The following is a 54,207-nucleotide window of genomic DNA, read 5'->3' on the forward strand; positions in this document are numbered from 1 at the left end:
AATCGCGCGCCGGTTGCGGCGCGTGTCACCCAGATCAATCGAGGCCAATTCTTCCGACGCCCAGCCCATCGTGTGCTCCAACATGTCTCAGAAAAAATAGTTCGCTATCGTACACTCAGAGTTCTGTGTAATGGGATGCGTTAAGGCTTTGCGTGAGGACTCAAACAAGTGGCTGTGCGCGCTGATACCGACCAGGACCTACTGTCCTGGTCATGCTATTTTCTGGTCGCTCCCGATTCTACATGTTTCCATGGGGCCATTACTCCCTCCTTCTTCTGGGGCCAGAAAATGGCCAAAGTCGAGTTCAATCCTTTTCCTTTGGCTGATAGGTATCCGGAATCAGAATGGTCGGGCCGTGCTGGCTCGGGTCCCTGAAGGGGAAGTCGAGCGTGTAGTGCAGTCCTCGGCTTTCGCGACGGCGCAGCGCAGATTGGATGATGAGGTTCGAGACTTCCTGTAGATTGCGCAGCTCGATGAGGTCGTTGCTGACCCGGAAGTTGCTGTAGTACTCGATGATCTCCTGCGCCAAGAGCTCGGTGCGGCGCTTGGCGCGTCTCAGTCGCTTGTTGGTGCGGACGATTCCGACGTAGTCCCACATGAAGCGGCGCAGCTCCTCCCAGTTGTGGGTGACCACGACCTCCTCGTCGGGTTCGGTGACGCGGCTCTCGTCCCAGTGCGGGACCTCGACCGGGTCCGGGTACCGGTCCATCAGCCGCTCGATGTCCTGCGCGGCCGACTCCGAGTAGACCAGGCATTCCAGCAGCGAATTGCTGGCCATGCGGTTGGCGCCATGCAATCCGGTATAGGCCGTTTCGCCGCTCGCATAGAGACCGAGCAGGTCGGTCCGCGCATGATGGTCGACCATGACCCCGCCACAGGTGTAGTGTGCGGCGGGAACGACGGGGATGGGCTCGCGGGTGATATCGATCCCGAGTTCGAGACAGTGCGCGTGGATGGTGGGGAAATGTTCGACGACGAAGTCCGAGGGGCGATGCGAGATGTCCAGATAGAGGCACTCCGACCCCAAGCGCTTCATCTCATGGTCGATGGCGCGGGCCACGACGTCCCTTGGGGCCAGTTCGGCCCGGGGGTCGAAGCGCGGCATGAAGCGCTCGCCGTCTGGCAGCAGGAGTCTGGCGCCTTCGCCGCGCAGCGCCTCGCTGATGAGAAAGGTGCGGGCCTCCGGGTGATAAAGACAGGTCGGGTGGAACTGCATGAATTCCATGTTGGCCACCCGACAGCCAGCCCGCCAGGCCATGGCGATGCCGTCTCCGGTGGAGACGTCGGGATTGCTGGTATAGAGATAGACCTTGTTGGCCCCGCCGGTGGCCAGGATCACGAAGCGCGCGAGGAAGGTCTCGACCTGGCCGGTTCCGCGATCGAGAATATAGGCCCCCAGGCAGCGATTTTGCTCTTGGCCTGGGTGGTGTCTGGAGGTGATGAGATCGACCGCGATATGTTGTTCGTACAGCGTGACGTTGCTTTTGGCTCGAATTCTGCCCTCAAGGGTGTTGGCGACCGCCGCTCCGGTGGCGTCTGCGGCGTGAACCACGCGACGATGGGTGTGTCCGCCCTCGCGGGTGAGGTGATAGCCGCCGGCCGAGACGAATTCCTCGTCTCGGGTGAACTCGACCCCTTGGTCGAGCAGCCAGCGGATGTTGGCCGGTCCGCGCTCGACGACGAAGCGCACGGCCTCTGGGTCGCAGAGGCCGGCCCCGGCCTTGAGCGTGTCCTGCACGTGCGACTCGATCGAGTCCTTGGCGTCGAGCACGGCGGAGATGCCGCCCTGGGCGTAACGGGTACTGCCTTCGATCAACTCGCGCTTGGACACGACCGCGACCGAGAGGTCGTCGTGCAGTCGCAAGGCGAGACTCAGTCCCGCAGCACCGCTGCCGAGAATGAGAACGTCGTGGCGAAAATAGTTTGCGGACATGGAATCACTCGTATGAAGGGCGGACGCTCTGCCGGCCCCAGGCGGCGGCGGTTCGCCAACTGCTGCGTCGATGGCCTGTCGCCATCCGGTATTTCAAGGGCTTTGCAATCGGGACCTAGGTCAAAATACCGCACTTTATTCGACTCGAATCGGCCGCATCCGTTCGCGGCCCAGAACTTCCCTTTCGGTGGATTGTCCATGCCAACGGAACCCATGGCTAGATGCCATACGGGGCCTGTCCTATGACGGAGCGTCAAACCGACCAAGAATTGGTGGTGCGAGCTCAGTCGGGAGACAAGCGCGCCTTCGACCTGCTGGTCCTCAAATACCAGCAAAAGGTATCTAACCTGATTTCGCGATATCTCAGAGATCCGAGCGAAGTCTTGGACGTGACCCAGGACGCCTTTCTCAAGGCTTATCGTGCACTACCTGGATTTCGCGGCGAGAGTGCCTTCTACACCTGGCTCTATCGGATCGCTGTCAACACGGTCAAGAATCATTTGGTGGCGCAGGGCCGCAGGCCACCGGGAGACGATGTTGAGACCGAGGTGGCCGAGCAGATGGACGGAGGCGGTCGGTTGCGCGATTCCGCGACGCCCGAGCGGGCTCTGCTGACGGACGAGATCGCAAGCACTATTCAGGGAGCGCTCGACGATCTCCCGGAGGATCTGCGCACGGCCATCATGTTGCGCGAATTCGAGGGGATGAGTTACGACGAGATCGCGACGGCGATGGAGTGCCCGATCGGAACCGTCAGATCAAGGATCTTCCGTGCCAGGGAGGCGATCGACAAGCGGCTGCGTCCATTGCTCGAGGCATGAGCGATGTCGTGGTCCAAAACAGACATGGCGATGACTTGCAGGAGGGTCGTCATGGCGACAAGGCTGAGGCGAATACTCGATCTCGATATGACAATGGCATAGATAATCAGCTCAGGCGTAAGACGATGACCGACGAGCACAAACAGCGACTTTCGGAACTTCAGGATGGCGAGCTCGACTCCACAAGCGTAACGCGATTGCTCGATGACTTCGCGTGCGACCCCTCGTTGCGCGGGAGTTGGGAGCGTTACCACCTGATCGGCCAGGCGATCCGAGGAGAACCCCTGGACCTTGAACATCGGCGGATCGCCGATGCCGTTCGGTGCGCATTGGATGCCGAGCCTGTCATTTTGGCGCATCGCCGCAGGCGCTGGCCCGGACGTCACCAATTGCAGCGCGCGGCCGGAATGGCGCTGGCCGCATCGGTTGCCTTCGCGGTATTCCTCATGGGGCCGATGTTCTATCAGGATCTGTTGCAGGACGACCAGCCGGTCGCTTCCTCGCCTCGCTTCGTCGAGCGTGCCGTGGCGCCGGCGTCGACGCAGCGCTGGCATCTCAATCGCCCGGACGTGGCCAATAAGCTCGACCTCTTCCTGGTGACCCACCAAGCGACGGCGCCGACGACAGGGGCCAAGGGCATGCTGCCATATGCGACACTCGTCGGTTATGAACTGCCGCGTTGATCGGCACGGGGGGCTCCGTTTGAGCGGGGCGGCTCTTAGGCGCGCGGTCGTGTGTTTCGGGGTTGGGATCTGTGGTTTCGGGGCTGCGCCCTGGACGTTTGCTGGAGACCAGGGGGCGAGTGAGGTGATCGCCGCACCCTCCGAGGACGTGAGCGCGCTGCTTGCGCGGATGGCCGAGGCGGTGCGCGTTCTGAGTTACGAGGGCACCGTCGTCTATCTGCATGAAAATCGTCTGGATGCCTTGAGTCTGGTGCATCGTGTCGAGAAGGGTCAGGTCCAGGAGCGTCTCATTTCGTTGAGCGGTCCCGTTCAGGCGACCGCCCGCCAGCATGATCGTGTCATGTGCGTGTTGCCCAACGGTCACCCGATCTCGGTCGAAGCCGAGAACGGTCCCGGTTTTCTCGATGCCAAGGGCATCGATCCGACGGTTCTGGGACGCTATTACCGGATCGCGGCGCTCGGGTCCGCGCGAGTTGCCGGACGCGATACGGACGTGGTCGGCATCATCCCGCGTGACAATTTGCGTTATGGATATCAGTTCCATATCGATCGCAAGACGGCCTTGCCGCTCAAGTCCGACCTGATCGATGCCAATCGGGAACCGCTCGAACAGCTGATGTTCACCGCGATCAGTCTGCAACCCTCGGACGGAGAGCCACCACGCGATGGTCCGCCCTCGGTGCGCAATGCGCCGGTCGCTGGGAGCGAGGGTGAGTGGCGTTTCGAGGATCCGCCGGCGGGATTCGATTTGGTGATGCATAACGGCTTGAAACAGACAGACGACTCGACGGTCGAGCATTACCTCTTCACGGATCGCCTCTCGTCCTATTCCGTCTACATCGAGGCGGGTGCTTCGGATGGTTTGGAAGGCTCGGCCAATATCGGCGCCGTGCACGCGGTCGGTCGTCGTGTCGATGGGTATCAGGTGACGGTGGTCGGGGAAGTGCCTCTGGAGACCGTTCAAACCGCTATTGCCGGCGTGCGTCACGTACGCTCGGCGCACTGAGGCGTGAGATGATTGAGCAAGAGGGAACCGTGGTCGCCGTTATCGGGCGGTATGCGCGGGTTCGCACCGAGCGTCGTGGGGCTTGCGGCAATTGTTCAGTGAGCAACGCCTGCGGGACCTCTTTGCTGGAACGTTTCTTCGGACGGCGTCCGGGCGAGCTGACCCTGCTCAATGTGCCGAGTGCCGGCGTCGGCGAGCGGGTCGTGGTCGGGGTCAGCGAGCAGGGCTTGTTGCGCGCCTCGATCGCCGCCTATCTCGTCCCGGTGCTTGCGCTGATCGGCGGAGCGATGGTGGGCGACACCTGGGGTGGCGATTATCGCGGTATCGCGAGTCTCCTAGGCGCGGGTTTGGGGCTGACACTGGCATTGCTTTGGCTGCGTCGCTACAGTGTCTTATCGGTGCGGCACCCAGAGCGCCAGTCATTGATTCTCAAACGACTAGAACCCCATTCGATCGCCGTCGCAGTGCCTGCGGCGCATTGCGAAACGCGCGATCGCGATTAACGGAGCATCCATGCGATCCTCACCCGCCCTGTCACTCGCCTTTATCGCCCTGTTCTGTTGCGCGCTGGCGCCTGGGATGGCCGTCAGTCGCGAACTTCCCGACTTCACTGCGCTCGTTGCGAAGAACGGGCCGGCCGTCGTGAACATCAGTACCAAGCAGACGACGACCGCCACCACGCCCGGCCTGCGCGGCTTTTCGCTTCCGGACCTGCCGGACGACAGCCCGCTCCAGGATTTTTTCCGCCACTTCTTCGGCGAGGAGGGCGATCTTCCGGACGACAACATTCAGGCCCGTTCGCTCGGGTCGGGCTTCATCGTGTCCTCGGACGGTTACGTGTTGACCAACTCGCACGTGGTCGAAAGTGCCGATGAAATCGTGGTACGCACCAGCGACCGCCGCGAATTCGTCGCCACGCTGGTTGGGACCGACAAGCGCAGCGACATCGCGCTTCTCAAAGTGGACGGAACGAATCTGCCCACGGCTCGGATCGGCTCTTCCAAGGATTTGCAGGTCGGCGAATGGGTGCTCGCGATCGGTTCGCCATTCGGCTTCGAGTCCTCGGCGACGGCGGGGATCGTCAGCGCCAAGGGGCGCAGTCTGCCGACCGAAAACTATGTGCCCTTCATCCAGACGGATGTCGCCATCAATCCGGGCAACTCGGGCGGCCCCTTGTTCAACCTCGACGGCGATGTGGTCGGCGTCAACAGCCAGATCTACAGCCGCACCGGCGGCTTCATGGGGTTGTCCTTTGCCATCCCGATCGACGTCGCGATGGACGTGGTCAACCAGCTCAAGACCAAGGGGCGTGTCAGTCGGGGTTGGCTCGGCGTCTTGATTCAGGACGTGACCCGCGAGTTGGCCGAGTCCTTCGGGATGCCTCAGCCGAGGGGGGCGCTGGTGGCCCAGGTGCTGCCGAACAGCCCGGCCGAGGCGGCCGATCTGCGCCCGGGCGACGTCATCCTCAGCTTCAATGGGCGCGACGTGGTCACCTCCAGCACCTTACCGCCGTTGGTCGGCGAGACGGCGGTCGGTGCCGAGGCCAAGTTGCAGGTGTTGCGACGCGGTAAGAAGGTCGATCTGAGCGTGAAGATCGAGGAACTCCCGGATGAGGAGCAGGCCGCATCCCCCGGTCAGGCTCCGCTGGAGGAGCCGGCCAATCGAGTCGGTCTGGTGGTGCGCGATCTGACCGCCGATCAGCGTCAGCAGTTGGGCCTCGCTCAGGGCGGCATCCTGGTCGAGGGCGTGGATCCTGGGCCGGCGGATGATGCCGGAATCGCGCCGGGCGACGTCATTCTCATGTTCGACAATCAGCCGGTTGCGAATGTGTCCGGTTTCAATCAGATCCTGGATGCGGTTTCGCCGGGTAAACCTGTGGCGGTACTCGTGCAACGCGGAGAGAGCCGCATGTTCTACGCTATCAAGGTTCCCAAGAGCTGATTCTGGCTCGGGAGTCATGGATTGTCCGCCGCAAAGGCGGCGGACAATCCGTTCGTTTGATCGCGCCGGATTCCTTCAGGTCTGCTACTATTGCGCGTTCTTCAGCGCGCAGTTTCCTTCGTGATCCGCCGATTCGGACCCGATCTCTTATTTTCCGATGGTCCTCCGAAGGCTCGATCGGCGTTTTCCCATGGACTGCGATCCGTTTCGGCGGCGTCTGGCGTACCGCTTTCACTTGCCTCTGGGCCTCCTGAATATCGATGACCGACCTCAGTCATATCCGCAATTTTTCGATCATCGCTCACATCGATCATGGAAAGTCGACGATCGCCGATCGTTTCATCCAGATCAGTGGGGCACTCAGCGATCGTGAGATGTCCAGCCAGGTGCTGGACTCCATGGACCTGGAGCGCGAGCGAGGCATCACTATCAAGGCGCAGAGCGTGACGCTCGACTTCCGTGCGCACAACGGCGAGATCTATCAGCTCAACTTCATCGACACCCCCGGGCATGTCGACTTCTCCTACGAGGTCTCGCGTTCCCTGGCGGCCTGCGAGGGTGCGCTGCTGGTGGTCGATGCCGCGCAAGGCGTCGAGGCCCAGAGCGTGGCCAATTGCTATACGGCGATCGAGCAGGGGCTGGAGGTGATTCCGGTTCTCAACAAGATCGATCTGCCCTCCGCCGAGCCCGAGCGGGTCATCAACGAGATCGAAGAGATCATCGGTCTGGAGGCCCAGGACGCCCTGCGTGTCAGCGCCAAGACGGGGGAGGGCATTCCCGATCTGCTGCAGATGCTGGTCGAGCGGGTTCCCCCGCCGCAAGGCGACGTGGATGCACCGCTGCAGGCGCTCATCATCGACTCCTGGTTCGACCCCTATGTCGGCGTGGTCTCGCTGGTGCGGGTCGTCAATGGCACCATCCGTCGCCGCGACAAGATTCTCATCATGTCGACCGGTCGATCCTTTCAGGCTGACAACGTCGGTGTCTTCACGCCGAAGAAGACCGAGCGCGAGCGTCTGTCGGCGGGCGAGGTCGGCTATCTCATCGCCGGCATCAAGGAAATCGACGGTGCCCCGGTGGGCGACACCATCACGTTGGCCGACCGTCCCGCGCAGAAGCTGCCCGGATTCAAAGAGGTCCGACCTCGGGTGTTCGCCGGTCTCTATACGGTCGTTTCGGATGATTACGAAGACCTGCGCGAGGCATTAGGCAAGCTGCGTCTGAACGATGCGGCATTGAATTACGAGCCCGAGGTGTCCCAGGCGCTCGGATTCGGTTTCCGTTGCGGCTTCCTCGGTATGCTGCACATGGAGATCATCCAGGAGCGGCTGGAGCGCGAATACAATCTGGATCTCATCACCACCGCACCGACCGTGGTCTACGAGGTGCTGTGCACGGACGAGGAGGTGATCCGCATCGACAATCCGTCCGATCTGCCCGACTCGGGCAAGATTCGCGAGGTCCGTGAGCCCATTATCGAGGCGCATATCCTGGTGCCCCAGGACTATCTGGGCGCCGTGATCACGCTCTGTATCGAAAAGCGCGGGGTCCAGAAGCAGATTCATTATGTCGGCGGCCAGGTTCAGGTGACCTACGACCTGCCGATGAGCGAGGTGGTGCTCGACTTCTTCGATCGCCTCAAGTCCTGCAGCCGGGGGTTCGCCTCCTTCGAGTACGAATTCAAGCATTTCCAGTCGTCCGATCTGGTCAAGCTCGACATCCTCATCAATGGCGACAAGGTGGATTCACTGTCCTCCATCGTCCACCGCTCACTGTCGCAGTCGCGCGGACGCGATGTGACGGAGCGCATGAAGGAAATCATCCCGCGCCAGATGTTCGAGGTGGCGATCCAGGCGGCGATCGGCTCCAAGGTCATCGCTCGGACCACGGTGAAGGCGCTACGCAAGAACGTGACCGCCAAGTGCTATGGCGGAGACGTCTCTCGTAAGCGCAAGCTGCTGGAGAAGCAGAAAGAGGGCAAGCGCCGCATGAAGCAGGTCGGCAAGGTGGATATTCCACAGGAGGCCTTCCTTGCCGTGCTGCAATCGGGCAAAGATAATTGATCCCTTGGAATTGAGAACTAAGTGACAGAGTCGACCATGACCTTTGATTTTCCGGCTTTTTTGGTGTTGGCGTCCTTTCTGACCGGCGGTATTTGGCTGGTCGACGCCCTCGTTTTCGCCCCGCGGCGGCGTAAAGCGGTCGAGGCGGGCACGCCCTACAAGGAGCCGGTCCTGGTCGAGTATGCCCGCTCCTTCTTTCCCGTGATCTTCGCGGTACTCATCCTGCGCTCCTTTCTGGTGGAGCCTTTTCGGATTCCGTCCAACTCGATGATGCCGACCCTGTTGACCGGCGATTTCATCCTGGTCAACAAATTCTCGTACGGTCTGCGTCTGCCGGTGCTCAACGCCAAGTTCCTCGACCTCGGTGAGCCGCATCGCGGCGATGTGGTGGTCTTTCGGTATCCGCTGGATCCCAAGGTCGACTACATCAAGCGCGTCATCGGTCTGCCTGGAGATAAGGTCTACTATCGCAACAAGACGGTGCTGGTGAACGATCAACCGATGGCACAGCTGCCGGTCGGCGAGTACACCGGCGTTGGCTCGGGACGAGAGATGACCGGTGCGCGAGAGGCGCTGGAAAGTCTCGATGGAGTCGATCACAGCATTTTGACGCGCCCTGCCGCGCCCGATCTTCCCTTCGGTTGCCGGGTCCTCGCGCATGGCCCCGTCGTCGTGCCGCCCGGGCATTACTTCGTGATGGGGGACAATCGGGACAACAGCAACGACAGCCGCTGCTGGGGGTTCGTCCCCGAGGAAAATCTGGTCGGCAAGGCATTCGGTATCTGGATGCATTGGGACGGACAGCGTGACGGCTTCCCGATCGCCTGGTCGCGTTTGGGGAGCGCAATCGATTGATTTCGGAGCATGTCGATATGTCGAGTTCATGGGTTGGTGTTTCGCGCCTGGGGCCATCGCGTCAGGCCGGCTTGGGTCTGTTCGGTTTCATCTTTGTGATCGGGTTGGCCGCCTTTTTCGTGACGATTCTCTTGAAGGTCGGTCCGACCTATCAGAATTTCTGGACCGCCCGCACTATCTTGCATGAGGTCGCGAGTCCCAACCAAACGATCGAGGGCGGTGCGCGAGGTATCGCGAGCGCCATTGGAAAGCGTTTGGATATCAACATGATGTCGTTTCCGACTCAGAAGGAGTTCACGATCAAGAAGCTCGACAGCAAGACCTATCAGGTGACGCTCGACTACGAGCAGCGCGTGCATCTCTTCTTCAACGTCGATGCCGTAACAAGCTTCAAAGACCAGGTGGAAGTCCAGACCCAGTGAACGCTGATCCACGCCGCCTCGCACAGGCATTGGGGCATTTTTTTGAGCAGGGCGGTTTGCTCGAACAGGCGTTGACGCATCGCAGCGTCGGACCCACGAATAACGAGCGGCTCGAATTTCTGGGCGACGCGCTGATTGGGTTCGTGATCGCGGAGACGCTCTGTCTGCGCTTCCCTCAGGCCGACGAGGGCACGCTGAGTCGGCTGCGGGCCTCGCTGGTGAAGCGAGAATCGCTCGCCAAGCTCGCGCGTGGATTGAAGCTCGGGGACTACCTGCGTCTCGGTGCGGGCGAGCTGCGTACGGGCGGCCATGCGCGCGACTCGATTCTGGCCGACGCGCTCGAGGCCGTGTTCGGCGCCGTCTATCTGGATGGCGGCTTCGATGCCGCGCGTAAGGTGGTGCTGAATCTGTTCGCGGGTCGTTTGGAGCAGACGGATGCCGCGCATGCCGGAAAGGATCCCAAGACGCGTCTCCAGGAGTGGCTGCAGTCGCGCAAGCGTCCGCTCCCCGAGTATGTGGTGCTCTCGATCGGCGGCAATCAGCACGATCAAACCTTTACCGTGAGCTGTTTGCTCAACGACCTCAACGAAAGCACCCGGGGCGAGGGCACGAGCCGGCGTCGAGCCGAGCAGGCCGCCGCGCAGGCGATGCTGGAGAAAATCGAGAATGCCTGAATCCAACACCGGGTCCGCTGTCGGACGTTGTGGCTACGTTGCCATCGTCGGGCGTCCGAATGTCGGCAAATCGACCCTATTGAATCGCATTCTGGGTCAAAAGCTGGCGATTACCTCGCATAAGGCGCAGACTACGCGGCATTCGATTCTGGGAATCAAGACCCGTCCCGAGGGCCAGATCCTCTTCGTCGATACGCCCGGCATCCATCAGCGCGGAGGAAGCGCGCTCAATCGTTATCTGAATCGCTCCGCGCGGGCCAGTCTCGCCGATACGGATCTCGCGCTCCTCGTTGTCGAGGCGTTGCGCTGGACCGATGAGGACCGCGATGCACTGGAGGCGATCGTCAAGGCCGGCGTTCCGGCGATCGCCGTCATCAACAAGGTCGACCGGGTCGCCGACAAGACGTCTCTGCTGCCCTATCTGCAGACGCTCTCCGAGCGGCATTCCTTTCTGGCCCTGTTTCCCGTATCGGCGAGCCGAGGGGATCAGATCGAGGCGCTGGAGCAGTCGGTGATCGAGGCCCTGCCCGAGGCGCCGCCAGTGTTTCCCGAGGACCAGGTCACGGATCGCTCCGAGCGCTTCTTCGCCGCCGAACTGGTGCGCGAACAGCTGATGCAGCGCTATGGCGAGGAATTGCCCTATCGCACCACGGTGGAGATCGAGCGCTTCGAGGAACAGGACGGTCGTTATCGCATCCATGCTCTGATCTGGGTCGAGCGTTCGAGCCAGAAGGCGATCATCATCGGCAAGCAGGGCGAGGCGTTGAAGGCGGTCGCGAGCCAGGCGCGCCAAGAGATGCAGAAGCTCTTCGATTGCTCGGTCCATTTGGATGTCTGGGTCAAGGTCAAGAAGAGCTGGTCGAGCGACGAGGCCGCCATCGCGAGCCTCGGCTACGGCAACAACGAGGATCACTAAGCCAGTCGCTGGGCCAGATCGCGGCTCTTGCGTATCCGGGGCGACATGAGCGGATGTCCCGCAGCCTATCAGGGCGGACTCTCGCCCGCCTTCGTGCTGCATCGGCGCGATTACAGCAACACGAGCCTGCTGGTCGATCTCTTCGTCGAGGGTCGTGGACGCTTCCCCGCCGTCTGCAAGGGCGCGCGACGTCCACGTAATCCGGCGAGCGCCTTGCTGCAGCCGTTTCAGCCGCTCTGGCTGGACGCGACCGGACGCGGCGAGGTGCGGACCCTAACCCGTGTCGAGTCCGATGGACCTCCCTTGCCGCTGACTGGCGAGGCGCTATTGGGCGCCTTTTATCTCAATGAACTGCTGATGCGCTTGCTCGGTCGGGACGATCCGCATGACCGGCTCTTCGACGTCTACCGGGGCGCGCTTCTCGGCTTGGCCGGCGGGCTCGATTTGGAAACCCTGCTGCGACGCTTCGAACTCGACCTGCTCCGAGAACTCGGATATGGCCTGAGTCTGGATCGGGAGATGGCCGGCGACGCCGTGATAGCCGATGCCTGGTATCTGGTCGAGTTGGAAGAGGGCGTACGTCGGGTCGAGTCGGACAGCGACGGACCGCTAGTCTCGGGTCGGACCCTGATCGCGCTGGCGCGCGGAGAGACGCTCGAACATGCGCCGAGGCGCGAGGCACGCGCGTTGCTGCGACGCATGCTGGCCCCACATCTTGGCGATCGTCCACTCAGAAGCCGCGAACTCTATCTCCAATGGCACGGTGCCAAGCCACGTGCAGGGCTTGGCGACTGATCTTCGGTGCCGTTTTACACTCAGCTGGTAGCTGGTAGCTGGTAGCTGGTAGCTGGTAGCTGGTAGCTGGTAGCTGGTAGCTGGTAGCTGGTAGCTGGTAGCTGGTAGCTGGTAGCTGGTAGCTGGTAGCTGGTAGCTGGTAGCTGGTAGCCCATTACTTTAAGGAGCCTCCGGATCTCATGTCATCCGATCAGATTGCGTTGTCCGCCAAGCCGGGCGAAGTTTTGCTCGGCATCAACATCGATCATGTCGCGACCCTGCGTCAGGCGCGTGGCACGCGCTATCCAGAGCCCATTCAGGCGGCGTTGGTCGCCGAGCAGGCGGGCGCCGACGCGATTACCCTGCATCTGCGCGAGGATCGTCGTCACATCCAAGATCGCGATGTGGAACTGCTGCGAGGAATCCTGCAGACCCGTATGAATCTCGAAATGGCGGCGACCGTCGAGATGGGCGATATTGCCTGTCGCCTGCGGCCCGCAGACTGCTGCCTGGTCCCCGAGCGGCGCGAGGAGCTGACGACCGAGGGCGGCCTGGACGTCGCGGGAAATCAGCCCTATCTGACCGATTTCTGCGCGCGGCTCGCGGAGGCCGGTGTGCGGGTATCGCTCTTCATCGACGCCACCCCGGCCCAGCTGGAGGCGGCCCATGCCGTTGGCGCACCCGTGGTCGAGATCCATACCGGACACTATGCGGACGCCGAGACCCCGGAGGCGCGCACCGCCGAGTTGGATCGGGTCCGCCAGGCGGTGGAGCTGGGGCGCTCGCTGGGGTTGCAGGTCAACGCCGGCCACGGGCTCGACTATCACAACGTCAAGGCGATTGCCGCCATTGAGGGTGTGCGCGAACTCAACATCGGTCACTCGATTATCGCGCGTGCGGTCTTCTCAGGGCTCGACAGTGCCGTGCGAGATATGAAACATCTCATCAATTCCCAGACTTGAGCGGTCCGTCTGACCGCAGCGCTGGTCTTGGGGCGCTTCTCCCCGCTAGACTGTGACGCTTGGCTCAACCGTCCAGCCCTATCCGACGAAAACTCATGTCCGCCGATACACTGATCCTCGTTCTCGCCATCGACCGTGGCGTTGGTCCAGAGCCGCTGACGCTCCACCGCACCAAGGCGGCGGTGCCCTTCGGTGGCAAGTATCGCGTCATCGACTTCACGCTCGCCAACTGTCTGCATTCCGGATTGCGGCAGGTGCTGGTGCTCACGCAGTACAAAAGTCACTCGCTGCACAAACATCTGCGCGATGCCTGGTCCATTTTCAATCCCGAGTTGGGCGAATTCATCACTGCGGTTCCGCCGCAGATGCTTCGCGCGCAGGAATGGTATGCCGGCCCCTTCGATGCGATTCGTCAAAATCGCTATCTGATCGAGCGCAATCGGGCAAGCCAGGTGCTGGTCGTCGATGGTGGTGCCATCTATCGAATGGATTACGCCGAGCTGGCGCGGTCGCATGCCGAGAGTCAGGCGCCCATTACGGTTGCGATGCGTGCCGTGCCAGGAGCCGGATCCGCGACCCAGGCGCGCTTGACGCTCGACGCGCACGAGCGGATCACCGAAATCCTCCCGCCGACCTGTCAGGGACAGGATGAACGTGCTGACCCGGGCGCGGAAGACGCAGAGCATTTCGAGTCCATGGGGGTCTATCTCTTCGACAAGGATTTCCTGCTCCAAGAACTCGATCGCATCGAGGTCGGAGCGCGTCCCGACCAGGATCTGGCGCTGGACATCATCGCCCCACTGGTCTCCGAGCAGTCGGTGCTCGGCTATCGCTTCGGTCAGGCCAGGGGCCGCGTGACGCCGGATCGCTATTGGTGCGACCTCGCGACCGTCGATGCCTATTACCGGGCGAATATGCAGTTGCTGCGCGCCGAGCCGCCGATCGATCTCTATCAGGCCGACTGGAACATCCATACCTATCAGGGGCAGTATCCTCCGGCACGGACGGTTCCGGGGCCGGCGACGGGAACCGAGGGTGTCTTCGTCAACTCGATGCTGGCGGCCGGAACCGTGATCAGCGGCGGCGGCGTGAATCACTCCATCCTGTATCCCTGCGTTCAGGTCAAGGATGGTGCGATCGTCGAGGCATCCATCCTCTTCGACGGCGTTCAGGTCGGAGAGGGCGCCCATCTGAATCGCTGTATCGTCGAAAAGGATGTCGTGATCCCGCCGCGCGAACAGATCGGATTCGATCCAAAGCTGGATCGCGAACGTTTCACCCTGTCCGAGGAAGGGATCGTGGTGGTGACGCATGGGGTGTGGGATTAGTCGCAGTCGGTCGGGGCGAGGCGGCCTTGGCTCGGGTGACGAGGTCAGGCTCGACCCGAATCGGGTGCGCAGCGTCTACTCGAATCTGCTCGCGGCCTACGGTCGGCAAGGGTGGTGGCCGGCCGATACGTCCTTCGAGGTCATGGTCGGCGCGGTGCTCACCCAGAATACCGCCTGGACCAATGTCGAGCGGGCCTTGGGGCGTCTGGCTGAACGCATCGATTTGAGCGCGGAGTCGATCCTGTCGCTCGATGTGGAAGCATTGGCGGATGCATTGCGTCCGGCGGGCTATTTCAATCTCAAGGCCCAACGGTTACGCGACTTCTGCAGTTTCTATGTCGCCTCCGGCGGCCTGGATGCACTGAGTCGGATCGAGACGGACAGGCTGCGCGACCAGCTCCTGGCCGTGAAGGGAATCGGCCCGGAGACCGCCGATGATATGCTGCTCTATGCCTTCGATCGGCCCGTCTTCGTGGTCGACGCCTATACCAGGCGTCTGTTCTCGCGGCTGGGCCAGCTTTCGGGCGACGAGGGATACGAAGGGATTCGGGCCGCCTTCGAGGCCGTGCTCGGTCCTGACGTCGCGATGCTCAAGGAGTACCATGCGCTCCTCGTGCGTCATGCCAAAGAGGCATGTCGGAGCCGCCACCCCCGCTGTTCGACCTGCTCTCTGCGTTCAGACTGCCCCGCCGGTTTGGACGCGTTTCCCTTAACACAAGGCGATTGAACGAAGGACGACCCATGCCCCGAGTCGACAACGAGGCCTTCTATAGTAGCGCCCTGATCGCCCACGGCGAGACTGCCGAGGGCGTGCATTGGAACTCCACCGAGTCGCAGGAGGTTCGCTTTCGGGTCCTGCGCTCGCTGTTGCCGGACGATCTCTCCGGCTTGACGCTGGCCGATGCCGGTTGCGGGTTCGGGGATCTCTACTGCTATCTCGAGCGTCATGGCGAGCGGCCCGAGCGCTACATCGGTCTGGATGTCATGGAGCCGATGGTGCAAGCGGCGCGCAAGCGTACCGGTTGCGAGATCCGCGTCTGCGACATCATCGGTGATCGGCTGCCGTCGGCCGACTATTACCTCTGCAGCGGCGCCATGAACACCCTGACGCGCGAGGAGACCGAGGCGTTCATCCGCAAGTGCTACGAGGCCAGCACGCATGGTTTTCTGTTCAATCTGCTGAAAGGCTGGAATACCTCGCCCATCTACAACCTGTATCTACCGCGTGAGATCAAGCGTCTCGGGCTCGACATGGAGGCCGAGGTGGAGATCCGCGAGGGGTATCTGTCCGGGGATTTCTCGGTCGCCTTCATCAAGCCGCGCCCCGACGCGTCCTGATCGGGGCACGGACTCTCTTCGTGCGATAGATATCTGCATTTTTCTAAGGAATCGATCATGTTAGACCCCCGTTTGCTGCGTACCGACCTCGCATTGGTTGTGCAACAGCTTGCCCGTCGCGGCTTCGCCTTCGACACATCCCGCTTCGAGTCGCTCGAATCCGAGCGCAAGGATCTACAGGTCCAGGTCCAGGATTTGCAAAATCAGCGCAACACGCGCTCCAAGGCGATCGGCAAGGCCAAGGCCGCAGGCGAGGACATCCAGCCCCTGCTCGCCGAGGTCTCGGATCTGGGCGATCGGCTCAAGGCCGCCGATGCGCGCCTCGCCGAGATCCAGCAGGAGGTGAGCGCCATCAGCCTGGGTCTGCCCAATCTGCCCGACGCCAGCGTTCCAGAGGGGCGCGACGAATCGGCCAACCGCGAGGAACGCCGTTGGGGCGAGCCGCCGACATTCGATTTCACCCCCAAGGATCATGTCGACATCGGCGCCATCAACGGCTGGATGGATTTCGACCTGGCCGCCAAGGTGACCGGATCGCGTTTCGTGGTGCTCTCCGGGCCCATGGCGCGTCTGCATCGCGCCCTGATTCAGTTCATGCTCGACACTCACACCACCGAGCACGGTTACACCGAGACCTATGTCCCCTATCTGGTCAACGCGGACAGCCTTCAGGGCACGGGTCAGTTGCCCAAGTTCGAGGCCGATCTGTTCAAGGTGCCGGGCGAGCGCGATCTCTATCTGATCCCGACCGCCGAGGTGCCCGTCACCAATCTGTCGCGCGATCTCATCATCGAGGCCGATGCGCTGCCGCGCAAATGGGTGGCCCATACCCCGTGCTTCCGCAGCGAGGCCGGTTCCTACGGCAAGGACACCCGAGGCATGATCCGCCAGCACCAGTTCGAGAAGGTGGAGCTGGTCCAGCTGGTGCGCCCCGAGGAGTCCATGCAGGCGCTGGAGGCGCTCACCGGGCATGCCGAGACCATCCTTCAGAAGCTCGGTCTGGCTTACCGGGTCGTGACGCTTTGCACCGGCGACCTCGGCTTCGGATCGCGCAAGACCTACGACCTGGAGGTCTGGCTGCCGGGTCAGCAGACCTATCGCGAGATCTCCTCCTGCAGCAACTACGGCGACTTCCAGGCGCGGCGTCTGCAGGCGCGCTGGCGCAACCCCGAGACCGGCAAGCCGGAGCTGGCCCATACCCTCAACGGCTCGGGTCTGGCGATCGGTCGCACCCTGGTCGCCGTGCTGGAGAACTATCAGCAGGCCGACGGCAGCGTCCTCATCCCCGAGGCGTTGCGGCCCTACATGGGTGGGTTGGAGCGTCTCGGCGCCTGATGTCTCAGTGTTGACCGCGTGAGCGCCCTCGGTGAGGGCGTGCGGAGGACGAGAAAGGAAGCCCGTGGCCCAAGGCGCGGGCTTCCTTTCGAGTGCTTGCGGGTGGTTTCACCTTGAGTGAGGGGCGGGCAGGACGTTTCTGTCCTGTGTTTCAGCGTCCTTGCGTGGATGTCTCGTCGAAGCGCGCGTTCGGCTGGGCCTGTCGTCCATGGACAGACCCAGCCTGCGCTCCGTTCGCTCGGTTTAATGCGTTAGATTCGGGACCAACAGCACGGGGATGTGGCTGTGCTGCAGAACCTTACGGGCGGTCGAGCCTATCGCGGCATGTCCGAGGAGTGAGTGGGTACAGCTGCCCATGACGATCAGGTCGGCGTGCCGACTCTCGGCAGTGCGGATGATTTCCTCTGACGGCAGACCGGTCGCAACCTCCAGCGCCTCGACGATCTCCGATTCGAGCTTGTTGGCGGTGAGTTCCTCGGCGCAGAACTTGGCCAGGCGCTTGTGCATGGTCGCCAAAACGTCCTTCAGCGCGTCACGCTCGATCGTATGTACATCCACGTCCGGCAGATAGGCACCGATCACGGCGCGTCCCGTATTTCCCAACGGTTCGACGACGTGCAGCATGGTGATGCGCGCACCGGTCTTCTCGGCCAGCGCGACGGCGTTGCGGAACACCGGACGGGTATAGCGCCCGATGTCCGTCGCGTACAGGATGTGCGTGTAGTTTGGCAGCATGCGTATCGATCCTATGTCTAACTCTTCGATCAGTTATAACCCTGCAATTTATCGATGTATTCCGGAAGGAACAGCGAAATTTGCGGGACGTAGGTGATCAGCATGAGGAAGCCGAGCAGCAGGAGCATCCAGGGCAGGACTGCCTTGATGACCCAGCCGATACTCTCTCCCGTGATGCCGGCGGTGACGAACAGATTGAGCCCGACCGGTGGCGTCAGCATCCCGATCTCCATATTCACGACCATGATGATGCCGAGATGGATGGGATCAATCCCCAGGTGCATGGCGATGGGAAAGAGGATAGGCGCCATGATCAGCAGGATTGCCGAGGGTTCCATGAAGTTGCCGGCCATGAGCAGCAGCAGATTGACCACGATGAGGAACATCCAGGGCGAAAGTCCCCATTCGACGATGGCCTCGGCGATCTGGTGCGGGATGCGCTCCGTGGTCAGCACATGCGCGAACAGCATCGCGTTGGCGATGATGAAGAGCAGCATGATGGAGACCTTGGCGGCGTCCAGCACCACTTTGCGGACCTCCGGGTGGGCGAAGCTCTGGGGGAGGGCCAGCAGCACCTGCCAGCTATTGCGCACGAGTAGATGGCCGAATCCCTCGCCCTTCTCGCGCCAGGGGATCGTCTTGAGCGGGCCCATGTCGCGATAGCCGATGACGGCGACCAGGAAGGCATAGACCGCCGAGACCGCCGCCGCTTCGGTCGGGCTGGCGACGCCGCCGTAAATGGAGCCGAGCACGATGACGATCAGCAGAATGCCGCCCGAGGCGCTGAAGCCCGAGCCGAGGATCTCGCGCAGTCCGGGCCAGGGCTGCGAGGGCAGTTTCTTGACGCGGGCGACCACATAGATGGCCAGCATCAGTAGCAGCCCCATCATGAGTCCGGGGACGAATCCGGCCATGAACATGCGTGCCGCCGAGACCTCGGTCGCCGCCGCATAGACCAGCATGACGATCGAGGGCGGAATGAGGATGCCCAGGGTGCCCGCGTTGGTGATGACCCCGGCGGCGAATTCCTTGGGATAGCCCGAGCGCACCATACCGGCGATAACGATGGTACCGATGGCCGCGACGGTGGCCGGCGAGGATCCGGAGACCGCAGCGAACAGCATGCAGGCGAGCACCGAGGCCATCGCCAATCCGCCCTTGATATGGCCGACCACGGCGGTGGCAAAGCGGATCAGACGCTTGGCCACGCCCCCGGTCGAGAGGAAGGCCGAGGACAGGATGAAGAAGGGGATCGCCAACAGCGTGTAGTGGCCGGACAGCGATTCGAACAGCTTGAGCGTGATCGAGGCCAGCGAGTCGTTCGAGAACAGCAGGATGGTGACGATGCTGGAGAACCCGAGGGCGATGGCGACCGGCACGCCGAGCAGCATGCAGCCGAACAGAAGCAGGAAGAGCGTCGCGGTGGTCATGCCTTGATCTCCTCGCGCTGGATTTCCTCGGCCAGATGCATGCTTTCCTTGGCCTCATCGGTTTGGTTGAAGCCGTTCGCCTTGCCGGTGATCACGGACCACAGCAGGATCAACAGCCGGATCGAAAGGAAGACGATTCCAATCAGCAGGATGCTTTGCGCGATCCAGGTCGGAACCGGGATGTCCTCCAGCTCGATACCGATGCGCTTCATCTTGCCGAGATAGATCCAGGATCCGTAGATGAAGAGCCCGCAGTAGCCGAGCGAGAGCAGGATGGCCAGCGTACTGATGAAGCGCTGGCCCAGCGGCGAGAAGAGCCTGACGAAGGCATCGACACCGATATGGGCGCCGACCTTGAGTCCGTAAGACGCCCCGAACAGGACGAACCAGGCGGACAGATAGAGGGTGCCTTCCTGGCCCCAGGTCAATCCGGTGTTGAATACGAAGCGCATGATCACCTCGACGAATACCAGTAGCGTCATGGCGACTAGCAGCAACGAGATGATGGCCTCTTCGGTCTTGTTGAGTAGGCGAAGCAGCATGTCAAAGATCCAAGCTGGGTGGGCGAATGTGTCTCGGGGCGGTTATCACGCCCCGAGACGCCCGTGGAGCAGGCGCCAGCCGCCTGCTCCGTTCGCGGAAGGTCGGTCGAGACCGACGCGAATCAGCGACGATTCGCTGCGTAGGCCGCGTCGATGAGCTCGGCGCCGATGTCCTTCTCGAACTTCTTCCACACCGGCTTCATCGCCTGCACCCACTGGGCACGTTCCTCGGGGCTCAGCTCGATGACCTCGCTGCGCTTGGAGTCGATGATTGCTTGGCGGTCCTGGATGCCTTTATCGCGCGCGATCTGGTTGCCGTAGATGATGGCCTCGTCCAGTGCGCTCTTGAGTTCGCTACGCAGATCTTCGGGCAGGCCCATCCAGAACTCGGTCGAGGTCACGACCAGATAGTCGAGCAGGCCGTGATTGGTCTCGGTGATATAGGGCTGGACCTCGAAGAACTTCTTGGAATAGATGTTGGACCAGGTGTTCTCCTGGCCGTCGATCGCCTTGGTCTGGAGCAGGGTGAAGACCTCGGAGAAAGGCTTCTTCAGCGGGGTGGCGTCGATGGCCTCGAACTGGGCCTCAAGCACAGGCGAGGACATGATGCGGAACTTGAGTCCCTTGGCATCGGCCGGAACGCGCAGCGGCTGGCTGGAGCTGAGTTGCTTCATGCCGTTGTGGAGATAGCCCAGACCGATCAACCCCTTCTTCTTCATGGAGTGCATCATGGACTGGCCCTTTTCGCTCTGCTGAAAGCGGTCGACCGCGTCCAGATCCTCGAACAGGAAGGGCAGGTCGTAGAGGGCGAGCAGATCCGTGTAGCGGCTGAACTTGGACAGTGCCGGGGCGGCGAGCTGAACGTCGCCGAGCTGCATGGCCTCAAGCACGTTGTCGTCACCGAAGAGCTGCGAGTTCGGATAGACCTCGACCATGACCCGGTCGCCCATACGTTCCGCGACCAGCTCCTTGAACTTGTTCGCCATCTTGCCCTTCGGCGTGTTCTCGGCGACGACGTGCGAGAACTTGATGACGATCGGCTCGTCGGCTGCGTTGGCCAGGCCGACCATGAGCGTAGAAGCTGCGGCGAGCGCGAATGCGGCTAGGGTACGTTTCATGCGTGTGTCCTCACGTGAGTTGTGTGGTGATTCGCCGATCCGTTTGGATCCCGCTTACGTAAGCAAAGGATGGGCCAGCAGAGTCGAGAGTGGTCAGATCCCTGAGGAGTCGGGGGTTAGCCGCGATGCACGACGAGGTGGCTGCATCCGTGATGGGTGAGAATCCACCCATATCTTCGGATCTGGAGGCGGGAATCCGCCGATGTGTGCGTGTCTGGGAGTTCAGTAGCGTCGACGACTGGCGCGGTAACCCCAGGTGTCAAGTCCCCGCAGCCCGCGTAGGGCGCAATAGCGATAGCGTATTGCGCCGTATGGTTGGCAGGCTGCTTACCCCAAGAGACAACGAGCGCGGCATGTCCCTTGCCCGTCAAACTGCGTCTTTGTGTCACTCACCGGATGGAACTGTGCCAATGTCCTTTCGGCGCAATACGCTGCGCTATTGCGCCCTACGACCCTGATGAGATGTCGGCAATAGACCGATTGAGAGCTGTGGCGACCGCTACCGAGCCGCAACAATCATCAGGGCGCGGCTACCTCCGAACTCGACTCGAGCCGCCGCAATGCTGTGGTATCGGATCCGTAATCAGTGACCTGCTGGACGAAGAATCCATCGCCTAGGAGGAGGGCATCCAGGGTTTCTTGGACGTGGTCGGTTTCGGGATCCAGGGATGCTTCTTCTTCCAGTCTCACCTGCTGACCAAGCACCTGAGTCCAGCGCGTATCGGCGCTCACGGATTGGAGCGCATAGGACACCTCGTCGTCGCCGAGATCGATGAGGCCGCTGCCGGTTGGGCTGTGGATGGCGAGATAGCCGACGACCTCGCCGGTATGACCCTCGTTGAGCGCCTCTTCCTCGAACAGTGCGGCCTGGAAGCCGGTGGCCGTGACCTGGCGCGCCCGGGCCGTGACGGCCTGGATGCCGTTGGCGGTCTGGACGGTGAGGAAGAGCTTGGGTGCCGCGTCGAAGGCCGTGCCGAAGGAGATCGGTTTCCAGTCTTGCGTGCCGCCGAGGTCGAAGGTGCCGACCTCCCAGACGGAGCCGTCGGTCATGATCCGACGGCCGGGTTCGAGCACCGCGAAAGGAACATCCTCGATCGCGTGATAGACGTCGTCGAAGAGGCGCGCTCGGTAGTCCCATTCCTGGAAGCGCAGCTCGAATCCGGCCGGGCCGACGGCGCGCAGGCGTGCGACGCCAGGATCGGGTCCGCGAAAGCTCGGCGGGCCGGCGATGACGACGGCGTCGGTGTATCCGGAGGGGGCGTCGACGAAGCGCCAGCCGTGATCGACGGCAGCATCGTTGTCGGGGAGCCAGATGGGTGATCGGGGGTAGGCGGGACAGACGGTTCCGGCATAGGGCAGGATCTCAGGGACGACGTGCACGTCCGTGGTGAGGATCTCATCGCTCTCCAAGGGGGTTGGAATCGCGGTCGCTCCGGGAAAGGTCACCTCGACGGCGAAGGCCGTCCAGCCCTCGGGTGGCGGCGCGACACGGCCCACGTAGCTTCCGTCGGTACTCGGCTGCAGTGGCGTGCTCGTCCAGGCCGCTCCGATCGTATCCAGGCGGAAGTCTCGGGCATTGGGGTTGGTGGTCTGCCAGAGCTTGACCGTCTTGGGCGTGCTGTCCGTCCAGACGCGAATCGATCCGTCGGAATCCCGCGTCCAGTCGATCCGAGGGCTCGGCGTGTCGTCCAGGACATCGCTCAGCCATGAGAGCGTGGGTAGGATGACGCTCGGCAGGTCTTGGCTTTGGGAGTGGTCCGTGTTGAACGAGTATCGCAGCTGCTTCGGTTCGGGCAGTCCCGCCCAGTAGAACTGCGACGAGTCGGGGAGAAAGAACTGATCGCCGGAGGAGTTGACCACCAGCTTTGGCATGGTGAGACGGTCGCGGTAGGCGTATGGATCGATGATCTCCAGCATCGCCTGGCCCTCCGGGGTTGCCGTTCGGCATGGGATGTCGAAGTCGACGTAGTCCTGAATGGCGGGTGCGTAGAAGCCGTAGGCCTCCCAATGGTGATCGAACTGGGCGTCGAGATGGAGGAGGTCGATCGAGGCCGGCAGGATCGCCCGAATTCTGGACGCCTCGCCCTTGCTGGATTCCACGGCGGCGGTGAGCCAGGTCGTCCAGCCCCGCTTGGAGCCGCCCACGATGATGGCGTCATCAATGGTCGGGAGTGTCGGCCAGACGCCTGGATAGGTGGCGGCAAAGGTCTGGATGCTGTCCAGCGCCCGAACCACGGCCTTGGTCATGGGGAGCTGAGGTAGCCATTCCGGATCGCCGGTCGTCAGGTACTTGTCCATGCCGTAGGCCAGGATCGCGTCCTCCTCCCTGGGCGCGCTCTCGTCGGCGAATTGGAGCGGCTGATTGGGAACCTGGCTCAACATGGCGACGACGGACCCCGTCGTTGCAGCCATGATGCCCAGCAGTTCGTCGTTCTCCGTGCCGCCCGGTTTGATATTGCCGCCGCCGTTAACGATCAGGATGGCCGTGCCCTGGTTGCCGGAGTGGAAGATCCAGGGCACGGCGATCAGCAGCTCGTGCCTCCACAGCGTCCGGTCGACCTCCGAAGGCGAACGCCATTGCTGGGAGGTCATGTCGACGACGTGAATGCCGTATCCCCAGCCCTGCCGCGTCTCCTCGTAGGAATAGCCGTAGCTCGGGTCCGGCTTGGCCACATAGTCGTCCAAGGCGGTCGCCTCGGTCCTCGGTGTCTGCCCGACGAGTATCAGCGCTGTCGCCAGCATCACGGGGACCATAGAGAACCTCATGACCTAACCTCCCACGTTTGGCCTCGATCGCACGCGATCAGCGGTTTCAATTGCCCTGGATCATGGTCTTTGAGTCATCCAGGACGGCGTCGGTTGCGGCCTCCTTCGCGGCTTCTTTCGCCATATCTTTGGCCTCGATCATGTCGGCAGCCATGCTGTCGGTCACTTCGGACGTGACGTCTGCCGCTTCGGCTTCCATGGAGCTGGCGTCGCCGGCCGCCTTGGCCGCATTGACGTCGGCGGTGGTTTCATCCGTGACATCTGCGGCCTCTTGAGTGACGTCTGCCGCAGTTTCCATCTCGCTTGCCATTTCGGCGGCGGCTTTCGCTTCGGCATCGGCGGCGGTTTCGGCCAATACGATGGCAGGAAGACCGAGTGCGAGTGAGGTGGTTGCGGATACGAGCATCTGTCTCAGAAACATGACGTGAGTCTCCTCAAGGTGATAGGACGCGCGCACGTCCTAATGATGGAACGAGTCATCGTTGCTGGATGGGGCGTCCGCGTGAATGAGCATGAGGTGAATTCCGGAGAACATCGCATGGGTCGCCTCATTTGCGGAAATCGCCCAACCTCCAGATCTCCAGGTGCCGGTGACTCGGTCCAAAGTCAACTGTCGCGACCGTGTGGGTGCGATCTTGTCTGACCTTGGGTTCGGCGAGGTTCATTCTTGTGCTGTCCTCAAGCTCGAATGCCTCAGGCGGGTCCACCAGCTCAACCATTTCGCGCTCCGCGCGAAGCTTTATGTCGAGGCGCTCCAGCATGCCTTCGGCTCATGTATCGCTGGTTTCGTAATTGAGAATGAATATCATAAGCGTATAATTGGCTGCTCCGTTCGAGCCTTCCGAACATCCGGTCGGAGCGTCTTCGCTTTCATTATTCGCCGTAGGTCATCTCATGCGCACAGGACTGAACACAACCTTTTCACTTCTTGCCTTCGTCGTGCCGTTCGCCCTGGCGCACGCGGACGAATCTCAGATGCGGTTCAAGGTCACCGAGCTGGTCGAGCTGCCGCATCCCATGTCGGCGATCCGTAAGGATCCCGAGCGCTTCGGTATCACGACCGAGCAACGCGAGCGTCTGGACAAGGAGCTGTTCGCGGTCTTCCCGCCCGAGATGCATCCCCGCATGCAGCGTGCCTGGGAGCTGCAGAACCGCGTCCGTCGCGGCGTCATGAAGCAGGGCAAGGACAGCGAGGCCCTTGCGGCGGAACTCGACGAGCTGAGCCGGATCAAGCGCGAGATGGCGGATCTGCACATCGATGCACTGCGGATCTTCCAGGATGTCCTGACCGAGGAGCAGCTCCAGCAGTTGGCCGATGCGACGGGTGCCTCGGGTCGCATGTCATCCCGATAGTCTCCTTCATTTGCTTTGCTCCGGCCGGTCTTCGTCAGACGAAGACCGGCCGGAGCTCGTTCCGATTCTCTCTCTCAGAAATACAGCTCGACAGAGGCCCCGACCAGCCTGGGCTGCTGGACGATGGGCGAGCTGGTGTCGTTGTCGACGACCATGATCCAGTCGTCTGAATCGAACAGATTCCGGGCGTAGAGACTGACCCGGCCACCGTTGAAGTTGTAGGCGAGCTGGAGATTGGCGAGCCAGTGGGAGGGTATTTCGCCGTCGAGGTTGTTGTCGTAGCCGGAGTAGTAGGTATCGGTGAACTGGAGGTCGCCGCCGATCTCGAATCCCTGTCCGAACGCATAGGTCGCGCCCAGGTTGGCCGTGAGCGAGGGCGAACGGGGCAGCTCGTTGCCGGCGATCCCGCTCTCGGAGAAACTCTCGATGTCGGTCTTCAGCAGACCTAAGGCGCCGGTCAGTTCGAGCCCCGACAGCGGCAGCCAGCGCGCGCCCAGTTCGGCGCCATAGGTGTGGACCGCGTCGGCGTTGCGGATCACGGTCGAGTTGGTTCCCAGATAGTAGGGCAGCTGCATGTCCTGGTAGTCGTTGAAGAAGAGGTTGGAGGTCAGCTCCAGCCGGCCGTCCTGCAGGCGGTGGCGGCTGTAGAGCTCGTAGCTCCAGACGTACTCGGGGTCGAAGGTGTAGCTGACGACGGGCGAACCGAAGGTCACGCCCGCGCCGCCGGCGTTGTAGCCGCGGCCGACGGTCGCGCCGATCGTCGTTCCCGCCAGCGGTTTCCAGGCCAGGTCGAGCTTTGGCAGAAAGGCGCTGTAGGTCTCGTCGAAGTCGATCGTCGCCCGGCTGCTGCCGCCGGTGCGTTCTCTGTGCTCCTGCTCGTAGCGCCCGGCCACTGTGAGGTTGAGATCGGGGCGGAGCGCATAGGTCAGCTCGGCGAAGGCCGAGGTGGTCTGGGTCTCGTCCTCGAAGGTGCTGCCGCCGAAGATGTTGACGAATTCGTCCTGGTGGCTGTGGAAGAACCTCAGGCCCGCGAGACCCCGGATGCGCTCGTCGTCCGAACGGAACCGCACCAGCGGCTCGGCCTGGATCTCGTCGCCCTCGATGTCGGCGTAGGGCAGGTCGAGCGCGGCCAGGCGATGGTTGGAGAATTCGGTGTAGATCAGCTGGTTCTCGAAGCTGATGGCGCTGGAGGCGTCCCAGGATAGATCCCAGATCCCGCTGGTGGAGCGGGTCGAGAACACGGGCTTGCGCGGGTCGAAGCGGGCGCTTTCCTGACCGGCCGGCGGAATCAGCGTCTCGTTCTGCGGGGCGCGGGTTTCGAGATAGTTGAGGGTGACCATGCTGGACAGGCCCGGAAGCGCTGATGGCTCGTACAGCAGCTTGGCCCGGGCCGTGCTGGCCTCGATCCGGCGCGGATTGTCGACCGGCTCGTAGCTGATGTAGTCGACGAAGCTGGCCCGCTTCTGGCGGTCGACGCTGACCCGGAATGCCAGCTCGTTATCCAGGATGGGGCCGGAGAGCATGGCCGCCGTCTGGGAACTGCTCTGCTCGCCGACCGCCCCCTTGGCGGCGGCCTCCCAGTGGAAGGTCGGGTCCTTGGAGTTCAGCACGATGGCGCCGCCGATGGCGTTGCGGCCCTGGATATGGCTCTGCGGACCGCGGAAGACCTCGACCTGCTCGATGTCCCACAGCGAGCGCAGGCCGAAGGCGACCTCGTTGTAGGTGAAGGATCGGCCGTCCGCCGACATGTTGAGCCGGGGGCGCGATCCGGCCAGGAAGGCGGAGGCACCGCGCGTCGGTCCCGAGCCGTCGATGCCGCGAATCGTCGGCAGGTCGTTGCCGATGCCGGTATCGACGACGTTCGGCGTCACCCTCAGCAGATCCCGGACCTCGGTCGCGTTGGGGATCGACTCGATCCTGGCCGCGTCGAAGACCTCCACGCTCGAGCCCGTATCCTCGATCGAGCGCTTGCTCTTCTCGCCCGTGACGACGATCTCGGAGAGCACGGCATTCGATCTGGTCTCATCGCCCTGGGCGGCGGCCTGACCCAGGGTCAGGCCGAGCGAGGCGAGCGTCAGTCCGGTCAGGAGCCGCCTGGGCTGGAGACGGACGCGGTCTGCGGGAAGATGGCTATTGTCCATGGATGGATTCTCGATGTTGGTGGATGGCTGTGGGGTTAGGTTGCAGCGGACTCGGTTCGCTCAGCGACCAGACGCTGTCCGTCGCTCCCTTTCGCGCACGGCGGCGGGCGAGCCAGGCCATCCAGAGGAGTCCGAGCGCGGCGCAGAGTGCGACCGCATCGACGGCGACGACCGCATCGCCACTGCGGACGAACAGCTGGGATAGGGGAACCTGGGCGATCAGCAGGCTGGCGAGCGGGATGCAGAGGGTCGCCATGGCCGAGACCAGCAGTAGAGGCGCGGCGGCGCGGGCCGCGCCCAGGCGCAGCGCCCAGATGACCGAGCCGAGGAAGAGCGCGTAGTAGCCGAGCCACAGCCAGGGGCCTGGATGCGTCACCTGGCCGTGCAGCAGCTTGCCGAGCGCGATCGCCAGCGAGAGTCCGCCGATGCAGCCGAGGCCGACCCCGACGGTGAGCGCCGCCATGATTCGGGTGTCACGCCGCTGGGCGATGTGTTCGCCCGATCCATCCCGCGCCCGCGCGAGCGAGCGGCGCCGGCTCTCGATCCACAGCAGATTGCCCGAGTAGAAGAGAAAGGTGCCCGCCAGTCCGAGGACGAAATAGCCCCAGCGCACCGGCTCGCCGCCGAAGGTGCCGAAATGGAGCGCGAAGAAGACCGAGACGATGCGCGACCAGAGCCCCTGGTGTCCCGGCAGGTATTGGGTATCCAGGATCTCGCCCGAGACCGGGCTCATGACCGTGAAGCCCATGAGCCGCACCAGATGACGCCGATCCTCGCCCCAGACCACTAGGCTCGCGCCCCGCGTCCCCGCGCGTCGGTACTGGAGCTTGAGCGGTCTCAGCCCCGGTTCGAGGGTTCGGACCCGTTCGATCAGCTCGGACGGCGGGAGCATGGCGGCCGGACGCGCGTCCGGCTTCGCCACGGCGAAGGGATTGCTCGCCTGCATGAGTGGGCGCATCTGGCCCTGATAGACGATGCGGTCCAGACCGGCGTAGATACTGTCGTGCAGACCGAAGACGACGGCCGTCAGGGCGATGGCCAGATGGAAGGGGAGGCTGGCGATGCCGACCAGATTGTGCGCATCCAGCCACTTGCGTTTGACGCCGCGTCCGAGACGCAGTGCGAGCAGATCCTTGCCCGCCGAGGGGAGCCAGACGATGAGCCCGGAGACCAGCGCGATCACGTAGAGGGCGCTGACGAGTCCCATGACCGTCGTGCCGAATTCCAGCCCGCCAGGCAGCGCGGCGGTGCGGTGGACATGATCCACCAGATCGGCCGCGCCTTTGGTCGGACGCTCGGCGACGACCGGCGCGCCTTCGGCGTCCAGGATCGCCGTCCATTGGGTCGCGGCTTTGCGCCCCTCCTGCCAGGCGAGATAGACCCGGTCGCGTTCGGGGCCGGTCAGGTGCAGCCTGAACTCGGCCTGGGCATCCGGCCGCTCGGCAAGGACGCGCTCGATGAGCCTCTCGGCCCGATCGATGGGAATGGATTGGGGTGGCTCGCCTTCCGCCGTCCAGCGCGACAGCGGGCCCTCGAATACCGTGATGGCACCGGCATAGAAGGCGATGAAGAGCGCCAGACCGGCGATGACGCCAGTCCAGGTGTGGACGCCCTTGTAGATCCGGACGACCTCGGATGAAACGATTCTGCTCAATGGGGTTCACCCGGCGAGATGGCGGCAGAGGACGAGCCCCGAGAAGGCCAGCAGGTTGGCCGTGCCCAGCCAGATCCAGGCCCGTGCTCCGCTGCGGAAGAGATAGACGAGGCTCTGGACCCCGAGCCAGATCGGGGCCACGAGCCACATGACGAATTGGGTCTTGTTCGGGGCCCCCGGACCCTCGCCGCACCAGGCCGCCAGGCCGGCGAGGGCGAAGGCCAGACCGAGCCCGAGCACCAGGCCGGCCGAGGTCTTGCCGATCCAGTCGCGCTGCATCCCGGCCATGGCGGCTAGCGTCGTCCGTGGCCGGTCGTGAAGGCCCCCAGCACGGGGAGCAGGATGAGACAGGCCATGCCGATCGTCAGGATGGCGAAGAAGGCGGTGGTCGGGCGCAGCGTCAGCGACCAGAGCGCCCAGGCGAGGGCAAGGAGCCCCAGCCCATAGGCAAGGCTGCGCCGCCCCGCGAACGGCTGGCGCAGGAACTGCTGGCGGGGAAGTCCGAGATAGAGACTGGCCGAACCGGCGGCCGTTGCGATCACCGCCGAGGTCACCGACATGCTGTCGAGGGTAGGGGGCAAGGGAACCTCTTTTAATAGATAATAAGAACAATTCGCATTTTTTATAATAGCCTCGATTATGCGCGATCGGGCGCCGCGACTCCTATGCGAGAGACAGGAAAATGCATGAATCAGAAAACGGCACGCGCGAAGGGAAAAGGATTCCGGGCGCGGTGCGTCGGATTACGCGTGGAGAGCTGATCGGTGCCGCCGAAAAACGCCTGGGCCCCGGCTATTGGCTGGATGACGACGAGATCGGGGAGGATGCCCCTGTGCTGGAGGGGCATTTCGAGACACTCGAGCTGCGACCGGGATTGACCCTGCATACCTCTGCGGCACGGGATCTCCAATCGCTCAGCTCGGGCCATGTGCTTCAGCCCGGCATTCGGATCCTGGCCGTCGTCGGTGGCGAAACCGAGCTGTCGTTTGGTCACCGGAAACTGCGGCTAGGGCCCCAGACGGTCGATCCGGCCGAGCGTTCAAAGGGGGCCATGGTGAGTCTGGCCGAGCCGGACGTCTTCAGCCGCCGATGGTGCCGGGGCGCCCGAGAGCGCAAGGTGAGTCTGACCCTGACGGCCGAGTGGATGGATCTGGAGGCCAGCTCCGAGCTGGCGGATTTTGCCCGCAGCCATCTGGCCTACCAGCCCTGGATCCTGACCCCCAAATCGATCGAGCTGGCACGGCAGATCCTGGAACCCTCGTCTCTGCAGCCGGGTCTGCAGCGCCTGCGTCTGGAGGGACACTGCATCGATCTGGCGCTGGAGGCATTGTCCTCGCTGGCGCGTCCGGAGCCCTACGGCACGACCTTGCGCGAGATCGACCGTAGGCGTCTCGTTCGGCTCGACGAACTGCTGCACAGCGAGGAGGTGCTCGGCTGTTCCATGGCCGAGATCGCCCGCACGGTCGGCAGCAACACCACCACGCTCCAGTCGCTGGCCCGGGGTGCCTGGGGCTGCTCGATCTTCGAGCGGTTGCGCGCCATTCGCATGGAGAAGGCGCTGGGTCTGCTGGTGCGCGGAGGCAGCGTGGGCGAGGCCGCCGAGATCGCCGGCTATGGATCACCGAGCAACTTCTCGGCCGCCTTCCGGCGGCACTACGGCTTCACGCCCAGCCGCGCGAGACGTGAGCGCGCGGCTTGAGATGCTGTCTTTAAGGTCTGGTCCGCACAGCGGACCCTACCGAAACGTCGGCAGTGCGTCGTAGGGTCCGCTATGCGGACCGAATCGCTTGTGGGTCCCGGGGGGCTGGCGGAAGACGTCCTGCGGATCGGCTGGTTTTGATTGCAAAAGAGAATCATACGCATTAACGTTTCTTGGGTCGCGGGAGCCATGCTCGCCGGGCGTACGCTCGAGCAGGCTTTCGGTCACAGCGACACAGGCGCGATCTCTCTCGTCCTGATGGGATCGGATATCCCTGAGGACCGGAGCGGGGTTGCGGATCAGTTATTGACGACTCACGGAGCACAAGCAGATGAAATCGAGTGCCATCCTCCTTGCCAGCATGCTGGCCGCCGGGGCCTCCTGGGTGTATGCGGACTGCGAATTCACGATCGATGTCAACGACACCATGACCTATCCAATCGCCCAAATTGTCGCTGATTCCAGCTGCGAGGCCATCAAGGTCACGGTGACCCACAAGGGAACCCTGGATGCCAATGTGATGGGACACAACTGGGTGCTCGCCAAGACCGACGACGTTCAGGCGATCGCCACCGAGGGCATGATGGCCGGCGCCGACAACAACTATCTCAAGCCCGGCGACACGCGCGTGCTGGCGCACACCGACATCGTGGGTGCGGGTGCAACGTCCAGCACCAGCTTCTCGCCGAGCCTCCTTGAGGCCGGCCAGAGCTACGATTTCTTTTGCTCCTTCCCCGGCCACTGGGCCTCGATGAGGGGTAAGTTCGTCCTCGAATGAGTACGAATCAGGGCGGCTGCCTCGAGCATGCCGCCGCCTCTTGGATCAGGGAACGCCCCGCGCGGTCAATGCCTCGAGCAGGATGTTCGACCGCGTCCTCATTCGATGCGATCCGGGGAGAATCCCTTGGCCGCCTCCCTGTCTTCACTGAAGCCACGACCGGTGCGACACGCGAGATCGCGACACCGATTGGCCTGGAAGCCTTGTTATGACCGAAATCATCGACGCGCAGCAGCTGGTGGCACGCACCCTCGGACTCCTATCCCGCGCAGCGATCGACGGCGTATGCAAGAGACGTCTCAAGGAATTGGTTCGTCATCTCGAATGCGTTGCGGGAGACCAGTCCCTGGATCCGTCCATCCGGGGCGCGGCCGAGGGGCTGTCTGCGGAATGGAAGCGGATCTACGACCGCGAATTCGGCGAGGCACCGGAGCTGCACTGAACCGTGCCAGCCGAGGAATGCCTGCGTGCCCGAGCGCGAGGTAGGGCGCCCGTCAGTAGTAGCCTTCAAGGGTGAAGTCCGAGAAGACCATCGGCCAGGCGGCGATGACGACGAACAGGCCGAACAGCAGCATGGACAGCCGGGTCCAGCGCGGCTGGGCGGCGGCGATGACGCCTTCGACGGAGGCGACGCGGCGCAGCGGTTCGGCGATACCGACCATCAGACCGTAGAAGGTCGCCGCGAACAGGGTCAGGTACATGGGATAGCCGATGTAGTGGTAGTCGGCCTGCAGGATGCAGAAGGGGCAATGATGGGTCGGCAGCTCGTAGTGGTAGGACGAGATGAAGGCGATGATCGAGGCCAACGAGATCCCGAGCATCCATAGAGACAGGCCCGCCAGCAGATACCGCAGCCTGGGTCTCGCCTGGCGCAGGTTGAGCGTTCCGGCCGCCAGATAGACTGCGGTTCCGCCGAAGAAGGCGATCATCAGCGGGAAGGCCGGCAGGCCGGCGATCTCGGCGCCGACGCCCGCGCCCGAGCCGCTGAAGAGCGTGCCGCAGCAGGAGGTGATGACGCTGGGATCGAGCCCGAGGAAGAAGCGGAAGAGCAGCCAGGTCTCCAGGGCGAGCAGCGGGGCGAGCAGCAGGAGCAGGCCGTACTTGAGGCGGGTCAGGGGGTAGTCCTCGGCGCGCTGGTCGATGCGGTTGAGCACGATCCAGACGGCGCAGAAGAGGAGTCCTAGGATCTTCGCCCCCAACACCCACCAGCCCACCGGATTGGCGTTCAGTGTGCCGGTCGCGCACATGGCGCCGACGAAGATGGCGTGGATGTCCTCCAGGGTGTAGAGGAAGATCAGCGCGGACAGGATCTCCAGCGCCATCGCATGGCCCATCAGGGTCGAGAGCAGATAGGTCTTGCGTTCCAGCGCGAGCTGTTCCTCCGAGCTGCTGTCGAGATCCCAGCGGACCAGGACGATGGCGCCGAGATAGGCCCCGTACAGCACCAGGCCCAGGACCAGGACGGCGGTGATCAAAAGGCCGAGGATGCCCGGATGCAGGATCATCCGTCACCGTCCAGGATGCGGCCGTCGCGCATGGTCGCGACCCGGTCGATCAGTGGGCTGTCGTGGACCAGCGGATCGTGGGTGGCGATGACGACGGTCTTTCCCTGACCGCGCAACGTCTCGAAGATTTGCATCAGCTCGCCCGAGAGGCCGGCATCCAGGTGGGCCGTCGGCTCGTCGGCGAGGATCGCCTGGGGCGCGTTGATCAGTGCCCGGGCGATGGCCACACGCTGGCGCTCGCCACCCGAGAGCGCCTCGACCTTGAAGCCCTTGCGATGGGTGAGGCCGAGCTGCTCGGTCAGTTCCAACGCCCGGCGTTTGGCCGCCGTAAACCCGATCTCCAGCGGATAGAGCGGCAGCATGACGTTTTCCAGCACGCTGATGCCCGGGATCAGATGCAGCTGCTGGAAGACGAAACCGAAGGTGTCGCGCCGCACCCCGGTCAGAAAGCGTTCCGGCAGCTTGGCGACATCCCGTTCGGCGACCAGGATCCGGCCCGAGGTGGGACGGATCATGCAGCCGACCAGGGCCAGCAGGCTGGTCTTTCCCGAACCGCTCGGTCCCTTCAGGACCAATATTTCGCCATGGCCGATGTCCAGCGAGACCTCGTTGACGGGTCGCACCTCGTTGGGCCGCCCCTGGTTGTAGACACGGGTGACGTTCTCGAGCGAGATCATTTTACGACTCATGAGGCCCTCATGACCCGGTCCGGATCCGTGATCGCGGCCTTCCACGAGGGCACGACGGTGGCGACGATGTAGGGCACGACGGTGAGCGAGAAGAGCACGCCGAGCGCATAGGGGTCGATCCGCGGGGCCAGATCGATCGCGGGGAAGAGCGTCGACCAGCCCTCGAGGACCGGCATCAGCAGCTCGGCCCCGAACCGTTGGACGTGCGCGTAGCCCGCCGTCACCCCGGCCAGGAAGGCGACCAGGGCGAGCGCCGCGCCTTCCCAGAGCTTGAGCTCCAGGATGTCCGAGGTCTCCCAGCCGATCGCCTTGAGGATACCGATCTCGCGCCGCTCGTCGGCCGAGAGACCCGTGGCCTTGTCCCAGGCGAGGATCATGAAGGCCGCCATCGCGCCCAGGAACATGGCCAGCAGCAGACCGCCACGCCAGTTGAACAGGGTCTCGTAGGTGCGCTGGATCTCGGCGTGGCTGATGGGCCGCGCGTCGGGCAACCGCTCCAGGATCTTGCGCGAGATGTTGTCGACCTCATGCGGGTTGTAGACCTCGACCATCAGGTCCGTGGCCCGGTCGTCGGGCATTCCGAAGTGGGCCTTGAGATCCGCCTCCGGGAGCAGGATGAGATCGTTGGTCAGCAGCCGGGACGGGCTCGCGAACAGACCGATCACCTCGTACTCCTGCATCCAGCCCCGCGCGTCCCTGAGCGAGACCATGCCGCCGATACGTGTGCCGCGCACCTCGGCCACGCCCTCGCCGATCAGGCAGACGCGACGCTGTCCGGGCATGATGAAGGATCCCTCGACCAGGCGCAGCGGGGTTGACCCGGGGGACTCGAGTCCTTGATCGCCGATGCCGAGCAGCGTGTAGTTGGCCCCGGTGTAGATGTCGTAGTAATAGCCCCAGTAGCGCGGCGTGACGGAGCCGACGCCTGGCAGCCTGGCGATGAGCTCGCCATAGCCGAGCGGGATCAGTGCATGCCGTCCGGCCATGGCCCGCTGTACCAGCAGCTGCGGCGAGGCCTCGAGCGTCGCCAGCGCCTCCGTGCGCAAGGCGCCGGTCAGAAAGACGATCGACGACAGCAGGAAGACCAGGGCGGCGAAGACGAGCACGAGCCCCAGATTCTTCGTCCGCCGCCGCAGCATCGACGAGAGGGCGAATTCGAGGATCTTCAGATGCCGTCCGAGATGATAGGAGCCCATGGTCAAGGATCCCTATGACGCGATGGAGCCGACCCGGCCCCGACCGGCATCCTCAGCGGCTCGGGCGGGGCGATGATCGAACCGGCGGGAAAGTGCTCGATGGACGAGGGAAAGTCCTGGAAGGCCGCGAAGCGGTCGGCCTGAGACGGATGCCGGGTGTAGCGCGCCTCGGTCCAGAGTGCCAGGTCGGTGAGTCCGAGCTTGGAGACCAGCGCGCGCTTGTCGGCGAGTTCGGATTGCAGCCGCTCGGCGCTGGGGGCGGACTGCAGATGCAGCGTCGCCAGCAGGCCCAGTTCGGCGCTCAGGAGTCCGAAGAGGATGTGATACTTCATTCGTGCGTCCTGTCGGTCTCCGTCTTCTCAGTCCGGGATATCGGTCGGTCCGATCTCGTCGAAACGCAGGATGCGATTGCCGCCGTGGTCCAGCATGAAGGCATCCGCGGCCTCCTTCCCCTTGACCGGGACGAACTCGTGACCCATCGGACCCAGCACGTCGCTGCCCAGCACGAAGTAGAGCTGCTCCGCGCGCATGATCCGGTTGCTGTAGTACTCGGTGACATAGATGGCCGCGATGTCCTCGCGGTGCTTGGCCGGCTTGTAGCGCTCGATGGCGAAGTAGTACTTGAACATGTCCTTGGAGCCGTCGAACACCGCATAGCTGCCGTCCTGATAGAGGATCTCGGCGACCCATTGCGGGTACTTGTAGACGAACATGCCGCAGACCGGACACTTGTCGGTGCGTTGCGGCGGCACGAACTCGGGCTCGGCCGCTGACGCATTCATCATCAGGGTCAGGCTCAGTAAGGCGAGGGCGATCGGGTTTCGAATCATGGCTCAGCCTCGCATCTCGGCACGGCGCCGACGAATCAGGATAGTGTCCTCGGCCATATCCTCGTAGGCGGCCCGCAGGGCCTGATCGAAATCCACGACCTCGGCGGGACCGGTCGCCGCTTCGCGTGCCCGCGCACGCTCGGCATAGGCCCACTTGCTGCGCCGGGTCATGGTGCCGGGGCGGCTTGGATCGATCAGGTAGTGGAGCCCATCGACCTCGACCAATGGCGGAATCTCCAGATCCGAGCCCGCGTCCGCCGCATAGATGGCCTTGGGCACCAGATCCAGGTTCAGTCCCAGGCTGAGCGCGGCGCAGTGGATCGAGCAGGTCGGATCCACGGAGTCGTCGAGGTAATGGATCAGGTGCCTTGTTCGGCGCCATTTCTCGTGTCCCCGGGACATGCCGCAGTAGGGGCAGGCCGGAAATTTGCTGAGCTCGTCCACCAGCGGATGGCTGTCCCTGAGGCTGGGCAGGAATTGGAGCGGGGTCCCGGCGACGTCCTCCTCGACTCCCCGCTGCTCGATCCATTGCCAGGGTTTCGTCGGTGCGCGGTCGCTCGCCGCGGACTCGAAGGCCGCCAGGCTGCCGGCGGCCAGTGCGGTCAGGATCTCTCTTCGTTTCATGGGCATGCCCTATTCAGTTTCTGATTGAATCCGGCCGAACCATGGTCGGGGCTCGACCCCGAGCAGTGGAGTGACCATCGCCTCCAAGCGCTCGCGGCTGATCTCGCCGAACACCTTCTCCCGCACCACACCCTGGCGGTCCAGTACGAAGGCCGTGGGAACGGCCATGATTCCGTAGCGCTTGACCGAGATTCCGCTCTGGTCGATGGCGACCGGATAGGTGACGGGGAGCAGTCGGAGGTATTCCTGGACGTCATCGAGCGGCTCGCCCTGATTGACGGCCAGCACCGTCAGACCGTCGTCCCGGTACTGCTGATAGAGCCCTTCCATCTGGGCCATGTCGATCAGACAGGGACCGCATCCGCCGGTCCAGAAATCGAGCACCACCACGCGCCCCCGGTAGTCCGACAGCCGGACCGGAGCCTTCTCCAGATCCAGGGCCCTGATCTCGGGAGCTACGAGCCCAGGCGCGGTGCCTTCGGGCTTACCGCAGCCGACCAATGGGGTGAGGAGCGCGCCAGCCAGGATCCAGGATCTCGTGCGACCGATCATCGCGCCCCTCGGTTCGGCGTTTGGCATTCTCGTCTGTTCATGCGGAGCATCCTTATGGCTCTCAGAGGTTGGTCGGCTGCTCGCGCGCGATCGCCGCGCGGTCGAGGACGCGCACGGATTCAGGGATCTCGAAGGGATCGCGTTCGGTCTTGGCGGTCTCCTCGGCGATTGCGAGGCAGAATGGGGCAAAGAGGATTGGGCCGAGCGGGAGTCTGCCCAGGCTGGGCAGCGGGATGTCTCTTGGCGAACGGATGGACATGGATGCGTACCTCTGATCGCGTCGTCCGGGCCGTTCGCTGATCCCTGGATTCGGGGACTGGCTGGCTGTACTTGGTGTGGATCGTCTCTATATACTAATGCGAATCAATCTTAAAATATACAATAACGACCGCACATGGCATGTGGCCGGTAAAACGGGCCGGATCAGAGTAGACGGTCGATCTCGGCTAGCAGCTGCTCGTTCGTGAAGGGTTTCTCCAGTACCGCCTTGGCGCCCATATCCAGCGCCACATCCAGAAAGCTCCCATCGATCACTCGACCGCCGCCGGAGATCGCGATCACGGGGATGTCGGAGCCAGCCTTCCTCAAGTCGAAGAGCACGCCCAATCCGTCCTGCTCGGGCATGATGAGGTCCGTGATGATGAGGTCGGTCGATTCATGCTCCAGCGTCGACATCAATTGGCTGCCGTTCTCGGCTTCGATCACCTCGTGTCCTGCCTTGCGCAGGACCTTGGCGAGGCTGTAACGCACCAGATCTTCATCATCGATCAGAATCAACTTCGCCATGTCGGCCTCCGGTGAATTCGCTATAGGGCAGGTAGACGGCGACACGCGTCCCCTTGCCCGGGGCGCTGCTCAGCTCGACATCACCGCCGGCACCCTTGACCAGGCTCAGGACCTCCGACAGCCCGATGCCGGTCCCTTCGTGCACATCCTTGGTGGTGTAGAAGAGGTCGAACGCCCGAGCACGTTCGGGCTCGTCCATTCCCTTGCCCTGATCGGTGACGGAGAGACACAGCCAAGGGTGGTCGAGCATCTCGATTCGCGCCCCGGGCGGGGCAGGTGCGGCCAGGTCCAGTCCGACCTCGATGCCGCCCTCCATGCCCTTGAGCGCATCCCGGCCATTGTTGACGAGATTCAGCACGATCGTCTCCAGATTCGACTTGGAGAGCGCGACGACGCAGGTCTCCGTCTCCGGTTCCAGGCGCGTGGAGAGCCGGATGCGATTCGGCAGCGCCACCCGCGCCAGATTCAGGGCGCGGAGGATGGTCTCCCGGGCCGCGCAGCGGTCGTCGAACTCTGGACCGGTGCTCGAGCGCGCGACGCCGAGCACCTGCGCCAGGATCTCGCGCGAACTGGTCGCGGCTTGCAGGATCCTGTCCAGGTCCCGGGCATGCTCGCTGCCGTCCGGAAGCTCGTCCCGGACCGCCTCGCTCAGACTGATGATCGGCTGCAGGTTGTTGTTCATCGCGTGCGCGATGCCTCCAAGCATCGTGCCCATCGCTAGCTGCTTGCGGTCCATGGCCAGCTTGCGCTCCAGCTCCAAGTGTCTGCGGCTGGCCCTCACCACCGCCCGGGCGAGCCGAACAGACAGCAGGGCGAAGACCAATACCAGCGAGACGATGGCGACCAGCAAGGTGAGGATGATCTCGTCGGCCTCCCAGTCCTCGTGGGCACGGGTGAAGGCGTAGACCAGGTCGAAGGCGTCCAGCTCGGCCAGCACGGCCCCGAGCACCAGGCTTTCCAGCACGAGGAATGTTGCCAGGATCCAGAGGCCGCGTCTGCTGATCACAGGCGAGAGATCATAAGCCTTCATGTTTTGGGGCCTACCAAAACCAGTCGAGGATGAAACTCCGACAAAATCTAATTTAACGTAACACCGGATCCCGTCAATCCAAGAATAGGCCATTCGTGTCTGTCTCCCTCGAATCTATGACCGGAATCCGTCTCGGCCTGCGTTGTCGGGGTTCATGGGTTTGCCCCCGGTTCCAGGCACGTTTAAGATGCACTGCAGCGGTTCCCTGCGTCTTGACCGAGACGCGGGATTGAAAGGGAACACGGTGGGGCCACCGGCTACGGGTCGATCGAGACCCTTGCGGCCGGGCCGAATCCGTGACTGTCCTCGCAACTGTGAGCGCAGAGGCAAGACCATACCCGCCACTGGCGGTCCCGGCAGCGTCCGGGACGGCTGGGAAGGCCGGTCGACGCCGTTGACGCGCGAGTCAGGAGACCTGCCGCTATTCCAGCCACCTTTGATCGGGACGAGCGATCCCAGAGGCAGTCATGCATATCGTAGACGGGGCGCTGTCGGCCCCCGTGCTGGTCGGCGGTACCCTGCTCGCGGCCGCCGGCATCGTTCGGGGCGCGCGGGATCTGAATCTTGAGCGTATTCCCAGCGCGGGTCTGTTGAGCGCGGCCTTCTTCGTCGCCTCGCTGGTTCATGTCCCCATTGGACCCTCCAGCGTCCATCTCATCTTGAACGGGCTGGCGGGCCTGGTTCTGGGCTGGATCAGCTTTCCGGCGCTCTTCGTCGGTCTGCTGCTGCAGGCGCTTTTCTTCGGCTTCGGCGGTCTGACCGTCCTGGGCGTCAATACGCTCGACATCGCCCTGCCGGCGGTTATCGTCGGTCTGCTGTGTCGGCCCGGCGTGCGCTCGGCCAATGCCGCCCTGGCGGCCTTCTGGGGCGGGATCGCCGGGGCGCTCGCCATCGCCCTGACCGCGCTCATGGTGGCCGCCGTGCTGGCCCTGAGCGGCGATGCCTTCATTCCGGCGGCCAAGCTGGTCGTGATCGCCCATGTCCCGGTCATGCTGATCGAGGGACTGCTGTGCGCGGCTGCGGTGACGCTCGTCCGCAAGGTCAAGCCGGAGCTGTTCGGGATGCCGGCCGATGCGTCGGCGGTGGGTCTGCGGGCGGCGGAGGTGCGGTCATGAACCAGGTGTCGAAGATCCAAAGGCGTCGCCGGTTGTTGTTATGTCTGGCGCTGATCTGTCTGCCGATGGTGATGAACGCGGCTTGGGCGCACAAGGTCTTGCTCGGTCTCTGGCCGGACGGCTCGGACATCGAGGGTGAGCTGGGGTTTTCCAATGGCGATATGGCCGCGCCCGGTACGCTGGTAGAGGTCCTGGGACCGGACGGCGAACCCATCGGCGAGACCCGGGTGACCGAGGAGGGTCTCTTCCGCTTTACGCCAACGCGCTCGGTGCCTCACACCTTCCGCGCCAATCTCGGGGCCGGCCATGTGGCCAAGGCGAGTCTGCCCATGGACGAGATGCCCAAGATCCGCGACTCCGGCACCCCTTCCGGTGATGCGGCCTCCGTCGAGTCCCAAGCGGTCGTGCCGGTCTCTGCGGAGCGGCCGGCGGATGCGCCGACACTGGATCCGACCGCTCTCGAGATGCTGATCGCCGAGGCCGTCCGGCGCGAGGTCAAGCCGCTGCGCCGGGAACTGAGCGCGCTCAAGGAGAAGATCGGCTTTCAGCAGGTGCTGGGCGGACTCGGCTACATCGCCGGAATCTCCGGGCTCCTCTTCTTCGTCTATGCCAGGCGCAGTTAGCACCTCGGCCGGACGAGGGTCGCATGGGGCATTGCACCGACCCGGCCGCGCCGAGTCTCTCGGGGCTCGAGGCGTCGCGCGCCGGGATGGGTGCTTTGCGTCCACTGGATCCGCGCACCCGCATCCTGGCCGCCGGGTGCTTCGCGCTTGTGGTCGTCGGCCTGGATCGGCTGGCGCTCCTGGCGGCGGCGCTCCTGCTCGCCTTGCTACTGGCCGTGCTCGCCAGGCTGCCGCTGCGCCGCACCCTCAAGCGCGTCATGGCGATGGACGCCTTCGTCCTCTTCATGCTGATCCTGCTGCCCTTCACCACGCCCGGAACGCCACTGTTCACCTTAGGTCCGGTAACGGCCACGGAGGAGGGGCTTCGATGGGCTCTGGACATCGCACTCACGGCCAATGCGGTCATGCTGGCCGTGCTCGCGCTGGTCGGGGGGCTGGATGCCGTCACCCTGGGACATGCCCTGCACCGGCTGCGGATGCCCGAGTCGATCGTGCAGCTCCTCCAGTTCACGGTGCGCTATGTCGAGGTCGTCGAGCGCGAGTTCGGCCGCATGCGCACCGCCATGCGTGCGCGCGGCTTCGTGCCCGGCAACGATCTGCACACCTACCGCACCCTGGGCTATGCCCTGGGGATGCTGCTGGTGCGCAGCCTGGAGCGCTCCGAGCGGGTGCTCTACGCCATGAAATGCCGCGGCTTCGTGGGACGCTTCCATGTGATCGTGGAGCTTCGCTTCGGCATGCCGGACGCGCTCCTGGCCCTGCTGCTGAGCGTCCTGCTCGCCGTCCTGGTACTCGTGGAGATCCGACTCGGATCCGCGCATTGAATAGATTCTGACCGATGAACCCCAGTCACACGAGGGACAGCGAATGACGCGAGAAGTCGTCCTCTTGGTCGCCCACGGCGCCCGGGACCCGGGCAACGAGGGTAACCGCGAGGTTGAGGAGATGGTCGCGCTTTGGCGCGGTCGTCACCCGGATTCCAACATCCAGGTGTGCTGGATCGAGCATGCCCCCGTCCTGCTGGAGGAGGGCATCGACCGCGCAGTCGCCGAAGTGGTCGAGGCGGGAGGACGTCTGCTCGTGCTGCCTCTGATCCTGAACGCGGCCGGTCATGTGAAGGAGGACATCCCCCAGGCCGTCGAGGCGGCCCGCGTCCGTCATCCCGGGATCGAGATCCGCTGCGCCCGGCATCTGGGCACCACGGGTCAGCTGCTGAAGGCGCTGCGCCATCGGCTGCATCAGGCGATGGTCGAGCTGGCCATGCCGGACCCGCGCACCACGGGCATCGTGCTGCTGGCGCGCGGCGCCTCGGACATGGAGTCCACGGGGGAGGTCGCCAAGATGGCCCACTGGCTCTACGAGACCACGGACCACGACCTCGTCCTGCCGGCCTTCACCGGCATCTGCTTCCCGCGTCTGGAACAGGTGGTGCAGCGTCTGGACCGCCTCGGTGCCAGCCAGATCATCGTGCTTCCCTACTATCTCTTCACCGGCCGCTTGATCAAGCGCATTCGGCTCCAGGTGGAGCGGCTCCAGTCACAATATCCGACGCGCACCATCTATCAGGCGGACTATATCGGCGCGCACGATCAGCTGCTGGATCTGCTCGATCTGCGCCTGCGGCAATGCCGGGACGGCAGCGCCATCCTGCCCTGCGACGGCTGCGCCCTGTCGCTGGCGGCGGAGGAGGAGCCGCAGGGGGCGCATGGGGATCAGGGGTCTCCGGCGGCGGCTGCCGCATGAGTGCCCGCAAGGATCCGCCCGCCGAGGACGGTCATACGACCCGCGCGGGACGTGCGATCGAGGCAACGTCCTTCGGCATCATCGACCGCGAGGCCGGTCCGCACGACTATGATCCCGAGCAGTGGGCCGTCGTGCGTCGCATGATCCACGCCAGCGCCGACTTCGACTTCAACGGCCTGACCCGATTCCACTCGGAGGCCGTCTCGGCCGGGATCCATGCCGTTCGGTCCGGCCGGCCGGTGGTGGCGGACGTGGAGATGATCCGGGTCGGTCTCTCGCAGGTGCGGTTGGGCGCCTTCGGGATGGCGACGCACCAGTTCATCGGCGATGCGGACGTGATCGAGCGCGCACATGCGCAGGGCACCACCAGGGCCGTCCAAGCCATGCGCAAGGCCCATGAGATGGGGCTGCTCGCGGGCGGCATCCTGGCCGTGGGCAATGCGCCCACGGCCCTGCTGGAGGCGATCCGTCTGATCGGCGAGGAGGGCGTGCGGCCGGCGCTCGTCATCGGCATGCCGGTCGGATTCGTCTCCGCCGCCGAGTCCAAGGCCGCCCTGGGCGCCCTCGATCGGATCCCCTGGATCCTCACCCAGGGGCGCAAGGGCGGCTCCACACTGGTGGTCGCGGCCATCCATGCGCTGGTGGCCCTGGCGGAGACGGACGCTCATGGCTGAGATGGGCACCCTCTACGGCGTCTCCCTGGGACCGGGCGATCCTGGGCTCATCACCCGCCGGGCCTGGGAGCTGCTGGGACGGGAGCGGATACATTGGACCTATCCGGTGCGCGCCGAGGGGCAGGAGAGCTTCGCCCTGGGGATCGTCCGTGCCGCCGGGCTGACACCACCCGCGGACGCGGAGGCGCTCGTCTTTCCCATGACCCAGGATCCGGCGCGACTGGCTGCGGCCTGGTCGCTCGCCGCGCGGCGGGTGCTGGATGTGCTGCGGCAGGGGCAGGACCTGCTCTTTCTGGTCGAGGGGGATGCCTCGACCTATTCCAGCTTCGCGCATCTGGCCGGCGCCGTGCGCGGTCTGGCGGCCGAGGTTCGGGTGGAGACGGTTCCGGGCGTCACCTCCTACAGTGCTGCGTCGGCCCGGCTGCGACTACCTCTGATGGACGCGGCCGACCGCATGGCCGTCCTGCCCGCCAATTATGGCATCGACACCCTCGAGCGCTGGCTGGACGAGCTGGACACCCTGGTGCTGCTCAAGGTCAAGCCGCTCCTGGACGAGGTCATCGATCTGCTGGAGGCGCGCGGACTGCTCGACCGGGCGGTCTTTTTCGAGCGGATCGGGACGCCGGAGGAACGCATCGTCACGGACCTCTCGCGGCTGCGCGGCCAGCCGGTCAACTATCTCTCCCTGCTGCTGATACGCAATCCCCATCGCCGGGACCGGGCGGTCCGCAGACGCTAGCCTGGCATCGACGCTCACGGAACCTCTTCGATTCTTCGGTCATCGAAGTGTCAATGGGTCCAGATCCCTGGTCCCAATCCACCGTGACGGGCGTTATCCTCCAACACGCCCGCTGGACGCAATCAGGAGATGCGCATGCTCGCCTCGAACCCGACCCTCATCTACTGGACGCTCGCCATACTCGTCTTGGTGTCCGTCGCCTTCCTGGTCGGCTGGCGCTTCAGACGGAACGCAATAAACAGACGGGCGGTCGCACGGACGCAGCCCCCCGCCGAGAGCCGTTCCTGGCACCAGCTCGATGCCGACCAGACGCTGACCGAGCTCGAGGTGACCGAGACGGGGCTCGAGACCTCGGAGGCACTCGCGCGTCTCGAGCGCCACGGCCCCAACCGGCTCCCCGAGCCCGAAACGCGCGGCCCGCTGATGCGCTTCCTGGCCCAGTTCCATAACGTCCTCATCTATGTGCTGCTCGCCGCCGGTGTGGTTACCGGGCTCCTGCAGCACTGGCTGGACGCCGGCGTCATCCTGGGCGTGGTGCTGATCAACGCGGCCATCGGCTTCGTCCAGGAGGGCAAGGCCGAGGATGCGCTGCGCGCCATTCGTCAGATGCTCTCGCCCCACGCCATGGCCTGGCGCGACGGACGTCTGACGACCCTGGACGCGGCCGATCTGGTGCCGGGCGACCTGGTGCAGTTGCAGTCCGGCGACAAGATCCCGGCCGACCTGCGGCTGCTGCGCGCCAAGGGCCTGCAGATCGAGGAGGCGGCCCTGACCGGCGAGTCCGTGCCGGTCGACAAGGTCGTGGGTGCGCTGCCGCTCGAGACGCCGCTCGCCGACCGTCGCTGCATGGCCTACTCGGGCACCCTGGTCACGCACGGGCAGGGGACCGGCATCGTGGTCGAGACCGGTGCGGAGACCGAGATCGGGCGCATCAGCGCCCTGGTGTCGGGGGTGGAGCAGCTGACGACGCCCCTGCTGCGCCAGATGGCCCAGTTCGGTCGCTGGCTCACCGCCGCCATCCTGGCGCTCGCGACCTTGACCTTCTGCTTCGGCGTCCTGGTCCGCGACTATACGGCCGCCGAGATGTTCCTGGCCGCAGTCGGGCTGGCGGTGGCGGCCATCCCCGAGGGATTGCCGGCCATCATGACCATCACGCTGGCGATCGGCGTGCGCCGCATGGCCGGGCGCAACGCCATCATCCGCCGGCTGCCGGCGGTCGAGACCCTGGGCACCGTGGGCGTCATCTGCTCGGACAAGACGGGCACCCTGACCCGCAACGAAATGACGGTGAGCCGTCTGCTGACCGCCGAACGCGCATTCACCCTCAGCGGCACCGGCTACGATCCGCACGGCGCCATCCTGCTCGACGGCGAATCCTACGCAACTCAGCAGGATCCCGTCCTGACCGAGGCCCTGCGCGCTGCGCTCCTGTGCAACGACGCCGCCCTGACCCCGGCCGAGGGCGAGTGGCGCGTCGAGGGCGATCCCATGGAGGGCGCCCTGCTGGTGGCGGGCATCAAGGGCGGTCTGGATCCCGAGATGCTCGCCAGTGAGTTGCCGCGCACGGATCTCATCCCCTTCGAGTCCGAGCACAAGTTCATGGCGACCCTGCATCACGACCATGTCGGCGAGTCCTTCATCTTCGTCAAGGGCGCGCCCGAGGCGCTGCTGGAGATGTGCTCCAGACAGCGGGTCGCGGGAGGAACGGCCGACATCGACCGCGCCTTCTGGCTCGAACGGATGGAGGGGCTGGCCGCGCAGGGTCAGCGGGTGCTGGCGATCGCGGCCCGGCCGGCGGAGCGGCATGCCACCGATCTGGTGTTCGACGATCTGGGGCGGGATCTCGTCATGCTGGCCCTGGTTGGTCTCATGGATCCGCCGCGCGAGGAGGCGATCGCCGCCGTCGAGGTCTGCGCCCGTGCCGGCATCCGGGTGAAGATGATCACGGGCGACCATGCCTCCACGGCCATGGCGATCGCGGGTCAGGTGGGGCTCGCCAATTCGAACGTCGTGCTCACCGGACGGGATCTCGACGCCATGGACGAGGACACGCTGCGTCGGCGCGCCGAGGAGGTCGACGTCTACGCCCGGGTCACCCCGGAGCACAAGCTGCGCCTGGTGCAGCGGCTGCAGGAATCGGACCGGATCGTCGCCATGACCGGGGACGGCGTCAACGACGCCCCGGCGCTCAAGCGGGCCGACGTGGGCGTCGCCATGGGGATCAACGGCACCGAGGCGGCCAAGGAGGCGGCCGAGATGGTGCTCGCCGACGACAATTTCGCCTCCATCGCCAGCGCGGTCGAGGAGGGGCGCACGGTCTACGACAACCTCAAGAAGGCCATCCTCTTCATCCTGCCGACCAATGGCGGCGAGGCGCTGGTGGTGCTGGGGGCCATCCTCTTCGGTTTCCATCAGTTCCCGCTGACCCCGGTCCAGATCCTCTGGGTCAACATGATCACGGCCGTGACCCTCGCCCTGGCGCTCGCCTTCGAGCCGCCCGAGCCGGGCGTCATGGGCCGTCCGCCGCGCAACGCCCGCGAGCCGGTGCTGACCCCGGCCTTCCTGTGGCGCATCGGCTATGTCTCTGTGATCCTCATGATCGGGACCTTCGGGCTCTTCCTCTGGGAGCTGGAGCGGGATGCGAGCATCGAGCAGGCGCGGGCGGTCGCCGTCAACACACTGGTCTTCTTCGAGATCTTCTATCTGCTCAATTCGCGCTACATCAACGCGCCCGTGCTCAATCGCGCCGGACTCACGGGCAACCCCTACGTGCTGCTCGCGATTGGGCTGTTGGTCCTGTTCCAGCTCGCCTTCACCTATCTCGAGCCGATGCAGGCCCTGTTCGGCGTCGCCGCGATCGACTGGACTGTCTGGGTGCGCATCGTCCTGGTGACCTCCTCGGTGCTCTTCATCGTCGAGCTGGAGAAATGGCTGACGCGCCGCAGACGGCTTGCTGATTGATCGTCGTTACGGGGGGTAAGAATGGCTGTGAACACGGAATTCGACGCGTCGACCGATTGGAAGGGCGAGCTGCTCGACCCCAAGAACGACTATGTCTTCAAGCGCGTCTTCGGCGAGGATCCCGCCTTGCTGGTGTCGCTGATCAACGATCTGCGTCCCGACCTGCCCGAGATTCGGTCGGTGGAGATCCTAAATCCGGGCATCAACGCCGAGGAACTGCGCGGCAAATACATCGTCCTCGACGTCCTCGCGCGCGATGCCGAGGGACACGCCTACAATGTCGAGATCCAGGTGCGCCGTTACGGGGCCTGGCATCAGCGGGCGCTCTACTACCTGGCGCGGATGCTGGCGTCTCAACTGGACGCGGGCGAGGACTACGACCGGCTACGTGCGGCGGTCGGGATCCATCTCCTGGATTTCGACCTCTTTACGGAGACGCCCGAACAATGCGCTCAAGCCCTGTGGCGGTTCGAGATGCGCGACGGGCATCAGCCGCAAGTAACCTTGGGAAACCAGCTTCAGCTGTCCCTGGTCGAGCTGAAGAAGGCGGATCGTCTGAGACAGGGGACGGGGCCATTGGCTGACTGGGTGAGCTTCTTCGAGCATTGGCGGGAGGAACAGATCATGACTGAGATCGAGCATGCGCCGATTCGCGAGGCGCTGAATCGGGTACGTCGGCTGAGTGCGGACGAGGAGGCGCGACGGATAGCCTTCGTGCGCGAGCGGGCGCTGCGCGACGAGGTGTCCTTGCTGAATGAGGCGCGTGAGGAAGGACGAGAGGAAGGACGGCTGGAAACGGCCCGAAATACCGCCCGTAATCTCATCGCGCTAGGTGGCCTCAGCGATGGACAGATAGCGCAGGCGACCGGTCTGCCCCTCGAGCAGGTCGAGGCACTGCATTAGGCTCCGCCGTTGCGTGCGGGAATCGCTGACACCAAGGAGTTGTCGATGGACGATGCCCTGGAGCAGGCCCGTCGCTGGGTCGATGCCGATGCGCCGGTTCTCTGGCTCTTGGGCAATACGCAATCCGGCAAGACCAGCATCCTGGCCGAGATCACGGGGCAGGGGCATGACGAGGTCGGCCGGGGCTATCGGCCGATGACGCGCGAGAGCCGTCTCTACGCCTTCCCGCCGGATCGGCCGGTGCTGCGCGTGCTCGACACCCGAGGTCTGGCGGACAGCGCGGACGAGGATGCCTCCGAGGATCTGGATCGGGCGCGGGAGCAGGCGCATCTGCTGGTCGTGGTGGTGCGGGTCGAGGATCTGGAGATCGGCGAGATCCTGGAGGTGGTCCTTCAGACCCGTCGGCAGCATCCGCGGTTGCCACTCATCGTCGCCCAGACCTGTCTGCATCATCTCTACGGAGCGGATGACCGGCATCCCGAGCCCTATCCGTTCGACGGAACCGACGACGACCGGCATCGGACCGGGGGTTCGGTCGAGTTCGGACGCTGCATCCTGGCCCAGCGCAGGCTGTTCACCGACATCAAGGGGGAGCCGCCGCACTTCGTACCGCTCGATTTCACGCGACCCGAGCAAGGGGTTCTGCCGGCGGATTACGGCGCCGAGCGGTTGTGGGATCTGCTCGAACGGGCGCTGCCGGAGGTGGCCGAAGAGCTGCGTCTGAACCGCGCCTCAGAGGAGAGCATCCGCGCCCGGGTGATCTTGCCCTACGCCATGGCGGCGGCGGCCGCGAACGCGGTGCCCGTGCCCCTGCTCGGCGGCCTGGGCGCGGCCAGCCTGCAGTCGGCGATGGTGGTCCGGATCGCCCGTCGACTGGGCTGCACCGGCGACTTCACGGCCCTGTGGCGCGAGCTGGTGGGTGCACTCGGCGCCGGGTTCCTGGCCGGCTTCGGCGGCAGCTGGACGGCGCAGCAGGTGCTCAAGCTCGGACTCGGCTGGGGCACCGCGGTGGTCGCCTCCTGGACCTTCGCCATCTCCTGGGCGATCGGCGAGGCTGCGCTCTATTACTTCGGCGAGAAGGCCGCGGGACAGGCGCCGGATCGGGAGGCGCTACGCGCCCGCTACCGCGCGGCGCTGAGCGAGGCGCGGGCCACCTACAAGCCGCCCAAGGCTGGGCCGCCATGAGGATTCGAGAGCCATGACGGAGATCTCCATCTGGGAGCAGCTGCGTGTGCATCACAGACGTGCGATCTGGCTGCTGTCGCTGGCCGCGCTGCTGATCCTGATCCCCTGGGCGACCGGGCTGGCGGTCGGGGTCTGGTATCTGTCTCAGCAGGGGTGGGCCTGGTACTGGTGGGCGGGAACCCTGGTGCTGGGTCTTCTGGCCCTGTTGGTGCTGCGACGTCTGATGTTGCGGCCAGGAAGGCCGGTTCGAACGCTGCGGGACGCCATGCCGGGCGCCTCGGCGGCCGAGCGGCGCGCGCGCGAGGCCCTGCGCCGGCGCGCCGATGCCATGGACGCGGAGGATCTGAGCGACCTGCAGGCGCTGGTCGATCTCGTCACGGGCGCCGTCCGGGACGTCGCCGAGGCCTATTCCCCGAAGGATCCCACCGCCCTCTGGCGCTTCACGCTGCCGGAGCTGCTGCTGATGACCGAGGATCTGACCCAACGGGTGCGCGGGACGCTCCTGGTCGACTTCCCCGTGCTTCGACACGTCGAGTTGTCCTGGATCGTGACCCTGGTCGGTGTGGTCGATCCCCTCGGCAAGCTGGCGAATCTCTATTCCGTGCTGCGCTGGGTCAACCCGGGCAGCGCCTTCGTTTCCGTGCTGCGCGGCCGTCTGGCCGAGCAGGCCCTGAAGGGCGTCAGCGATTCCGCCAAGGTGCAGCTGGGCGTGATCCTGATCGAGCAGACGGGGGATACGGCCATTCGGCTCTATTCCGGTGCCTATCGCCGCCGAGCCGAGGAACGGCTGCCGACGGCGCCCGAGACGGTCGCGGACGGACCGGAGGAGCCCTTGACCCTGCTGCTCGCCGGACGGCGCAACGTCGGCAAGTCGGCCCTCATCAACGCGCTGCTCGACAAGGCACGCGAGCCGGTGGGTCTGCTGACACCGCCCGCCCAGGGCTGCCGCGCCTACGCGCTGCGCTCCGAGCAGGCCGGCGATCTCGTTCTCGTCGACTGTCCCGGCGTCCAGGGTGGCGGCAAGGAGCCCTGGCTCGCCCAGGCGGCGAAGAGCGATCTGGTGCTCTGGGTCGCCGCCGCCAACCGCGCCGACCGTGCCGCCGATCAGCGTGCCCTCAGGGCGCTCGATGCATTGACCGAAGGCAAGCCCCACCTGCGTCCGGTGCCGCGCATCCTGGTGCTGACCCATGCCGACAAGCTGGGTCCGCCACTGGAATGGGAGCCGCCCTACGAGATCGCGGAGGGCGACCGACCCAAGGAGCGCGAGATGCGCGAGTCACGCCGGGCGGCCTGCGAGCAGCTGGGCATGTCCGAGACAGGCTGTGCCCTGATCGCCATCCCACCCGGTCTGCCCCTCTGGAACGCGGACGATCTCTATCGGGCGATTCGAGAGGCCCTGCCGCAGGCACGGCAGAAACAGCTGGAGCGCGGGATGGCAAAGGACGGCTGGCTCCGAAGGGTGCGGGACACGACCGGCAGCATCCCGGGAGCCGTCGACCGATCGCGCCGATTCGGCCGCCGTTGGCTCGACCGGACGGTCGGAAAGGCCGCAAGTCGTATCGCGGACACGCTGTCCGACAGGGAAGGGGACAAGGAATGATGATGTCCCCGACGCTCCGCGAATCCCGGTCCCTGGTCTGCCGCACTTTGGTATCCTTGCCCGCTCGCCAGGGGCCGATATCCAGGCCCTGGATATGAATCTCACGCCTACAACAAGGGGCTCTCTCCGATGAATGCTAGCGATACCAGGCGACCCCGTCGCGTCCTCATGGTCGGGGGGACAGGCACCATCGGTCGCGCCACCGTTTCCGCTTTGGTGGCACGGGGTCACGAGGTCGTCTGTATCGTCCGTCCCCGAGCCTCGAAGCAGGAGCGGCCCATGGACTTCCTGCAGGGGGCCGAGGTGCGTCTCGCCGACGTGACCGATCCCGACTCATTGGCCGAGCATGGATTCTGCGGGGAGCGCTTCGATGCGGTGGTGTCCTGTCTCGCCTCGCGGACGGGTGAGCCGCGCGACGCCTGGGCGATCGATCATGGGGCGCACATGGTCCTGCTCGAACAGGCGAAGGCCGCGGGCGCGACCCAGATGGTGCTGCTGTCGGCGATCTGCGTGCAGCGGCCCCGGCTGGCCTTCCAGCAAGCCAAGCTCGCCTTCGAGCAGGCGCTGATGGCGTCGGGGCTGACCTACTCGATCGTACGCCCGACCGCCTTCTTCAAATCGCTGGCGGGGCAGGTGGCCCGGGTCCAGCAAGGGAAGCCTTATCTGCTGTTCGGCGACGGTCGGCTGACCGCCTGCAAGCCGATCAGCGACGCGGATCTGGCGGCCTATCTCGCGGACTGTCTGGAGGATCCCTCGCTGCAGAACAGGGTCCTTCCGATCGGCGGGCCGGGTCCGGCGATCACCCCGATCGAGCAGGGACAGTTCCTGTTCGATCTGCTCGGCCGCGAGCCGAGGTTCAAGCAGGTGCCGGTCGGGTTCATCAGCGGTATCGCGGCGGTCCTGGGGGCGCTGGGCAAGGTCGTTCCGCCGCTGGCCGTCAAGGCCGAGCTGGCCCGTATCGGCCATTATTACGCGACCGAATCCATGCTGGTGCTCGACCCCGAGACCGATCGCTACGATGCGGATGCCACGCCCGAGACCGGCCGAGACACCCTGTTCGACTATTACCGCCAACTCGTCGAGGGGACCGAGACGGCCGAACGCGGCGAGCATGCGGTGTTCTGAACCCCGCCCGATGGCAGGGACTACCCTCGACATTCTCCTCGCCGACGCTGGGATCCGGCTCGAGCGGCCATGATCGACGCTCCCAATCGAGCGGGCGATGTCCCCTCATCTTTGATGCTGATCGCCCTCAGCCGTCCTGGCGTCCTGCAGCTGTGCCGGCTGGCGTGCGCCCTGCCTCGGGCGTCGATACTCGTCGGCGAGCGCCATCTGGACCTGATCGAGGGGCTCGAGAATCCGGCCGAAGGCATTGAGGGAGGCTTGGGCGCGCGGGTTCCAGCTCTCATGAGCGGCTTCGATCAGCTGGTATTTTTCCTCTCGGTCGGTGCCGTGGTACGTCTGATCGCGCCGCATCTGCGCTCCAAACACCGGGATCCAGGGGTGCTCGCGGTCGACGCCGGGGCGCGCTTCGTGGTGCCCCTGGTCTCGGGGCATATCGGCGGTGCCAACGCCTTCGCCGAGCGCGTGGCAGGGATGCTGGGCGCGACCGCGGTGATCACCACGGCCTCAGAGGCCGTCGAGACCATCGCCGTCGATATCCTCGGGCGTGAGCTGGGCTGGCGGGTCGAGGCGCCCGAGATCAATCTCAGGCGCGCCGCCGCCTCGGTCGTCGACGGCGAGCCGGTCGTGCTGATCCAGGAGACGGGCGCGCGCGATTGGTGGCGCGGCCCCGGCCCGCTGCCCGACAACATCTGCGTGAGGAGCGCCCTGGACGGTCTGGATCTGGACCGCTTCCGGGCCGTGCTGCTCGTCACCGGGCGCCGGATCCCAGCGGATCTTCGTCAGCGGCTGGGTGAGCGGCTGGTGGTCTATCGTCCCGAGGGGCATCGAACATGAGCGATCGAGGCAAGCTTTTCCTGGTCGGGCTCGGACCCGGCGATCCGGCACTGATGGCCGCGCGCGCCCGCGAGGCGATCGCCGAGTCCGATCTGGTGATCGGTTACGCACGCTATCTGGACCTGATCGAGGACCTGCTCCGGGGCAAGGAGGTCCTGCGCAAGGGCATGACCGAGGAGGTCGAGCGCTGTGTCGCCGCCTGCCGCGAGGCACGGGGTGGGCGGCGGGTGGCCCTGGTCTCCTCCGGGGATGCCGGGGTCTACGGCATGGCCGGACTGGCCTACGAGGTGCTGTTGCAGTCCGGCTGGACACCCGAGGCGGGCATCCCGGTCGAGGTCGTCCCCGGCATTACTGCAGTGACGGCCTGCGCGGCCCTGGTGGGCGCCCCCTTGAGCCACGATTTCTGCGCCATCTCGCTGTCCGACCTGCTCACCCCCTGGCCGCTCATCTCCAGACGCCTGGAATCCGCAGGGCGCGGCGACTTCGTGGTCGCGCTCTACAACCCAAGGAGCGGCCGGCGTCGTCGTCAGCTCCTGGAGGCGCGCGACATCCTGCTGCGCCATCGCCGCCCCGATACCCCGGTCGCCATCGTCAGCAGCGCCTATCGGGAGGGTCAGTCCGCCCGTCTATCGACGCTCGCGGCGGTGGCCGATGGCGAGGTCGGCATGCTCTCGAGCATCTTGGTCGGCAACAGCCGCTCGGAGATTCGTGCCGGTCTGCTGATCACGCCGCGCGGCTATGACCACAAATACGATGCCCAGACGGGTGGTTTGCGCGATGGCGAGTGCCCCGGCCGCTCGCTGAGCCTGGGGCTCGATGGATGGAGGGACGCCGTGCGCCGCGTCTTGCACGATGTCGACGCGCCCTCACCATGGGAGGTCGCGTGTCGGTTCGAGGTGGCGCTGGGAGAGATCCTTTCCGCTGTCGCCGAGGCGCCGCCGAGCGAGGGTGTCGGCGAATTGTCGGCCTCGTCACTCGGCGTTGCGAACGCGGGTGAGATCGTCGAGATCCTTCGAGACTGGGGCGAACTGCGTCTCGACCTGGGGCATGCACAGGGAGCGGCCTTCAGTCTCCTCGTCCGGTCCTCGGAACTTCTCGTCGATGGCTCGGGTCTTCGTCTCGAACGTACCGGCTGCGGACTCGAGCTCGACTGGTCCCGGGTCGGGAGTGCCTGGCTGGTGGGGCGGGGGAGGCATCGGCAGACCCTCTATCTGCTCGATCATCGAGGGGATCCACTGCTCGAGATTGCCGCGATCGAGGGCCGACACCCTTCCCCGGGGCCACTTATGGCATCATCTCGATGACATACCTGATTGACACATGACCTCTACGACCAGGAGTCCGACTCGATGATTTCAGAAGAAATGGCCAACCGCATCAACGCACAGATCAACCGCGAGATGTATTCAGCCAACTTCTACCTGTCCCTTTCGGCGCAGGCGGAGACCATGAACCTCAAGGGTGTGGCGGCCTGGTTCTTCGCCAAGCACGGCGAGGAGATGACGCATGCCATGAAGATGTATCGCTATCTCATCGACCAGGACGTCGTGGTTAAGCTGACCGAGATCGCTGCCCCCGAGGCCGTCGAGCCGAGTGTGATCGAGATGTTCGAGGGCACCCTGAAGCACGAGCGCGGCGTCACGGCTTGCATCAACGATCTGGTCGATCACGCCCTCTCGGAAAAGGACCATGCGACCAATATCTTCCTTCAATGGTTCGTCACCGAGCAGATCGAGGAGGAGGCGACGGTCAAGGACATCATCGGCCGAGTGCGTCTGTTCGGCGATCAGGGCCAGTCGCTCCTTTTGATCGACAACGAGCTGGCGGGTATCGCCAAACAGATCGGGCAGACGGCGGATGCCTCTGCTGCCTGATCGGCGACCGCCCGGTGCGCGGGGGCCTCAATGAGTAAGAAATCCGAGAAATGCTGCAAGAAATATCGCGAGCAGAAGGCGTGCAAGAAATGCCCGAGGCGCAAGGCCAAGGGTGATTGACTCCTTACGTAATGCCATGGACGGCATGCATCCATGCTTCCCCTCGGTCATGCTGTTGTTGAGGAAGTCGTCTGCATCGAAACGACCCTGAGTCGGTTTCCCCTTACTCTGCGCTTAGAATTAAGGCGTATGACGTCGACATCAATGTGCCAGGCATCCAAACCGGATCTACTCATCAGGCTCCAGAGGGGGGCAGCAATGAAGCCTAAGACCTTTTCACTCGCTATCCTGT

The 54,207-nt window shown here is 64.4% G+C and carries 58 protein-coding genes and 1 riboswitch (1 of these 59 only partly in view); of the genes, 35 read left to right on the forward strand and 23 right to left on the reverse strand.

All coding sequences use genetic code 11. The annotated features are described in order from the left end of the window. Together THIDRDRAFT_RS24465 and nadB are read right to left on the reverse strand one after the other, a co-directional pair. A partial coding sequence (locus THIDRDRAFT_RS24465) for a transposase DNA-binding-containing protein (RefSeq protein ID WP_342610827.1) occupies nt 1-84 on the reverse strand: 84 nt, incomplete at its 3' end. Nucleotides 85-304: 220 nt separating this feature from the next. Then, on the reverse strand, nt 305-1,933 hold the full coding sequence (nadB, locus tag THIDRDRAFT_RS06740; protein ID WP_007040071.1) for an L-aspartate oxidase: 1,629 nt from the start codon (nt 1,931-1,933) through the stop codon (nt 305-307). Nucleotides 1,934-2,175: 242 nt separating this feature from the next. Here nadB and rpoE point away from each other — a divergent pair, with 242 nt between their 5' ends. The 16 genes from rpoE to serS all read left to right on the forward strand — a co-directional run bounded on the left by rpoE (nt 2,176) and on the right by serS (nt 17,051). After that, complete coding sequence (gene rpoE, locus THIDRDRAFT_RS06745; RefSeq protein WP_040844157.1) at nt 2,176-2,754, forward strand: RNA polymerase sigma factor RpoE; 579 nt, start codon at nt 2,176-2,178, stop codon at nt 2,752-2,754. A gap of 125 nt (nt 2,755-2,879) precedes the next feature. Next, nucleotides 2,880-3,437, forward strand: a complete 558-nt coding sequence (locus tag THIDRDRAFT_RS23655) for a sigma-E factor negative regulatory protein (RefSeq protein WP_007040073.1) — start codon at nt 2,880-2,882, stop codon at nt 3,435-3,437. A 124-nt stretch (nt 3,438-3,561) separates the two neighbouring features. Further along, entirely contained in the window at nt 3,562-4,443 is an 882-nt protein-coding gene (locus tag THIDRDRAFT_RS06755) for a MucB/RseB C-terminal domain-containing protein (RefSeq protein WP_245535791.1), read from the forward strand. An 8-nt stretch (nt 4,444-4,451) separates the two neighbouring features. Further along, entirely contained in the window at nt 4,452-4,946 is a 495-nt protein-coding gene (locus THIDRDRAFT_RS06760) for a SoxR reducing system RseC family protein (protein WP_007040075.1), read from the forward strand. Between the two features lie 10 nt (nt 4,947-4,956). After that, nucleotides 4,957-6,384 (forward strand): DegQ family serine endoprotease, encoded by a 1,428-nt coding sequence (locus THIDRDRAFT_RS06765; RefSeq protein WP_007040076.1) that lies wholly within the window; start codon nt 4,957-4,959, stop codon nt 6,382-6,384. Nucleotides 6,385-6,644: 260 nt separating this feature from the next. Continuing rightward, nucleotides 6,645-8,447, forward strand: coding sequence for a translation elongation factor 4 (gene lepA, locus THIDRDRAFT_RS06770; RefSeq protein ID WP_007040077.1), 1,803 nt, complete (start codon nt 6,645-6,647; stop codon nt 8,445-8,447). Nucleotides 8,448-8,483: 36 nt separating this feature from the next. Beyond that, complete coding sequence (gene lepB / locus THIDRDRAFT_RS06775) at nt 8,484-9,302, forward strand: signal peptidase I (RefSeq protein ID WP_007040078.1); 819 nt, start codon at nt 8,484-8,486, stop codon at nt 9,300-9,302. A 17-nt stretch (nt 9,303-9,319) separates the two neighbouring features. After that, nucleotides 9,320-9,724 carry a DUF4845 domain-containing protein gene (locus tag THIDRDRAFT_RS06780; protein ID WP_007040079.1) on the forward strand — a complete coding sequence of 135 codons (405 nt, stop codon included), beginning with the start codon at nt 9,320-9,322 and terminating at the stop codon, nt 9,722-9,724. Further along, a complete protein-coding gene (gene rnc / locus THIDRDRAFT_RS06785) occupies nt 9,721-10,398 on the forward strand; it encodes a ribonuclease III (RefSeq protein ID WP_007040080.1) in 678 nt (225 codons plus the stop codon). Before THIDRDRAFT_RS06780 ends, rnc begins: the two co-directional genes overlap by 4 nt. Further along, the gene (era, locus tag THIDRDRAFT_RS06790) at nt 10,391-11,314 is read left to right on the forward strand and encodes a GTPase Era (protein ID WP_007040081.1); all 924 of its coding nucleotides are present in this window, start codon (nt 10,391-10,393) and stop codon (nt 11,312-11,314) included. The genes rnc and era overlap by 8 nt, the downstream gene beginning before the upstream one ends. Before the next feature lie 45 nt (nt 11,315-11,359). After that, nucleotides 11,360-12,109, forward strand: a complete 750-nt coding sequence (recO, locus tag THIDRDRAFT_RS06795) for a DNA repair protein RecO (protein ID WP_007040082.1) — start codon at nt 11,360-11,362, stop codon at nt 12,107-12,109. 179 nt (nt 12,110-12,288) lie between these two features. Next, the gene (gene pdxJ, locus THIDRDRAFT_RS06800) at nt 12,289-13,050 is read left to right on the forward strand and encodes a pyridoxine 5'-phosphate synthase (protein ID WP_007040083.1); all 762 of its coding nucleotides are present in this window, start codon (nt 12,289-12,291) and stop codon (nt 13,048-13,050) included. 95 nt (nt 13,051-13,145) lie between these two features. Beyond that, nucleotides 13,146-14,378 (forward strand): GlgC family sugar phosphate nucleotidyltransferase, encoded by a 1,233-nt coding sequence (locus THIDRDRAFT_RS06805; protein ID WP_007040084.1) that lies wholly within the window; start codon nt 13,146-13,148, stop codon nt 14,376-14,378. Next, complete coding sequence (locus tag THIDRDRAFT_RS06810; protein WP_007040085.1) at nt 14,362-15,105, forward strand: endonuclease III domain-containing protein; 744 nt, start codon at nt 14,362-14,364, stop codon at nt 15,103-15,105. Before THIDRDRAFT_RS06805 ends, THIDRDRAFT_RS06810 begins: the two co-directional genes overlap by 17 nt. Nucleotides 15,106-15,119: 14 nt before the next feature. Then, a complete protein-coding gene (locus tag THIDRDRAFT_RS06815) occupies nt 15,120-15,716 on the forward strand; it encodes a class I SAM-dependent methyltransferase (RefSeq protein WP_007040086.1) in 597 nt (198 codons plus the stop codon). A 57-nt stretch (nt 15,717-15,773) separates the two neighbouring features. Then, nucleotides 15,774-17,051, forward strand: coding sequence for a serine--tRNA ligase (gene serS, locus THIDRDRAFT_RS06820; RefSeq protein ID WP_007040087.1), 1,278 nt, complete (start codon nt 15,774-15,776; stop codon nt 17,049-17,051). A 243-nt stretch (nt 17,052-17,294) separates the two neighbouring features. On the opposite strand, the gene THIDRDRAFT_RS06825 is transcribed toward serS, so the two are convergent. The 7 genes from THIDRDRAFT_RS06825 to THIDRDRAFT_RS06855 all read right to left on the reverse strand — a co-directional run bounded on the left by THIDRDRAFT_RS06825 (nt 17,295) and on the right by THIDRDRAFT_RS06855 (nt 24,403). After that, a complete protein-coding gene (locus THIDRDRAFT_RS06825; RefSeq protein WP_007040088.1) occupies nt 17,295-17,786 on the reverse strand; it encodes a universal stress protein in 492 nt (163 codons plus the stop codon). A gap of 29 nt (nt 17,787-17,815) precedes the next feature. Continuing rightward, nucleotides 17,816-19,216, reverse strand: coding sequence for a TRAP transporter large permease (locus THIDRDRAFT_RS06830; protein WP_007040089.1), 1,401 nt, complete (start codon nt 19,214-19,216; stop codon nt 17,816-17,818). Next, the gene (locus THIDRDRAFT_RS06835; protein ID WP_007040090.1) at nt 19,213-19,758 is read right to left on the reverse strand and encodes a TRAP transporter small permease; all 546 of its coding nucleotides are present in this window, start codon (nt 19,756-19,758) and stop codon (nt 19,213-19,215) included. Before THIDRDRAFT_RS06835 ends, THIDRDRAFT_RS06830 begins: the two co-directional genes overlap by 4 nt. A gap of 122 nt (nt 19,759-19,880) precedes the next feature. Further along, nucleotides 19,881-20,876, reverse strand: coding sequence for a TRAP transporter substrate-binding protein (locus THIDRDRAFT_RS06840; protein ID WP_007040091.1), 996 nt, complete (start codon nt 20,874-20,876; stop codon nt 19,881-19,883). A gap of 519 nt (nt 20,877-21,395) precedes the next feature. After that, a complete protein-coding gene (locus THIDRDRAFT_RS23660; protein ID WP_007040092.1) occupies nt 21,396-23,642 on the reverse strand; it encodes a PhoPQ-activated protein PqaA family protein in 2,247 nt (748 codons plus the stop codon). Between the two features lie 46 nt (nt 23,643-23,688). Then, nucleotides 23,689-24,063 carry a hypothetical protein gene (locus THIDRDRAFT_RS06850; RefSeq protein WP_007040093.1) on the reverse strand — a complete coding sequence of 125 codons (375 nt, stop codon included), beginning with the start codon at nt 24,061-24,063 and terminating at the stop codon, nt 23,689-23,691. 127 nt (nt 24,064-24,190) lie between these two features. Then, the gene (locus THIDRDRAFT_RS06855; protein ID WP_007040094.1) at nt 24,191-24,403 is read right to left on the reverse strand and encodes a hypothetical protein; all 213 of its coding nucleotides are present in this window, start codon (nt 24,401-24,403) and stop codon (nt 24,191-24,193) included. Between the two features lie 133 nt (nt 24,404-24,536). Between THIDRDRAFT_RS06855 and THIDRDRAFT_RS06860 the strand changes: the two genes are divergently transcribed. Further along, nucleotides 24,537-24,995 (forward strand): hypothetical protein, encoded by a 459-nt coding sequence (locus THIDRDRAFT_RS06860; protein ID WP_007040095.1) that lies wholly within the window; start codon nt 24,537-24,539, stop codon nt 24,993-24,995. A 74-nt stretch (nt 24,996-25,069) separates the two neighbouring features. Here the strand turns inward: THIDRDRAFT_RS06860 and THIDRDRAFT_RS06865 are convergent, their stop codons facing one another. The 4 genes from THIDRDRAFT_RS06865 to THIDRDRAFT_RS06880 are packed head-to-tail and all read right to left on the reverse strand — an operon-like array spanning nt 25,070 to nt 29,371. Further along, nucleotides 25,070-27,136, reverse strand: a complete 2,067-nt coding sequence (locus tag THIDRDRAFT_RS06865; protein WP_007040096.1) for a TonB-dependent receptor — start codon at nt 27,134-27,136, stop codon at nt 25,070-25,072. After that, a complete protein-coding gene (locus tag THIDRDRAFT_RS06870; protein WP_007040097.1) occupies nt 27,126-28,790 on the reverse strand; it encodes a PepSY-associated TM helix domain-containing protein in 1,665 nt (554 codons plus the stop codon). The genes THIDRDRAFT_RS06865 and THIDRDRAFT_RS06870 overlap by 11 nt, the downstream gene beginning before the upstream one ends. A gap of 6 nt (nt 28,791-28,796) precedes the next feature. After that, nucleotides 28,797-29,078, reverse strand: coding sequence for a hypothetical protein (locus THIDRDRAFT_RS06875; protein ID WP_007040098.1), 282 nt, complete (start codon nt 29,076-29,078; stop codon nt 28,797-28,799). Between the two features lie 5 nt (nt 29,079-29,083). After that, nucleotides 29,084-29,371, reverse strand: a complete 288-nt coding sequence (locus tag THIDRDRAFT_RS06880; RefSeq protein WP_007040099.1) for a hypothetical protein — start codon at nt 29,369-29,371, stop codon at nt 29,084-29,086. A 101-nt stretch (nt 29,372-29,472) separates the two neighbouring features. On the opposite strand from THIDRDRAFT_RS06880, the gene THIDRDRAFT_RS06885 reads away from it, so the two are divergent. The 3 genes from THIDRDRAFT_RS06885 (at nt 29,473) to THIDRDRAFT_RS06895 (ending at nt 31,709) form a co-directional block, all read left to right on the forward strand. Then, a complete protein-coding gene (locus tag THIDRDRAFT_RS06885) occupies nt 29,473-30,489 on the forward strand; it encodes a helix-turn-helix transcriptional regulator (protein WP_007040100.1) in 1,017 nt (338 codons plus the stop codon). Between the two features lie 331 nt (nt 30,490-30,820). After that, nucleotides 30,821-31,267, forward strand: a complete 447-nt coding sequence (gene azu / locus THIDRDRAFT_RS06890; RefSeq protein ID WP_007040101.1) for an azurin — start codon at nt 30,821-30,823, stop codon at nt 31,265-31,267. Nucleotides 31,268-31,475: 208 nt separating this feature from the next. Beyond that, nucleotides 31,476-31,709 carry a hypothetical protein gene (locus THIDRDRAFT_RS06895; RefSeq protein ID WP_007040102.1) on the forward strand — a complete coding sequence of 78 codons (234 nt, stop codon included), beginning with the start codon at nt 31,476-31,478 and terminating at the stop codon, nt 31,707-31,709. Between the two features lie 52 nt (nt 31,710-31,761). Here the strand turns inward: THIDRDRAFT_RS06895 and THIDRDRAFT_RS06900 are convergent, their stop codons facing one another. From THIDRDRAFT_RS06900 to THIDRDRAFT_RS06945, 10 genes are all read right to left on the reverse strand, one after another. Then, nucleotides 31,762-32,772 (reverse strand): hypothetical protein, encoded by a 1,011-nt coding sequence (locus THIDRDRAFT_RS06900; protein ID WP_007040103.1) that lies wholly within the window; start codon nt 32,770-32,772, stop codon nt 31,762-31,764. Beyond that, entirely contained in the window at nt 32,769-33,461 is a 693-nt protein-coding gene (locus THIDRDRAFT_RS06905; protein ID WP_007040104.1) for an ABC transporter ATP-binding protein, read from the reverse strand. The genes THIDRDRAFT_RS06900 and THIDRDRAFT_RS06905 overlap by 4 nt, the downstream gene beginning before the upstream one ends. Next, nucleotides 33,458-34,657, reverse strand: a complete 1,200-nt coding sequence (locus THIDRDRAFT_RS06910) for an ABC transporter permease (RefSeq protein ID WP_007040105.1) — start codon at nt 34,655-34,657, stop codon at nt 33,458-33,460. The genes THIDRDRAFT_RS06905 and THIDRDRAFT_RS06910 overlap by 4 nt, the downstream gene beginning before the upstream one ends. A 2-nt stretch (nt 34,658-34,659) precedes the next feature. Continuing rightward, complete coding sequence (locus tag THIDRDRAFT_RS06915; RefSeq protein WP_007040106.1) at nt 34,660-34,989, reverse strand: hypothetical protein; 330 nt, start codon at nt 34,987-34,989, stop codon at nt 34,660-34,662. Nucleotides 34,990-35,016: 27 nt separating this feature from the next. Further along, the gene (locus THIDRDRAFT_RS06920; protein WP_007040107.1) at nt 35,017-35,487 is read right to left on the reverse strand and encodes a nitrous oxide reductase accessory protein NosL; all 471 of its coding nucleotides are present in this window, start codon (nt 35,485-35,487) and stop codon (nt 35,017-35,019) included. A gap of 3 nt (nt 35,488-35,490) precedes the next feature. Beyond that, nucleotides 35,491-36,111, reverse strand: a complete 621-nt coding sequence (locus tag THIDRDRAFT_RS06925; RefSeq protein ID WP_007040108.1) for a hypothetical protein — start codon at nt 36,109-36,111, stop codon at nt 35,491-35,493. 9 nt (nt 36,112-36,120) lie between these two features. Further along, the gene (locus THIDRDRAFT_RS06930) at nt 36,121-36,663 is read right to left on the reverse strand and encodes a TlpA family protein disulfide reductase (RefSeq protein ID WP_007040109.1); all 543 of its coding nucleotides are present in this window, start codon (nt 36,661-36,663) and stop codon (nt 36,121-36,123) included. 61 nt (nt 36,664-36,724) lie between these two features. Further along, entirely contained in the window at nt 36,725-36,922 is a 198-nt protein-coding gene (locus tag THIDRDRAFT_RS06935) for a hypothetical protein (protein WP_007040110.1), read from the reverse strand. A gap of 164 nt (nt 36,923-37,086) precedes the next feature. Then, a complete protein-coding gene (locus tag THIDRDRAFT_RS06940) occupies nt 37,087-37,449 on the reverse strand; it encodes a response regulator transcription factor (RefSeq protein WP_007040111.1) in 363 nt (120 codons plus the stop codon). After that, the gene (locus THIDRDRAFT_RS06945; RefSeq protein WP_159105396.1) at nt 37,424-38,455 is read right to left on the reverse strand and encodes a sensor histidine kinase; all 1,032 of its coding nucleotides are present in this window, start codon (nt 38,453-38,455) and stop codon (nt 37,424-37,426) included. The genes THIDRDRAFT_RS06940 and THIDRDRAFT_RS06945 overlap by 26 nt, the downstream gene beginning before the upstream one ends. A 205-nt stretch (nt 38,456-38,660) precedes the next feature. Beyond that, nucleotides 38,661-38,916, forward strand: a riboswitch (cobalamin riboswitch). Nucleotides 38,917-38,946: 30 nt separating this feature from the next. Between THIDRDRAFT_RS06945 and cbiM the strand changes: the two genes are divergently transcribed. The 15 genes from cbiM to THIDRDRAFT_RS07020 all read left to right on the forward strand — a co-directional run. After that, nucleotides 38,947-39,594: a cobalt transporter CbiM gene (gene cbiM, locus THIDRDRAFT_RS06950; RefSeq protein ID WP_007040113.1), complete on the forward strand. Its 648-nt coding sequence runs from the start codon at nt 38,947-38,949 to the stop codon at nt 39,592-39,594. After that, nucleotides 39,591-40,217: a hypothetical protein gene (locus THIDRDRAFT_RS06955; protein WP_007040114.1), complete on the forward strand. Its 627-nt coding sequence runs from the start codon at nt 39,591-39,593 to the stop codon at nt 40,215-40,217. Before cbiM ends, THIDRDRAFT_RS06955 begins: the two co-directional genes overlap by 4 nt. A gap of 23 nt (nt 40,218-40,240) precedes the next feature. Continuing rightward, nucleotides 40,241-41,041 (forward strand): cobalt ECF transporter T component CbiQ, encoded by an 801-nt coding sequence (gene cbiQ, locus THIDRDRAFT_RS06960; protein ID WP_007040115.1) that lies wholly within the window; start codon nt 40,241-40,243, stop codon nt 41,039-41,041. Between the two features lie 43 nt (nt 41,042-41,084). After that, nucleotides 41,085-41,960 carry a sirohydrochlorin chelatase gene (locus THIDRDRAFT_RS06965; RefSeq protein WP_007040116.1) on the forward strand — a complete coding sequence of 292 codons (876 nt, stop codon included), beginning with the start codon at nt 41,085-41,087 and terminating at the stop codon, nt 41,958-41,960. Beyond that, entirely contained in the window at nt 41,957-42,634 is a 678-nt protein-coding gene (locus THIDRDRAFT_RS06970) for a precorrin-8X methylmutase (protein WP_007040117.1), read from the forward strand. Before THIDRDRAFT_RS06965 ends, THIDRDRAFT_RS06970 begins: the two co-directional genes overlap by 4 nt. After that, on the forward strand, nt 42,627-43,373 hold the full coding sequence (cobI, locus tag THIDRDRAFT_RS06975; protein ID WP_007040118.1) for a precorrin-2 C(20)-methyltransferase: 747 nt from the start codon (nt 42,627-42,629) through the stop codon (nt 43,371-43,373). The genes THIDRDRAFT_RS06970 and cobI overlap by 8 nt, the downstream gene beginning before the upstream one ends. Nucleotides 43,374-43,508: 135 nt before the next feature. Next, entirely contained in the window at nt 43,509-46,334 is a 2,826-nt protein-coding gene (locus tag THIDRDRAFT_RS06980) for a cation-transporting P-type ATPase (RefSeq protein ID WP_007040119.1), read from the forward strand. Nucleotides 46,335-46,355: 21 nt separating this feature from the next. Beyond that, on the forward strand, nt 46,356-47,237 hold the full coding sequence (locus THIDRDRAFT_RS06985) for an Rpn family recombination-promoting nuclease/putative transposase (RefSeq protein WP_007040120.1): 882 nt from the start codon (nt 46,356-46,358) through the stop codon (nt 47,235-47,237). A 45-nt stretch (nt 47,238-47,282) separates the two neighbouring features. Continuing rightward, nucleotides 47,283-48,422, forward strand: coding sequence for a GTPase (locus THIDRDRAFT_RS06990; RefSeq protein WP_007040121.1), 1,140 nt, complete (start codon nt 47,283-47,285; stop codon nt 48,420-48,422). 13 nt (nt 48,423-48,435) lie between these two features. Further along, nucleotides 48,436-50,022, forward strand: coding sequence for a GTPase family protein (locus tag THIDRDRAFT_RS06995; protein WP_007040122.1), 1,587 nt, complete (start codon nt 48,436-48,438; stop codon nt 50,020-50,022). Between the two features lie 168 nt (nt 50,023-50,190). After that, entirely contained in the window at nt 50,191-51,147 is a 957-nt protein-coding gene (locus tag THIDRDRAFT_RS07000) for an NAD(P)H-binding protein (RefSeq protein WP_245535795.1), read from the forward strand. A 69-nt stretch (nt 51,148-51,216) separates the two neighbouring features. Further along, nucleotides 51,217-51,981, forward strand: coding sequence for a cobalamin biosynthesis central domain-containing protein (locus THIDRDRAFT_RS07005; RefSeq protein ID WP_007040124.1), 765 nt, complete (start codon nt 51,217-51,219; stop codon nt 51,979-51,981). After that, nucleotides 51,978-53,285, forward strand: a complete 1,308-nt coding sequence (gene cobJ / locus THIDRDRAFT_RS07010) for a precorrin-3B C(17)-methyltransferase (RefSeq protein WP_007040125.1) — start codon at nt 51,978-51,980, stop codon at nt 53,283-53,285. Before THIDRDRAFT_RS07005 ends, cobJ begins: the two co-directional genes overlap by 4 nt. 45 nt (nt 53,286-53,330) lie before the next feature. Further along, complete coding sequence (locus THIDRDRAFT_RS07015) at nt 53,331-53,855, forward strand: ferritin (protein ID WP_007040126.1); 525 nt, start codon at nt 53,331-53,333, stop codon at nt 53,853-53,855. Between the two features lie 318 nt (nt 53,856-54,173). Next, on the forward strand, nt 54,174-54,207 hold the start of the coding sequence (locus THIDRDRAFT_RS07020; protein ID WP_007040128.1) for a hypothetical protein. The gene runs 287 nt beyond the window's last position; the window shows 34 of its 321 coding nt (coding positions 1-34); it begins with the start codon at nt 54,174-54,176; its stop codon lies off the right edge, out of view.

The organism is Thiorhodococcus drewsii AZ1 (assembly GCF_000224065.1).
GTDB classification, from domain to species: domain Bacteria; phylum Pseudomonadota; class Gammaproteobacteria; order Chromatiales; family Chromatiaceae; genus Imhoffiella; species Imhoffiella drewsii.

What these genes read in the sequence shown, in the direction of transcription:
- era (WP_007040081.1), top strand. Translation starts at nt 10,391, where the DNA reads ATGCCTGAATCCAACACCGGGTCCGCTGTCGGACGTTGTGGCTACGTT.
- pdxJ (WP_007040083.1), top strand. Translation starts at nt 12,289, where the DNA reads ATGTCATCCGATCAGATTGCGTTGTCCGCCAAGCCGGGCGAAGTTTTG.
- THIDRDRAFT_RS06915 (WP_007040106.1), bottom strand. Translation starts at nt 34,989, where the DNA reads ATGAAGTATCACATCCTCTTCGGACTCCTGAGCGCCGAACTGGGCCTG.
- THIDRDRAFT_RS06910 (WP_007040105.1), bottom strand. Translation starts at nt 34,657, where the DNA reads ATGGGCTCCTATCATCTCGGACGGCATCTGAAGATCCTCGAATTCGCC.
- THIDRDRAFT_RS06990 (WP_007040121.1), top strand. Translation starts at nt 47,283, where the DNA reads ATGGACGATGCCCTGGAGCAGGCCCGTCGCTGGGTCGATGCCGATGCG.
- THIDRDRAFT_RS06875 (WP_007040098.1), bottom strand. Translation starts at nt 29,078, where the DNA reads ATGGCCGGGATGCAGCGCGACTGGATCGGCAAGACCTCGGCCGGCCTG.
- THIDRDRAFT_RS06850 (WP_007040093.1), bottom strand. Translation starts at nt 24,063, where the DNA reads ATGTTTCTGAGACAGATGCTCGTATCCGCAACCACCTCACTCGCACTC.
- cbiM (WP_007040113.1), top strand. Translation starts at nt 38,947, where the DNA reads ATGCATATCGTAGACGGGGCGCTGTCGGCCCCCGTGCTGGTCGGCGGT.
- THIDRDRAFT_RS06940 (WP_007040111.1), bottom strand. Translation starts at nt 37,449, where the DNA reads ATGGCGAAGTTGATTCTGATCGATGATGAAGATCTGGTGCGTTACAGC.
- lepA (WP_007040077.1), top strand. Translation starts at nt 6,645, where the DNA reads ATGACCGACCTCAGTCATATCCGCAATTTTTCGATCATCGCTCACATC.
- THIDRDRAFT_RS07015 (WP_007040126.1), top strand. Translation starts at nt 53,331, where the DNA reads ATGATTTCAGAAGAAATGGCCAACCGCATCAACGCACAGATCAACCGC.
- THIDRDRAFT_RS06955 (WP_007040114.1), top strand. Translation starts at nt 39,591, where the DNA reads ATGAACCAGGTGTCGAAGATCCAAAGGCGTCGCCGGTTGTTGTTATGT.
- THIDRDRAFT_RS06860 (WP_007040095.1), top strand. Translation starts at nt 24,537, where the DNA reads ATGCGCACAGGACTGAACACAACCTTTTCACTTCTTGCCTTCGTCGTG.
- THIDRDRAFT_RS06830 (WP_007040089.1), bottom strand. Translation starts at nt 19,216, where the DNA reads ATGACCACCGCGACGCTCTTCCTGCTTCTGTTCGGCTGCATGCTGCTC.
- THIDRDRAFT_RS06840 (WP_007040091.1), bottom strand. Translation starts at nt 20,876, where the DNA reads ATGAAACGTACCCTAGCCGCATTCGCGCTCGCCGCAGCTTCTACGCTC.
- THIDRDRAFT_RS06815 (WP_007040086.1), top strand. Translation starts at nt 15,120, where the DNA reads ATGCCCCGAGTCGACAACGAGGCCTTCTATAGTAGCGCCCTGATCGCC.
- THIDRDRAFT_RS06885 (WP_007040100.1), top strand. Translation starts at nt 29,473, where the DNA reads ATGCATGAATCAGAAAACGGCACGCGCGAAGGGAAAAGGATTCCGGGC.
- THIDRDRAFT_RS06905 (WP_007040104.1), bottom strand. Translation starts at nt 33,461, where the DNA reads ATGAGTCGTAAAATGATCTCGCTCGAGAACGTCACCCGTGTCTACAAC.
- THIDRDRAFT_RS06930 (WP_007040109.1), bottom strand. Translation starts at nt 36,663, where the DNA reads ATGATCGGTCGCACGAGATCCTGGATCCTGGCTGGCGCGCTCCTCACC.
- rpoE (WP_040844157.1), top strand. Translation starts at nt 2,176, where the DNA reads ATGACGGAGCGTCAAACCGACCAAGAATTGGTGGTGCGAGCTCAGTCG.
- THIDRDRAFT_RS06835 (WP_007040090.1), bottom strand. Translation starts at nt 19,758, where the DNA reads ATGCTGCTTCGCCTACTCAACAAGACCGAAGAGGCCATCATCTCGTTG.
- THIDRDRAFT_RS06765 (WP_007040076.1), top strand. Translation starts at nt 4,957, where the DNA reads ATGCGATCCTCACCCGCCCTGTCACTCGCCTTTATCGCCCTGTTCTGT.
- THIDRDRAFT_RS06925 (WP_007040108.1), bottom strand. Translation starts at nt 36,111, where the DNA reads ATGAAACGAAGAGAGATCCTGACCGCACTGGCCGCCGGCAGCCTGGCG.
- THIDRDRAFT_RS06825 (WP_007040088.1), bottom strand. Translation starts at nt 17,786, where the DNA reads ATGCTGCCAAACTACACGCACATCCTGTACGCGACGGACATCGGGCGC.
- recO (WP_007040082.1), top strand. Translation starts at nt 11,360, where the DNA reads ATGAGCGGATGTCCCGCAGCCTATCAGGGCGGACTCTCGCCCGCCTTC.
- azu (WP_007040101.1), top strand. Translation starts at nt 30,821, where the DNA reads ATGAAATCGAGTGCCATCCTCCTTGCCAGCATGCTGGCCGCCGGGGCC.
- cobI (WP_007040118.1), top strand. Translation starts at nt 42,627, where the DNA reads ATGGCTGAGATGGGCACCCTCTACGGCGTCTCCCTGGGACCGGGCGAT.
- THIDRDRAFT_RS06970 (WP_007040117.1), top strand. Translation starts at nt 41,957, where the DNA reads ATGAGTGCCCGCAAGGATCCGCCCGCCGAGGACGGTCATACGACCCGC.
- nadB (WP_007040071.1), bottom strand. Translation starts at nt 1,933, where the DNA reads ATGTCCGCAAACTATTTTCGCCACGACGTTCTCATTCTCGGCAGCGGT.
- THIDRDRAFT_RS23660 (WP_007040092.1), bottom strand. Translation starts at nt 23,642, where the DNA reads ATGAGGTTCTCTATGGTCCCCGTGATGCTGGCGACAGCGCTGATACTC.
- THIDRDRAFT_RS06900 (WP_007040103.1), bottom strand. Translation starts at nt 32,772, where the DNA reads ATGATCCTGCATCCGGGCATCCTCGGCCTTTTGATCACCGCCGTCCTG.
- THIDRDRAFT_RS06920 (WP_007040107.1), bottom strand. Translation starts at nt 35,487, where the DNA reads ATGATTCGAAACCCGATCGCCCTCGCCTTACTGAGCCTGACCCTGATG.
- THIDRDRAFT_RS23655 (WP_007040073.1), top strand. Translation starts at nt 2,880, where the DNA reads ATGACCGACGAGCACAAACAGCGACTTTCGGAACTTCAGGATGGCGAG.
- THIDRDRAFT_RS06855 (WP_007040094.1), bottom strand. Translation starts at nt 24,403, where the DNA reads ATGCTGGAGCGCCTCGACATAAAGCTTCGCGCGGAGCGCGAAATGGTT.
- THIDRDRAFT_RS06985 (WP_007040120.1), top strand. Translation starts at nt 46,356, where the DNA reads ATGGCTGTGAACACGGAATTCGACGCGTCGACCGATTGGAAGGGCGAG.
- THIDRDRAFT_RS06760 (WP_007040075.1), top strand. Translation starts at nt 4,452, where the DNA reads ATGATTGAGCAAGAGGGAACCGTGGTCGCCGTTATCGGGCGGTATGCG.
- THIDRDRAFT_RS06965 (WP_007040116.1), top strand. Translation starts at nt 41,085, where the DNA reads ATGACGCGAGAAGTCGTCCTCTTGGTCGCCCACGGCGCCCGGGACCCG.
- THIDRDRAFT_RS06780 (WP_007040079.1), top strand. Translation starts at nt 9,320, where the DNA reads ATGTCGAGTTCATGGGTTGGTGTTTCGCGCCTGGGGCCATCGCGTCAG.
- THIDRDRAFT_RS07005 (WP_007040124.1), top strand. Translation starts at nt 51,217, where the DNA reads ATGATCGACGCTCCCAATCGAGCGGGCGATGTCCCCTCATCTTTGATG.
- THIDRDRAFT_RS06895 (WP_007040102.1), top strand. Translation starts at nt 31,476, where the DNA reads ATGACCGAAATCATCGACGCGCAGCAGCTGGTGGCACGCACCCTCGGA.
- THIDRDRAFT_RS06810 (WP_007040085.1), top strand. Translation starts at nt 14,362, where the DNA reads ATGGGGTGTGGGATTAGTCGCAGTCGGTCGGGGCGAGGCGGCCTTGGC.
- THIDRDRAFT_RS06935 (WP_007040110.1), bottom strand. Translation starts at nt 36,922, where the DNA reads ATGTCCATCCGTTCGCCAAGAGACATCCCGCTGCCCAGCCTGGGCAGA.
- THIDRDRAFT_RS07000 (WP_245535795.1), top strand. Translation starts at nt 50,191, where the DNA reads ATGGTCGGGGGGACAGGCACCATCGGTCGCGCCACCGTTTCCGCTTTG.
- cbiQ (WP_007040115.1), top strand. Translation starts at nt 40,241, where the DNA reads ATGGGGCATTGCACCGACCCGGCCGCGCCGAGTCTCTCGGGGCTCGAG.
- THIDRDRAFT_RS06980 (WP_007040119.1), top strand. Translation starts at nt 43,509, where the DNA reads ATGCTCGCCTCGAACCCGACCCTCATCTACTGGACGCTCGCCATACTC.
- THIDRDRAFT_RS06865 (WP_007040096.1), bottom strand. Translation starts at nt 27,136, where the DNA reads ATGGACAATAGCCATCTTCCCGCAGACCGCGTCCGTCTCCAGCCCAGG.
- lepB (WP_007040078.1), top strand. Translation starts at nt 8,484, where the DNA reads ATGACCTTTGATTTTCCGGCTTTTTTGGTGTTGGCGTCCTTTCTGACC.
- THIDRDRAFT_RS06995 (WP_007040122.1), top strand. Translation starts at nt 48,436, where the DNA reads ATGACGGAGATCTCCATCTGGGAGCAGCTGCGTGTGCATCACAGACGT.
- cobJ (WP_007040125.1), top strand. Translation starts at nt 51,978, where the DNA reads ATGAGCGATCGAGGCAAGCTTTTCCTGGTCGGGCTCGGACCCGGCGAT.
- serS (WP_007040087.1), top strand. Translation starts at nt 15,774, where the DNA reads ATGTTAGACCCCCGTTTGCTGCGTACCGACCTCGCATTGGTTGTGCAA.
- THIDRDRAFT_RS06805 (WP_007040084.1), top strand. Translation starts at nt 13,146, where the DNA reads ATGTCCGCCGATACACTGATCCTCGTTCTCGCCATCGACCGTGGCGTT.